Annotated in this window: 57 protein-coding genes, 3 tRNA genes and 1 riboswitch (2 of these 61 only partly in view); of the genes, 37 read left to right on the top strand and 23 right to left on the bottom strand. The window is 61.2% G+C overall.

Annotated features, from left to right (window positions below):
* Nucleotides 1-227, bottom strand: partial view of a periplasmic protein gene (locus AC1DOG_RS11140; protein ID WP_047509929.1) — the 5' portion only. 127 nt of this gene lie to the left of the window's left edge; only the first 227 of its 354 coding nucleotides appear in the window; its start codon is at nt 225-227; the stop codon falls past the left edge of the window.
* A gap of 18 nt (nt 228-245) precedes the next feature.
* Nucleotides 246-626 (bottom strand): YkvA family protein, encoded by a 381-nt coding sequence (locus AC1DOG_RS11145; RefSeq protein WP_477927992.1) that lies wholly within the window; start codon nt 624-626, stop codon nt 246-248.
* 139 nt (nt 627-765) lie between these two features.
* Here AC1DOG_RS11145 and AC1DOG_RS11150 point away from each other — a divergent pair, with 139 nt between their 5' ends.
* Both AC1DOG_RS11150 and AC1DOG_RS11155 read left to right on the top strand, forming a co-directional pair.
* Nucleotides 766-2,184, top strand: coding sequence for a DegQ family serine endoprotease (locus AC1DOG_RS11150; protein ID WP_113199652.1), 1,419 nt, complete (start codon nt 766-768; stop codon nt 2,182-2,184).
* Nucleotides 2,181-3,497: a replication-associated recombination protein A gene (locus AC1DOG_RS11155; protein WP_477927994.1), complete on the top strand. Its 1,317-nt coding sequence runs from the start codon at nt 2,181-2,183 to the stop codon at nt 3,495-3,497. Before AC1DOG_RS11150 ends, AC1DOG_RS11155 begins: the two co-directional genes overlap by 4 nt.
* Here AC1DOG_RS11155 and AC1DOG_RS11160 read toward each other — a convergent pair whose 3' ends face one another.
* The 4 genes from AC1DOG_RS11160 to AC1DOG_RS11175 all read right to left on the bottom strand — a co-directional run bounded on the left by AC1DOG_RS11160 (nt 3,498) and on the right by AC1DOG_RS11175 (nt 5,302).
* A complete protein-coding gene (locus AC1DOG_RS11160) occupies nt 3,498-3,806 on the bottom strand; it encodes a DUF1883 domain-containing protein (RefSeq protein ID WP_477927996.1) in 309 nt (102 codons plus the stop codon).
* A 115-nt stretch (nt 3,807-3,921) separates the two neighbouring features.
* Nucleotides 3,922-4,182 carry a hypothetical protein gene (locus AC1DOG_RS11165; protein WP_477927998.1) on the bottom strand — a complete coding sequence of 87 codons (261 nt, stop codon included), beginning with the start codon at nt 4,180-4,182 and terminating at the stop codon, nt 3,922-3,924.
* A gap of 51 nt (nt 4,183-4,233) precedes the next feature.
* Nucleotides 4,234-5,139, bottom strand: coding sequence for a 4-hydroxy-tetrahydrodipicolinate synthase (gene dapA, locus AC1DOG_RS11170; protein ID WP_477928000.1), 906 nt, complete (start codon nt 5,137-5,139; stop codon nt 4,234-4,236).
* 7 nt (nt 5,140-5,146) lie between these two features.
* Nucleotides 5,147-5,302, bottom strand: a complete 156-nt coding sequence (locus tag AC1DOG_RS11175; RefSeq protein WP_477928002.1) for a hypothetical protein — start codon at nt 5,300-5,302, stop codon at nt 5,147-5,149.
* A 329-nt stretch (nt 5,303-5,631) separates the two neighbouring features.
* Between AC1DOG_RS11175 and AC1DOG_RS11180 the strand changes: the two genes are divergently transcribed.
* Entirely contained in the window at nt 5,632-6,051 is a 420-nt protein-coding gene (locus AC1DOG_RS11180; RefSeq protein WP_477928004.1) for a DoxX family protein, read from the top strand.
* Here the strand turns inward: AC1DOG_RS11180 and AC1DOG_RS11185 are convergent.
* The 6 genes from AC1DOG_RS11185 to rplM form a co-directional block, all read right to left on the bottom strand.
* Nucleotides 6,040-6,831 (bottom strand): sulfite exporter TauE/SafE family protein, encoded by a 792-nt coding sequence (locus tag AC1DOG_RS11185; protein ID WP_477928006.1) that lies wholly within the window; start codon nt 6,829-6,831, stop codon nt 6,040-6,042. The genes AC1DOG_RS11180 and AC1DOG_RS11185 overlap by 12 nt on opposite strands.
* Nucleotides 6,832-6,847: 16 nt before the next feature.
* The gene (gene argC, locus AC1DOG_RS11190) at nt 6,848-7,780 is read right to left on the bottom strand and encodes an N-acetyl-gamma-glutamyl-phosphate reductase (RefSeq protein WP_477928008.1); all 933 of its coding nucleotides are present in this window, start codon (nt 7,778-7,780) and stop codon (nt 6,848-6,850) included.
* A 63-nt stretch (nt 7,781-7,843) separates the two neighbouring features.
* Nucleotides 7,844-8,803 carry an agmatinase gene (speB, locus tag AC1DOG_RS11195; protein WP_477928010.1) on the bottom strand — a complete coding sequence of 320 codons (960 nt, stop codon included), beginning with the start codon at nt 8,801-8,803 and terminating at the stop codon, nt 7,844-7,846.
* Complete coding sequence (locus AC1DOG_RS11200) at nt 8,793-9,173, bottom strand: antibiotic biosynthesis monooxygenase family protein (protein WP_477928169.1); 381 nt, start codon at nt 9,171-9,173, stop codon at nt 8,793-8,795. Before AC1DOG_RS11200 ends, speB begins: the two co-directional genes overlap by 11 nt.
* Nucleotides 9,174-9,351: 178 nt before the next feature.
* Nucleotides 9,352-9,819, bottom strand: coding sequence for a 30S ribosomal protein S9 (gene rpsI, locus AC1DOG_RS11205; protein WP_037177440.1), 468 nt, complete (start codon nt 9,817-9,819; stop codon nt 9,352-9,354).
* Between the two features lie 2 nt (nt 9,820-9,821).
* Nucleotides 9,822-10,286 carry a 50S ribosomal protein L13 gene (rplM, locus tag AC1DOG_RS11210; protein ID WP_018900238.1) on the bottom strand — a complete coding sequence of 155 codons (465 nt, stop codon included), beginning with the start codon at nt 10,284-10,286 and terminating at the stop codon, nt 9,822-9,824.
* Between the two features lie 340 nt (nt 10,287-10,626).
* Between rplM and AC1DOG_RS11215 the strand changes: the two genes are divergently transcribed.
* On the top strand, nt 10,627-11,457 hold the full coding sequence (locus AC1DOG_RS11215) for an enoyl-CoA hydratase (RefSeq protein WP_477928013.1): 831 nt from the start codon (nt 10,627-10,629) through the stop codon (nt 11,455-11,457).
* 22 nt (nt 11,458-11,479) lie between these two features.
* Here AC1DOG_RS11215 and AC1DOG_RS11220 read toward each other — a convergent pair whose 3' ends face one another.
* Both AC1DOG_RS11220 and AC1DOG_RS11225 read right to left on the bottom strand, forming a co-directional pair.
* Nucleotides 11,480-12,316: a DMT family transporter gene (locus AC1DOG_RS11220; protein WP_047509956.1), complete on the bottom strand. Its 837-nt coding sequence runs from the start codon at nt 12,314-12,316 to the stop codon at nt 11,480-11,482.
* 402 nt (nt 12,317-12,718) lie between these two features.
* Nucleotides 12,719-13,069, bottom strand: coding sequence for a hypothetical protein (locus AC1DOG_RS11225; protein WP_477928015.1), 351 nt, complete (start codon nt 13,067-13,069; stop codon nt 12,719-12,721).
* Nucleotides 13,070-13,132: 63 nt separating this feature from the next.
* Here AC1DOG_RS11225 and AC1DOG_RS11230 point away from each other — a divergent pair, with 63 nt between their 5' ends.
* The 3 genes from AC1DOG_RS11230 (at nt 13,133) to AC1DOG_RS11240 (ending at nt 15,334) form a co-directional block, all read left to right on the top strand.
* Complete coding sequence (locus tag AC1DOG_RS11230) at nt 13,133-13,573, top strand: CoA-binding protein (protein WP_477928017.1); 441 nt, start codon at nt 13,133-13,135, stop codon at nt 13,571-13,573.
* 126 nt (nt 13,574-13,699) lie between these two features.
* Complete coding sequence (locus tag AC1DOG_RS11235; RefSeq protein ID WP_289727213.1) at nt 13,700-14,983, top strand: O-acetylhomoserine aminocarboxypropyltransferase; 1,284 nt, start codon at nt 13,700-13,702, stop codon at nt 14,981-14,983.
* A gap of 6 nt (nt 14,984-14,989) precedes the next feature.
* A complete protein-coding gene (locus tag AC1DOG_RS11240; protein WP_477928020.1) occupies nt 14,990-15,334 on the top strand; it encodes a cupin domain-containing protein in 345 nt (114 codons plus the stop codon).
* Between the two features lie 39 nt (nt 15,335-15,373).
* Here the strand turns inward: AC1DOG_RS11240 and AC1DOG_RS11245 are convergent, their stop codons facing one another.
* On the bottom strand, nt 15,374-15,853 hold the full coding sequence (locus AC1DOG_RS11245; protein ID WP_477928022.1) for a MarR family winged helix-turn-helix transcriptional regulator: 480 nt from the start codon (nt 15,851-15,853) through the stop codon (nt 15,374-15,376).
* A 185-nt stretch (nt 15,854-16,038) separates the two neighbouring features.
* On the opposite strand from AC1DOG_RS11245, the gene AC1DOG_RS11250 reads away from it, so the two are divergent.
* Nucleotides 16,039-16,845: an SDR family NAD(P)-dependent oxidoreductase gene (locus AC1DOG_RS11250; RefSeq protein ID WP_477928024.1), complete on the top strand. Its 807-nt coding sequence runs from the start codon at nt 16,039-16,041 to the stop codon at nt 16,843-16,845.
* Here AC1DOG_RS11250 and AC1DOG_RS11255 read toward each other — a convergent pair.
* Together AC1DOG_RS11255 and AC1DOG_RS11260 are read right to left on the bottom strand one after the other, a co-directional pair.
* Complete coding sequence (locus AC1DOG_RS11255) at nt 16,842-18,209, bottom strand: sigma-54-dependent transcriptional regulator (RefSeq protein ID WP_477928026.1); 1,368 nt, start codon at nt 18,207-18,209, stop codon at nt 16,842-16,844. The genes AC1DOG_RS11250 and AC1DOG_RS11255 overlap by 4 nt on opposite strands.
* Entirely contained in the window at nt 18,206-20,068 is a 1,863-nt protein-coding gene (locus AC1DOG_RS11260) for a sensor histidine kinase (protein ID WP_477928028.1), read from the bottom strand. The genes AC1DOG_RS11255 and AC1DOG_RS11260 overlap by 4 nt, the downstream gene beginning before the upstream one ends.
* A gap of 237 nt (nt 20,069-20,305) precedes the next feature.
* Between AC1DOG_RS11260 and AC1DOG_RS11265 the strand changes: the two genes are divergently transcribed.
* Nucleotides 20,306-21,640, top strand: a complete 1,335-nt coding sequence (locus AC1DOG_RS11265) for a dicarboxylate/amino acid:cation symporter (RefSeq protein ID WP_477928030.1) — start codon at nt 20,306-20,308, stop codon at nt 21,638-21,640.
* Between the two features lie 104 nt (nt 21,641-21,744).
* On the opposite strand, the gene AC1DOG_RS11270 is transcribed toward AC1DOG_RS11265, so the two are convergent.
* Entirely contained in the window at nt 21,745-22,998 is a 1,254-nt protein-coding gene (locus AC1DOG_RS11270) for a cytochrome P450 (protein ID WP_477928032.1), read from the bottom strand.
* 51 nt (nt 22,999-23,049) lie between these two features.
* The gene (locus AC1DOG_RS11275) at nt 23,050-24,258 is read right to left on the bottom strand and encodes a GGDEF domain-containing protein (RefSeq protein WP_113199633.1); all 1,209 of its coding nucleotides are present in this window, start codon (nt 24,256-24,258) and stop codon (nt 23,050-23,052) included.
* 430 nt (nt 24,259-24,688) lie between these two features.
* Between AC1DOG_RS11275 and clpP the strand changes: the two genes are divergently transcribed.
* The 6 genes from clpP (at nt 24,689) to AC1DOG_RS11305 (ending at nt 32,193) form a co-directional block, all read left to right on the top strand.
* Complete coding sequence (gene clpP, locus AC1DOG_RS11280) at nt 24,689-25,327, top strand: ATP-dependent Clp endopeptidase proteolytic subunit ClpP (RefSeq protein ID WP_026283311.1); 639 nt, start codon at nt 24,689-24,691, stop codon at nt 25,325-25,327.
* Nucleotides 25,328-25,609: 282 nt separating this feature from the next.
* The gene (clpX, locus tag AC1DOG_RS11285; RefSeq protein ID WP_018900222.1) at nt 25,610-26,887 is read left to right on the top strand and encodes an ATP-dependent Clp protease ATP-binding subunit ClpX; all 1,278 of its coding nucleotides are present in this window, start codon (nt 25,610-25,612) and stop codon (nt 26,885-26,887) included.
* Between the two features lie 415 nt (nt 26,888-27,302).
* The gene (gene lon, locus AC1DOG_RS11290; protein WP_018900221.1) at nt 27,303-29,717 is read left to right on the top strand and encodes an endopeptidase La; all 2,415 of its coding nucleotides are present in this window, start codon (nt 27,303-27,305) and stop codon (nt 29,715-29,717) included.
* A gap of 205 nt (nt 29,718-29,922) precedes the next feature.
* Nucleotides 29,923-30,198 (top strand): DNA-binding protein HupB, encoded by a 276-nt coding sequence (gene hupB / locus AC1DOG_RS11295; RefSeq protein WP_018900220.1) that lies wholly within the window; start codon nt 29,923-29,925, stop codon nt 30,196-30,198.
* A gap of 122 nt (nt 30,199-30,320) precedes the next feature.
* Nucleotides 30,321-30,470: riboswitch (FMN riboswitch) on the top strand.
* Nucleotides 30,471-30,558: 88 nt separating this feature from the next.
* A complete protein-coding gene (locus AC1DOG_RS11300) occupies nt 30,559-31,461 on the top strand; it encodes a DMT family transporter (RefSeq protein ID WP_477928035.1) in 903 nt (300 codons plus the stop codon).
* Between the two features lie 129 nt (nt 31,462-31,590).
* Entirely contained in the window at nt 31,591-32,193 is a 603-nt protein-coding gene (locus tag AC1DOG_RS11305; protein WP_113199630.1) for an inorganic diphosphatase, read from the top strand.
* 75 nt (nt 32,194-32,268) lie between these two features.
* Here AC1DOG_RS11305 and AC1DOG_RS11310 read toward each other — a convergent pair whose 3' ends face one another.
* The 4 genes from AC1DOG_RS11310 to AC1DOG_RS11325 form a co-directional block, all read right to left on the bottom strand.
* Complete coding sequence (locus AC1DOG_RS11310; protein ID WP_477928037.1) at nt 32,269-33,255, bottom strand: aldo/keto reductase; 987 nt, start codon at nt 33,253-33,255, stop codon at nt 32,269-32,271.
* Nucleotides 33,256-33,355: 100 nt separating this feature from the next.
* Nucleotides 33,356-33,862 carry a DUF3833 family protein gene (locus tag AC1DOG_RS11315; RefSeq protein ID WP_477928039.1) on the bottom strand — a complete coding sequence of 169 codons (507 nt, stop codon included), beginning with the start codon at nt 33,860-33,862 and terminating at the stop codon, nt 33,356-33,358.
* 89 nt (nt 33,863-33,951) lie between these two features.
* Entirely contained in the window at nt 33,952-34,557 is a 606-nt protein-coding gene (locus tag AC1DOG_RS11320) for a class I SAM-dependent methyltransferase (RefSeq protein WP_477928041.1), read from the bottom strand.
* 130 nt (nt 34,558-34,687) lie between these two features.
* Nucleotides 34,688-34,763: transfer RNA gene (locus AC1DOG_RS11325), tRNA-Val, on the bottom strand.
* A gap of 414 nt (nt 34,764-35,177) precedes the next feature.
* Here AC1DOG_RS11325 and AC1DOG_RS11330 point away from each other — a divergent pair.
* The 22 genes from AC1DOG_RS11330 to AC1DOG_RS11435 form a co-directional block, all read left to right on the top strand.
* Nucleotides 35,178-35,254: transfer RNA gene (locus AC1DOG_RS11330), tRNA-Asp, on the top strand.
* A gap of 52 nt (nt 35,255-35,306) precedes the next feature.
* A tRNA-Asp gene (locus AC1DOG_RS11335) sits at nt 35,307-35,383 on the top strand.
* Between the two features lie 1,085 nt (nt 35,384-36,468).
* Nucleotides 36,469-36,834: an NADH-quinone oxidoreductase subunit A gene (locus tag AC1DOG_RS11340; protein WP_026283310.1), complete on the top strand. Its 366-nt coding sequence runs from the start codon at nt 36,469-36,471 to the stop codon at nt 36,832-36,834.
* Complete coding sequence (locus tag AC1DOG_RS11345) at nt 36,825-37,409, top strand: NuoB/complex I 20 kDa subunit family protein (RefSeq protein WP_047509985.1); 585 nt, start codon at nt 36,825-36,827, stop codon at nt 37,407-37,409. Before AC1DOG_RS11340 ends, AC1DOG_RS11345 begins: the two co-directional genes overlap by 10 nt.
* A 15-nt stretch (nt 37,410-37,424) precedes the next feature.
* The gene (locus AC1DOG_RS11350; RefSeq protein WP_018900212.1) at nt 37,425-38,027 is read left to right on the top strand and encodes an NADH-quinone oxidoreductase subunit C; all 603 of its coding nucleotides are present in this window, start codon (nt 37,425-37,427) and stop codon (nt 38,025-38,027) included.
* 72 nt (nt 38,028-38,099) lie between these two features.
* Complete coding sequence (locus AC1DOG_RS11355) at nt 38,100-39,290, top strand: NADH-quinone oxidoreductase subunit D (RefSeq protein WP_018900211.1); 1,191 nt, start codon at nt 38,100-38,102, stop codon at nt 39,288-39,290.
* Nucleotides 39,290-39,565 (top strand): hypothetical protein, encoded by a 276-nt coding sequence (locus AC1DOG_RS11360; protein WP_477928044.1) that lies wholly within the window; start codon nt 39,290-39,292, stop codon nt 39,563-39,565. Before AC1DOG_RS11355 ends, AC1DOG_RS11360 begins: the two co-directional genes overlap by 1 nt.
* Before the next feature lie 16 nt (nt 39,566-39,581).
* The gene (locus tag AC1DOG_RS11365; RefSeq protein ID WP_477928046.1) at nt 39,582-40,709 is read left to right on the top strand and encodes an NADH-quinone oxidoreductase subunit E; all 1,128 of its coding nucleotides are present in this window, start codon (nt 39,582-39,584) and stop codon (nt 40,707-40,709) included.
* Between the two features lie 10 nt (nt 40,710-40,719).
* Nucleotides 40,720-42,024, top strand: a complete 1,305-nt coding sequence (gene nuoF, locus AC1DOG_RS11370) for an NADH-quinone oxidoreductase subunit NuoF (RefSeq protein ID WP_477928047.1) — start codon at nt 40,720-40,722, stop codon at nt 42,022-42,024.
* Nucleotides 42,025-42,028: 4 nt separating this feature from the next.
* The gene (locus AC1DOG_RS11375; protein ID WP_477928048.1) at nt 42,029-42,670 is read left to right on the top strand and encodes a helix-hairpin-helix domain-containing protein; all 642 of its coding nucleotides are present in this window, start codon (nt 42,029-42,031) and stop codon (nt 42,668-42,670) included.
* A gap of 226 nt (nt 42,671-42,896) precedes the next feature.
* Complete coding sequence (nuoG, locus tag AC1DOG_RS11380; RefSeq protein WP_111561290.1) at nt 42,897-44,978, top strand: NADH-quinone oxidoreductase subunit NuoG; 2,082 nt, start codon at nt 42,897-42,899, stop codon at nt 44,976-44,978.
* Nucleotides 44,979-44,990: 12 nt separating this feature from the next.
* Complete coding sequence (gene nuoH, locus AC1DOG_RS11385) at nt 44,991-46,034, top strand: NADH-quinone oxidoreductase subunit NuoH (protein ID WP_018900205.1); 1,044 nt, start codon at nt 44,991-44,993, stop codon at nt 46,032-46,034.
* 40 nt (nt 46,035-46,074) lie between these two features.
* Nucleotides 46,075-46,566 (top strand): NADH-quinone oxidoreductase subunit NuoI, encoded by a 492-nt coding sequence (gene nuoI / locus AC1DOG_RS11390; protein WP_018900204.1) that lies wholly within the window; start codon nt 46,075-46,077, stop codon nt 46,564-46,566.
* Between the two features lie 136 nt (nt 46,567-46,702).
* On the top strand, nt 46,703-47,317 hold the full coding sequence (locus AC1DOG_RS11395; RefSeq protein ID WP_018900203.1) for an NADH-quinone oxidoreductase subunit J: 615 nt from the start codon (nt 46,703-46,705) through the stop codon (nt 47,315-47,317).
* A gap of 29 nt (nt 47,318-47,346) precedes the next feature.
* The gene (gene nuoK / locus AC1DOG_RS11400; protein WP_018900202.1) at nt 47,347-47,655 is read left to right on the top strand and encodes an NADH-quinone oxidoreductase subunit NuoK; all 309 of its coding nucleotides are present in this window, start codon (nt 47,347-47,349) and stop codon (nt 47,653-47,655) included.
* 7 nt (nt 47,656-47,662) lie between these two features.
* Nucleotides 47,663-49,657 (top strand): NADH-quinone oxidoreductase subunit L, encoded by a 1,995-nt coding sequence (gene nuoL / locus AC1DOG_RS11405; protein ID WP_477928049.1) that lies wholly within the window; start codon nt 47,663-47,665, stop codon nt 49,655-49,657.
* On the top strand, nt 49,657-51,168 hold the full coding sequence (locus AC1DOG_RS11410; protein ID WP_477928051.1) for an NADH-quinone oxidoreductase subunit M: 1,512 nt from the start codon (nt 49,657-49,659) through the stop codon (nt 51,166-51,168). Before nuoL ends, AC1DOG_RS11410 begins: the two co-directional genes overlap by 1 nt.
* A gap of 18 nt (nt 51,169-51,186) precedes the next feature.
* On the top strand, nt 51,187-52,632 hold the full coding sequence (gene nuoN / locus AC1DOG_RS11415) for an NADH-quinone oxidoreductase subunit NuoN (protein WP_018900199.1): 1,446 nt from the start codon (nt 51,187-51,189) through the stop codon (nt 52,630-52,632).
* On the top strand, nt 52,632-53,396 hold the full coding sequence (locus AC1DOG_RS11420) for a biotin--[acetyl-CoA-carboxylase] ligase (protein ID WP_477928053.1): 765 nt from the start codon (nt 52,632-52,634) through the stop codon (nt 53,394-53,396). Before nuoN ends, AC1DOG_RS11420 begins: the two co-directional genes overlap by 1 nt.
* Before the next feature lie 17 nt (nt 53,397-53,413).
* Nucleotides 53,414-55,084, top strand: coding sequence for a ribonuclease J (locus AC1DOG_RS11425; protein WP_018900197.1), 1,671 nt, complete (start codon nt 53,414-53,416; stop codon nt 55,082-55,084).
* Between the two features lie 4 nt (nt 55,085-55,088).
* On the top strand, nt 55,089-55,493 hold the full coding sequence (gene mce / locus AC1DOG_RS11430) for a methylmalonyl-CoA epimerase (protein WP_112979521.1): 405 nt from the start codon (nt 55,089-55,091) through the stop codon (nt 55,491-55,493).
* A gap of 124 nt (nt 55,494-55,617) precedes the next feature.
* Nucleotides 55,618-55,722, top strand: the 5' end (the start) of a protein-coding gene (locus AC1DOG_RS11435; RefSeq protein WP_111561295.1) for a DUF1467 family protein. 177 nt of this gene lie beyond the right edge of the window; 105 of the gene's 282 nt are visible here — the first part of the coding sequence; the start codon lies at nt 55,618-55,620; its stop codon lies off the right edge, out of view.

A 55,722-nucleotide genomic window follows, 5' to 3' on the forward strand; every position in this document is an offset into this window, starting at 1 on the left:
TCCTGCATCGTGCCGCGCGAGCCCATGGCAAGCAGGCCCGACAACAGGTCGAAGGTCGTCACCATCTTCACGTCGGCATCGTTGAGCGCGCGGTTGTCGCAGATCGCCTTCTCGTCCGGCTTCAGTTCCTTGGCCTCGCAATCGAAGCTTGCCGCGTGACTTATCCCGGCGGATGAAAGCAGCAGGGCGGCGGCGGTGAAGAGGAGGGGCTGGCGATATCGCGTCATGCAGTGGTTCCTGTCTGTCTATCTGGCTCTCAAGAATGCCATGCCGACGAAGATGATGCAGCAAAGCCAGATGGCAAGGATGACGATCAGTCCGGTGCGGCTGGACGGCCGCTCCAGACGCGCTGCGGCGTCGACGCGTAGCTCCGCCATCACATCGGACGGGATGAGCCTGACGGCAAGCATGATGCCGAGCGGCACGATGAGGAGATCGTCGAGATAGCCGAGCACGGGAATGAAATCGGGGATCAGGTCGATCGGCGACAGCGCGTAAGCGGCGACGCCGCCAGCGACCGTTTTCGCATACCAGGGCACGCGTCTGTCGCGCGCGGCAAGCCACAGCGCGACGATGTCACACTTCAGTGATTTCGCCCAGAGTTTGGCCTTTGATATCAGTTGCATGCCTGTCGTTCCTGACTCAGTTTGGCAAGTATGTCGCGCATCGGTTGACCCGCATTGTTCTTCCATGCTTCCGCCCTCTTTCCTTTCTAGCGTCCGGCACTACAACGTTCTCTCAAGACGATTTCAAGAAGGGATTCTTATGCACGACCTGTTGAAGCGCGCCTCTCTGCCGCTGCTTGCTCTGGTGCTTGCACTGCCGATCAATGCTCATGCCCAAACGGCAAATAGCGAGACGGCCAAGACCGTGCCGCAGAGCCAGATGGAGATGCAGCTGTCCTTCGCTCCGCTCGTCAAGCAGACGGCGGGTGCGGTGGTGAACGTTTATGCGGAAAAGACAGTGCGCCGTCAGTCGCCGTTTGCCGGCGATCCCTTCTTCGAGCAGTTCTTCGGCCAGCAGATGCCGAACCGTACGCAGAAGCAGTCCTCGCTCGGCTCCGGCGTCATCGTCGAGGCGAACGGCACGATCGTGACCAACAACCACGTCATCGAGGGCGCCGACGAAATCAAGATCGCGCTCTCGGATGGCCGCGAGTTTCCCTGCAAGGTCATTCTGAAGGACGATCGCCTGGATCTCGCTGTGCTCAAGGTCGACACCAAGGCGACATTCCCGGCGCTTCCGATCGGCAATTCAGACGCCGTTGAAGTCGGCGATCTCGTGCTTGCCATCGGCAATCCGTTCGGTGTCGGCCAGACGGTCACGTCGGGCATCGTCTCGGCACTGGCGCGCAACCAGGTCGTCAAGGACGAGTTCGGCTTCTTCATCCAGACCGACGCCTCGATCAACCCCGGCAATTCCGGCGGCGCGTTGATGAACATGAAGGGCGAGCTGATCGGCATCAACACGGCCATCTTTTCGCGCGGCGGCGGCTCCAACGGTATCGGCTTCGCCATCCCCGCCAATCTCGTGAAAGTCTTCGTCGCTTCCGCCGACGCGGGCGTAAAGACATTCGAGCGTCCCTATGTCGGCGCGACCTTCGATGCGGTGACCTCCGACGTCGCCGATGCGCTCGGCCTCGAAAAGGCGCGCGGCGCCATCGTCGTCAAGGTCACCGAAGGCGGCCCGGCCGCAAAGGCTGGCCTGAAGGCGGGCGAAGTCATCACCGCCGTCGATGGCATCGCGGTGGAGCACCCCGACGCGCTCTATTACCGCCTGACCACGGCCGGTCTCGGCAAGCCTGTCGATCTCGCCATCACCGACAATGGCAAGGAGGAGCACGTAAAGATGACACTCGGCCAGGCGCCCGAGACGACGCCGCGTGACCAGCGCACGATCGGCGGCCGTTCGCCGTTTACGGGCACCGTCGTCGAGAACCTCTCGCCGCGCGTGGCCGATGAGCTGCGCATGGCAAGCGAGAGCACGGGTGTCGTCGTTTCGGAAGTGAAGGATGGCTCCGTTGCCCAGCAGCTCGGTTTCGAGCCGAAGGACATCATCGTCTCCGTCAACAGCGCCGATGTGAAGACCACGAAGGATCTTGCCACGTTGGCTGCGCAGAACCCGAGCTTCTGGCGCGTCGAGATCGAGCGCAATGGCCAGCGCATCCGGCAGTTCTTCCGATGAGCAATGATCTCTTCGCGCCGCGCATTCCGCCGGAGGTCGCCAACAGGCGGCCGCTGGCGGATCGGCTTCGCCCGCAGACCATCGCCGACGTCACCGGTCAGGATCACCTGACCGGCGAGGACGGTGTTCTCAGGCGGATGATCGAAGGCGGCTCGTTGGGATCGATGATTTTCTGGGGGCCACCCGGAACCGGCAAGACCACCGTCGCGCGCCTGCTGTCGGGCGAGGCGGGCCTTGCCTTCGAACAGATTTCGGCGATCTTCTCAGGCGTCGCCGATCTCAAGAAAGTCTTCGAGGCCGCCCGCCTGCGCCGCATGGATGGGCGCCAGACGCTTCTCTTCGTCGACGAGATCCACCGCTTCAACCGTGCCCAGCAGGACAGCTTCCTGCCTGTGATGGAAGACGGCACCGTCATCCTCGTCGGCGCCACCACCGAAAACCCGTCTTTCGAACTCAACGCCGCTCTTCTGTCGCGTGCCCGCGTGTTGACCTTCAAGTCGCATGACGATCAGAGCCTTGCCGAGCTCTTGAACCGCGCCGAGGCGATCGAGGGCAGGGAGCTGCCGCTCACGCCTGAAGCCCGCGTCAGCCTGTTGCGCATGGCCGATGGCGATGGCCGCGCCGTGCTGACGCTCGCCGAGGAAATCTGGCGCGCCGCCCGCCGCGACGAGATCTTCGATACCGAGGGACTGACCAAGATCGTCCAGCGCCGCGCCCCCGTCTACGACAAGGCTCAGGACGGCCACTACAATCTGATCTCGGCCCTGCACAAATCCGTGCGCGGCTCCGATCCCGATGCGGCGCTCTATTATCTCGCGCGCATGTTCGATGCCGGCGAGGATCCGCTCTATCTCGGCCGCCGGCTGGTGCGCATGGCGGTCGAGGATATCGGCCTTGCCGATCCTCAGGCGCTTGTCATCTGCAACGCCGCCAAGGACGCCTACGATTATCTCGGCTCGCCCGAGGGAGAGCTGGCGCTGGCGCAGGCCTGCGTCTATCTCGCCACCGCGCCGAAATCCAACGCCGTCTACACCGCCTTCAAGGCCGCCACCATGGCCGCCAAGCAGAATGGTTCGCTGCTGCCGCCCAAGCACATCCTGAACGCGCCGACCAAGCTGATGAAGGATGAGGGCTACAACGAAGGCTATCGCTACGACCACGACGAGCCGGACGCCTTTTCCGGCCAGGATTACTTCCCGGAAAAGATGGGCCGCCAGACTTTCTACGATCCGCCCGAGCGCGGCTTCGAGCGCGATATCCGCAAGCGGCTTGAATGGTGGTCGAAACTCAGGAAAGAGCGCAATCAGCGCTGATCAAGACGCCCGCTTCTGCCCTGATGGAGCGGTGATGATCTTCACGGATGATTCCGCAAGGCCGTGATGGCCTTCCATGTCGACCACGAGATGCCAGTGGCCGCTGTCGGGGATCGGCACCCGGATCGGAGATTTGCGCGCAACGCCGCCGACATATTTGAAGTCCAGCACTTCGGTGAAACGCTGGTAGTTCGGGGATGTCATCAGCCGAACATTGGCGACCGCGCTCAAGGTTACCTCGATCACCGTCCCGGCGCGCTGTTCCTTGAGATCGTAATGAGTGAAGCGGAAATTCGGCTTGTTCGGCATCGTGTCTGCTCGGCGTGGGGTAGGAGCAGATGATACGAAACGGCGGTTAAGGAAGCGTTCGCCAACGCCTGCGGGAACGCCGTTGCACGCTCCCGCAGAGGTGGATCATGTCTCGTCAGTGCACATGTCCGCTGCCATCGGGCCTATTGAAGGGCAGCAGTGTGCGGATGCGGGTGATCGCGATCTGCGCGGCATCGTGATCGCATTCGTCGTAGGCGAAATGTAACGCGGCGCTCTCGCTGATAAACAGACCGCCGACGCGCCCCTCGCGATCCTGAACCACCCATCCGCCGCCCTTGCTTCGGCCGATGGTGAAGCGCGGCAAAGTGCTGGGCTGGTTGGTCGCGGCGAGGGCACGCGCGTTGGAGGAGGGCATGATCTTTCCTTTCAGGTTGGATGATCGCGGCTGTGATTGGGATTGTCTGGCTTAGACAGCGCGCGCTTGGCGACGGCTATCGGCGAGCCCCGTCAGGGCGGCGAAAACCGCAGCCTTCTCGGCGGCATCGAGGCCGACCATCGGCAAGCGGACGTCAGAGGACGTGCCAAGCAGCACATGCAGTGCGTATTTGAGGGGAGCCGGCGAGCCGTCTTCGGCAAGCGCACGGATGAGCGGCTGCAGACGGTCACGCAGCGCTGCGGCCGCCGCCATGTTGCCCGTCTTCGCTAAGCGATGAAGCGAAGCAAACAGACGCGGCTCGACATTCGCACCCGACGACATCATGCCGTCTCCGCCGCAAGCGAGAGACGAAAGCGCGCTGCCGTCATCGGATGACAGTGAGACAAATCGCCGGCGCAGATGCGGCGCAAGCCGGGTCGCCGCACCGCTCGAGTGGACGACGCCGAGGATGCTTCCGACAGATGCCAGCGCCTCAAGGCTTTCGGGCGCCAGGCTGCTGGCACAGCGCGAGGGGCTGTCGTCGATGATGAAAGGCAGATCGCTCGCCGCCGCCACCTGCTCGAAATGGTGGACGATGCCCTTCTGCCCCGGTTTCGAATAGTAGGGCACGGTGACGAGCGCGGCGTCGGCGCCAAGCTCCCGCGCCTCCAAAGTCAGCGCGATCGTGGTCGATGTGGCATTGGTGCCGGTGGCGGCGATGATGGGCACCCGCCCGGCCGCGACCCTGACGCAAGTGCGAATGATGGCCGCCCGCTCGGTGGGCGACAGTGTCGGCCCTTCGCCGGTGACTGTGCAGACGGCCAATCCGTCGATGCCGGAATTGATCTGCCGCTCCGCCAGCCGCTCGAGCATGGCAAGGTCGAGCCGGTCGTTCCTGAATGGCGTGACCAGTGCCGTGATCACAGTTTCCAATCGTAGTCGCGTGTCCATCCGCATGGCCGTGTCAGAAACTGCCCCAGATGACGTAGATCTCGACGGCGGCCAGCACGATGCCAAAGATGATCAGCAGGTGCGCCGTGCGCTTCTCGCGCATCTGCCGCTTGGGCACGGGTGGTCGTGGCCGGCCGGTTGGAGGGTGGGGAAATAGGAAGTCTCGCATGACGGCTACCTCTGAATTTCGACCAAAGGCTAACGCCGCGCGGCGTATGAAATCCATTCGCGGGTCTTCGACGGGAAATAGAAATCTCATAAAGACGGCGTCGGCTCGTGGCGGATAGCGATCGCTAAATCGAATCCGAAATCATGGACTTGCGGCGCGTTTCGGACTCGACTTGCGAAGCACTTGAATCAGAATGACAAGGCGCGGGAGCAGATTGTGCAAGGGCATGTCGGCAGCGCGTCATGTCATTCGTCCTTGCATCATAAAGCGGCGCAACCGCGCTGCGGAGAGTTCACGTATCAGGCCGCTATCGGCACAGGGAGAGAGATATGGGCAGGACAATTGCAATTCTGATCGCAAGGCTGATCTTCGCCGGCGTGTTCGTCATGGCGCTGAGCTTCAAGTTCATGGATATCACGGCCACAGCCGGCTACATCGCCGCCGCCGGCTTTCCATTCCCGCTCTTTCTCGCCTGGATCGCGGCCTTCTTCGAACTGGGGCTGGCGCTCGCTTTCCTGACCGGCATCTTCTTTTCACCCGCAGCGTTGCTGGCGGCGATCTATGTGATCTTCCTCGCGGTGGCATTCCACGGACCCGGACGCTGGGCTGGCAACCAGGCGGAGTTCGGCTTCTTCATCGACCACTTCACCTTCCTGGCGGGATTGCTGTTCGCGGCCGTCCACGGTCCCGGCGAGGCGCTGGTCGTCAGGACCGGCCAAGCCCGCCGGCCGTCTGCCCTAGCGCAGTAGGCCGTCGAGAGCGGGCATACCGAGGAAGGCAGAGGCGCCGATCAGTCCGTAGCAGATGATCCGGAAGGTGCTCTCCTTGGCGAAGCCGAAAAGCTTGGAGCCGAGAAACAGGCCGATCGTATAGCTCGGCAGGATGACCAGCGTCAGCGCGAAGACGGTGTCAACAAACAGCCCGCCGGCATAATAGCTGGCGACGCTGAAGCAGGTGGAGATCGCGAAATAGATGATGATGTTGGAGCGGACCTTGGTGAACTCCGTCTTTCCGCCCAGCCAGTAGGCAACAACTGGCGGCCCGCCGAGCTGGGCCGCACCGCTGAACAATCCGGCCGCCAGCCCGACCGCTGAGCTCAAATAGGAATGCGGCTCCCCATGATAGCGCCAGCCCGAGACCAATAGCGCAAGCAGCAGTAGCGCGACGACGGTGATCGACCAGCGTAAGAGCAGCGGGTCCATCAGCGTCAGCACGGCGGTCCCGGCGGGCACGCCGAGCATCGCACCGGCAGCCATGGTGAAGACCTCGCGCCGGTTCGCCCGCTTCCACGCGGGCGGGATCATGCCCAGCGTCGCCAAGCCGTCGATGACCAATAGCACCGGCGAGATCAGCTTCGGCCCGATGATGGCGCCGCCGAGCGGAATGAAGATCAGCGCCGCCCCGAAGCCGGAAAAGCCGCGGGCGAGCCCGGCGATGCAGGCGATGGCGATCAGCGTATAAAGCCCATGATCCGGCAGCGCGGCGGAAAGCCACGCACCGATATCGGCCATGCTACCGGAAAATGACATGGAACCTCGGCCTCGCTCAGGAGGCCAGCATCAGGTCCATGTTCTGCACGGCGGCGCCCGAGGCGCCCTTGCCGAGATTGTCGAGCAGGGCGACGAGATTGACCTGCGAACCACCCGGCGTGCCGAAGACGAAGAGCTTCATCGTGTCCTTGCCGGCGAGCTCGACGGCATCGACGCGCGCCATCTTGCTGCTGTCTGCGAGCGGCACGACCGTGACGATATCCTGGCCGGCATAATGCGCGGTCAGCGCCGCGTGAATGCTCTCCAGCGTCGTGCCTGCGGCCAGCATGTCGAGATGCAGCGGAACCTGCACGATCATGCCCTGCGCGAACTTGCCGACTGACGGCGCGAAGATCGGGGCGCGGTCGAGCAGGCCGTGGATCTTCATCTCAGGCACATGCTTGTGCGCTAGCGTCAGACCATAGAGGAAGTGCGGCGCGCTGATCGCGTCGTCACGGCTCTGGTCTTCCATCTGCGCGATCATCTGCTTGCCGCCGCCGGTATAGCCGGAGACAGCGTTGACGGTGACGGGATAGCCGTCCGATAGAATGCCGGCGGCCCGCAGCGGCCGCATCAGGCCGATGGCACCCGTCGGATAGCAACCGGGATTGGCGACGAAGCGTGCCGAACTGATCTTGCCGGCCTGTTCCTTGTCCATCTCTGCGAACCCATAGGCCCACGAGGGATCGACACGGTAGGCGGTCGAGGTGTCGATGACGCGGACATTGTTGTTGGCCGAGACCATCTGCACGGCTTCCTTCGACGCATCGTCGGGCAGGCAGAGGATGGCGATATCGGCGCTGTTGAGCATATCCTCGCGGATCGCGGCAACGCGGCGCTCCGCTTCCGGAATGGACAGAAGCTCGACATCGCGGCGGCCGGCCATGCGCGTGCGGATCTGCAGGCCCGTCGTGCCGTGTTCGCCATCGATGAAGATCTTCGGTGCCATTGTCTTGCTCACACTTTCAATAGGTTAGAAAGAAGTCCGGAATCATTTTGGAAGATGGATGAGTCAGCCGTGTGACGCTGTCGCGCGTCGTTCGGCATGCAGCCCCAGCATATACATCGCGACCGTCGCCCCCGCAATGGCGGTGATGTCGGCATGGTCGTAGGCGGGAGACACCTCGACGACGTCGGCGCCGCGGATATCGAGCTGATGCAAGCGCTGCAGCACCGAGAGGATCTTGGCACTGGACGGGCCACCAGAAACCGGCGTGCCGGTGCCGGGCGCAAAGGCCGGATCCAGGCAGTCGATATCGAAGGTCAGATAGCTGGGCGCACCCTTGGTGTGCGAGATGATCGTCGAGGCGATCTCGGCAGCACTCATCTCCTCGACCTGATGGCCGTAGAGAATGTTGATGCCGAAATCGTCGGGCGCATGCGTGCGGATGCCGATCTGGATCGACCGATCGGGATCGATGATCCCATCGCGGACCGCGCGCGCTACGAAGGAGCCATGGTCGATCCGCTTGCTATCGTCGAACCATGTATCCTGGTGCGCGTCGAACTGCACCAGCGCCAGCGGGCCATGCTTGGCCGCATGCGCCTTGAGGATCGGCCAGGTCACGTAATGGTCGCCGCCCAGCGTCAGCATGAAGGCGCCGGCATCGACGATCGTCTTCGCTTGTCGCTCGATCGCCGCTGGCGTCTCCTGGTGGTTGCCGTAATCCAGCAGGCAATCGCCATAGTCGATCACGGCCATCTCGGCGAAGAGATCGCGATTGAAGGGATATTGCGGATCGTTGTCGAAAATCGCCGAAGCCCGCCGGATCGCCTGCGGCCCGAAGCGCGTACCCGGCCGGTTGGAGGTCGCGGCATCGAAAGGGACACCCCATACGACCACATCGGCGCCGGTCAGATCCTTGGTGAAGCGCCGGCGCATGAAGGACAGGGCACCGGCGAACGTCGGGTCCGTTGCCGCCGAGGTAAGGCTCGTTGCCGTGAAAGCGTGATCGATTGTCTTATTCGCCAAGGTCTTTTTCTCCATCAGGCTCGATTGCGCTAAAACCATAGGCGCGCTGCACCAGGCCGACGCGAATTTCATAGTGTGAATACCAGTCAACGCGGCCACGTCGCTGCGCTTCCATGTGGTCCATCTGCGCCTTCCAGGTGAGGATGCTTGCTTCGTCCTTCCAATAGGAATTGGTAATGCCGAAGCCGTTTGCAGCGCGCACGCTTTCGAAACCCAGATAGCCTGGTTGCTGCTTCGCGAGTTCCACCATGGCGTCACCCGTTTCCCAATAGGCTTCGTTTTGCCCTTCGGTCCGCTGCGAGGAGAAGGTCACCACGTAGTAGGGTGGCTGTGGCGTTTTGGCGAAGGGCGAGGGCTTCTGATCCGACATCGGGTGTTTGTTGGAAACAACGGAAATATCGAGAGGCATGTTCAGATCTCTTTCGCCTGAGGCGATGTCCATCATGCATGAATCATAATTCACGGCACCGGATTGTCAAAGCGCATGCCAAAACGAAAAAAAGGCCGGGTTTGCACCCGACCTTTCCACATTCCGAAATCCGAAGCGATTAACGCTTGGAGAACTGGAACGAACGGCGGGCCTTGGCCTTACCGTACTTCTTACGCTCGACGACGCGGCTGTCGCGGGTCAGGAAGCCACCCTTCTTCAGGACCGAGCGCAGGCCCGGTTCGAAGTAGGTGAGAGCCTTGGAGACGCCGTGACGAACGGCACCGGCCTGGCCGGAAAGACCGCCGCCTGCAACCGTTGCGATGATGTCGAACTGGCCGTCACGGGCAGCAGCGACGATCGGCTGACGCAGAATCATCTGCAGAACCGGACGTGCGAAGTATTCCGTGAATTCCTTGCCGTTGATGACGATCTTGCCGGAGCCCGGCTTGACCCATACACGAGCAACAGCGTTCTTGCGCTTGCCGGTCGCGTAGGAGCGGCCAAGCGAATCGACCTTACGGACGTGTGCCGGAGCCGAAGCTTCGGTAGCCGTGCCGAGATCCTTCAGGGAGGAGAGGTCAGCCATTCTTAGGCGCTCCTTACGTTCTTCTTGTTCAGCGAGGCGACGTCGAGAGCGACAGGCTGCTGAGCTTCATGAGGATGGTTGGAACCAGCGTAAACGCGCAGGTTCTTCATCTGGCGACGACCGAGCGGGCCACGCGGAACCATGCGCTCGACTGCCTTTTCAAGAACGCGCTCCGGGAAGCGGCCTTCCATGATCTGGCGAGCGGTACGCTCCTTGATGCCGCCGGCGAAACCCGTGTGCCAGTAGTAAACCTTGTCGGAATACTTCTTGCCGGTGAATACGACCTTGTCGGCATTGATGACGATGACATTGTCGCCGTCGTCAACGTGAGGAGTGAAGGTAGCCTTGTGCTTGCCGCGCAGACGCATGGCGATAACAGAAGCGAGACGACCAACGACAAGCCCTTCGGCGTCGATGATGACCCACTTCTTCTCTACCTCTGCAGGCTTCTGGGAGAAGGTTGCCATAGTAGTTACTCTCTTTTGATCCCTTGGCCCGAAGGCGAAAGGGCGTTTCTTGTTGCTTGATTTGGGAGCCCTGGGGCGCACCAAAAAGAAAGCAGCCGGAAAGGGCTGCGTTCTGGCGGTGTGTATAGAGGTTGAGGCCGATAGCGTCAATATTGCTGCGGGCTGCAGCCGTAAAAACAAGTCAATGAAATCAATGCGTTATGTGTGTGGTACTTTGATACCTCAATTTTCAACGCTTCGATGTCAGCGCTTTGGCTCCAACGGGATCGCTTCTCCTCGAAAAGGCTGGCCTTTTATGGCAGGACTGATAGCACGAAATCGACATGCAGGGAGTTTCATCATGGCCGAAGTTCTATCGTTCCGCACCGATGCCAGCAAAGCCAGCGGTTCGCTCGTGCGGCGCCAGCTTTCCGATGGCGTGCTGCGGCTGACCCTGAACAATCCTCCCGCCAATCATCTGTCGCTCGCCATGATGGAGACGTTGATGGGCGAGTTGCAGAATGCTGCCGAGGACGACGACGTGCGCATTGTGATCATCGCATCGACCGGCGATGTCTTCTCGGCCGGCCATGATCTCAAGGAGTTGACCGAGCATCGCGCCGACGCGGATGACGGCGAAGCATTCTTCGAGGAGACCTTCGCGCTGGCGGCCGATCTGATGCTGGAGATCACCAAGCTGCCGAAGCCGGTCATCGCCGAGATCGACGGACTTGCGACCGCCGCCGGATGCCAGCTCGTCGCGTCCTGCGATCTCGCGATCTGCACCGATACGGCGACCTTCTGCACGCCGGGCGTCAATATCGGCCTCTTCTGCGCGACGCCAATGGTGGCGCTGACGCGCTCCGCCCATCGCAAGCAGGCGATGGAGATGCTGCTGACCGGCGAAACGATCGACGCCTCGACTGCCAAGGACTTCGGTCTCGTCAACCGCATCGTGCCGAAACAATATCTGCAGCAGGTCGTCACCAAATACGCGTCGGTGATTGCAAGCAAATCGCCCATGGCGCTCCAGATCGGCAAGGAAGCCTTCTATCGCCAGGTCGAAGTGCCGATCGAGGAAGCCTATGGCTATGCCGCCGAAGTCATGGTGGACAGCATGATGACCGAGGATGCGGAAGAGGGGATCGGGGCATTCCTGGAAAACCGGATGCCGGACTGGACGCGGGACTGAACACGGCGGAGCTCGGAACCTACTACGCCAGCTTCAGCAATAGCCCGCCGAGCGCGATGATCGCGCCGGCGAGATAGCGCCAGGGGCTGGCTTTCTCCTTCAGGAATACGACTGAGATGATGAGCGCGAAGAGGATCGAGGTCTCGCGCAGCGCGGCGACGGTGGCGACAGGCGCCTTGGTCATGGCCCAGAGCGCCAGCCCATAGGATGCGATCGATCCGGTGCCGCCGATCAATCCGCGCCACCAGTTCACCTTCACATGCATGGCAACCGCATAGGCGCCGCGCCGTGAAATTGCCCAGCTGAGCAGCAGCACCGGCGGCAACAGCGACATCCACAGCGTATAGGAGATCGCATTGCCGGATATTCGCGCCCCGATGCCGTCGACATAGGTGTAGGTGGCGATGACCACCGCATTGGCAAGCGCCAGACGAATGGCGTGACCGCTGCCGCGCTTGGCCTCGAAGGCGAGCGTCAGGATGCCGGCGCAGATCGTGATCGTGCCGATCAGCGCGCCGCCGGACAGGCTCTCGCCGAGAACAAAGCCGCTCGTTGCCGCGACCAAGAGCGGCGCGCAGCCGCGCATCAGCGGATAGACGAGACCGATATCGCCGGCTCGATAGGCGCCCGCGACCAGCTGGAAATAGGCGAACTGCAAAATCGCCGAGGCGCCGATATAGGGCAGGGCCTCGATAGCGGGAAAGGGCAGGAATGGGAGGAACGGCAGGGCCGCGATCGCTCCACCCGCCGAGATCAGGCTGGCATCGAGCGCCTTGTCCGTCCCGGCCTTAATCAAGGCGTTCCAGGTCGCGTGAAGAAGCGCGCCGAACAGGACCAGCAGGATGACGGTGAGGGACAAAAGAACTACCTGATGGTGTGGCGAAAAGACGGGACAAAGCTTGTTACGCCGTCATCAGGAAAATGCAACAGCGGCCATTGAGATGAAGCTATGCAGTGCCATCTCTGCTTAATCGATTATGCAACCTTCGGACGATCATATCACCAAGCAGCCGTTGCGATACGTACGCCAGAAGTTTCAAACATTTTTTCCTCATTCAACTATGAGGTGTTTCTAAAATGGCCATGAACAGATGGGGACATAAACGGGATATACAGTGAACATTGGTCGTGGTGCGTGCATTAACCCGGATGGGTGATGCAAATAGATCACAAAAAGCCACGCGAGGGCGAGATCGGCCTGTCAAAATTGGTGGGTTTTATGCCCGTCTGATGGGCAGCCGCTCAACCGAAATTTCGGCTCTCAGAGCGAATAGTCAGGAATGAACAGCATCCCGTCCAGGTTGTCGATATTCTGACAGTTCAGAACCCGGCATTTCGGGTTGTCCTTGGTCGGAACAGTGGTCCATTCGGCATATTCGTTGGCGTCGCACATCCGGCTGTTGCGCACATATCTGTCGTAGAGCGTCATGCCGCGAACGCGGGTGGAGGGGTAGCGCAAGATGACCGCTCCCTCGTTATGTATGGCGGCGCGTGCCCGGTCGCAGCTGATCGTCTGCGAATTGTAGCGCGATATCGCGAGCGCCGGCGTGGCGGCGAGCAGCGCGACGGTAAACACAAGCACTTTTCTCACGGCGATCTCCTCCTTCGGCATCCGGCGTACCTATTATATATAGGAAGCGCTCTAGCGCTGTCATTGAGTTGGAGACAAGGAAAGATGGATCACGATCACGATCACGATCACTATAGCGACGAGTACATCCTCGATATCCTCCGGTCGGTAAAGACGATAGCGCTAACCGGCGCGTCGCCCAATCCCGCAAGGCCGAGCAATGGCGTCATGGGCTATCTTCTGTCGCGCGGCTATGAGGTCGTGCCCGTCAATCCCGGCCAGGTCGGCAAGCGCATCCAGGGGCAGGAGGTCTTCGGCCACCTCGCTGACGTGCCCGTGCCGGTCGACATGATCGATGTCTTCCGGGCCTCCAACTATCTGGCGGAGGTGGTGGACGAGGCGCTGGCGATGAACCCGCGACCCAAGGTGATCTGGGCGCAGCTCGGCGTGCGCGACGATGCCGCTGCCGCCAAGGCCGAGGCGGCCGGCATCAAGGTTGTCATGGACCGCTGCCCGGCAATCGAGTACCCACGCCTCATCGGCTGAGAAGGGCAAATTTTTCGCCAAACGCGTCTCGGTTGAAACGGATGGCGATTAACTTTTGCCGATCGTCCGCTATGCTCCGCCCAGCGAAGTTAAAGCAGCAAAGTCAAATCAGAACGGGAGGACTTCATGACCGCGAATGATCCGGGTTTCAATACGTTGGCCGTGCATGCGGGCGCAAAGCCCGATCCGGCGACCGGCGCCCGCGCCACGCCGATCTACCAGACGACGGCTTACGTCTTCAACGATGCCGATCATGCCGCGGCACTCTTCGGCCTGCAGGAATTCGGCAATATCTACACCCGCATCATGAACCCCACCCAGGCTGTGCTCGAGGAGCGTGTCGCAGCCCTTGAGGGCGGCACGGCAGCGCTCGCCGTCGCCTCCGGCCATGCCGCGCAGGTGATCGTCTTCCACACGCTGCTGCGCCCAGGCGAAAACTTCGTTGCAGCCAAGCGGCTCTATGGCGGCTCCATCAACCAGTTCGGCCATGCCTTCGATAATTTCGGCTGGCAGGTGCGCTGGGGTGATTCGGCCGATCCGGCGAGCTTCGAAAGCCAGATCGACGAGAACACCCGGGCGATCTTCATCGAAAGCCTCGCCAATCCCGGCGGCACCTTCGTCGATATCGCCGCGATCGCCGATGTCGCCCATAAGCACGGCCTGCCGCTGATCGTCGACAACACCATGGCGAGCCCTTATCTCATCCGCCCGATCGAACACGGCGCCGATATCGTCGTGCATTCGCTGACCAAGTTCCTCGGCGGCCACGGCAATTCCATGGGCGGCATCATCGTCGATGGCGGCACCTTCGACTGGTCGAAGTCGGGCAACTACCCGATGCTCTCAAGCCCGCGGCCGGAATATAACGGCGTGGTCCTGCATTCGACCTTCGGCAACTTCGCCTTCGCCATCGCCTGCCGCGTGCTCGGCCTGCGCGACCTCGGCCCGGCCATCTCACCCTTCAATGCGTTCCTGATCCTGACCGGCATCGAGACGCTGCCGCTTCGCATGCAGCGCCATAGCGAAAATGCCGCGACGGTGGCCAAGTGGCTGAAGGCGCACAGCAAGATCGCCTGGGTCAACTACGCCGGCCTTGAGGACGATCCGAACCACGCGCTGCAGCAGCGCTATTCGCCAAAGGGGGCGGGCTCCGTCTTCACCTTCGGCGTCAAGGGCGGCTACGAGGCCGGCAAGTCGCTGGTCGAAGGCCTGCAGCTCTTCTCTCACCTCGCGAATATCGGCGACACCCGCTCGCTGGTCATCCACCCGGCCTCGACGACCCACCGCCAGCTGACCGACGAGCAGAAGACCGCCGCCGGCGCCGGCCCGGATGTCGTTCGCCTCTCGATCGGTATCGAGGACGTCAAGGACATCATCGCCGATCTCGAGCAGTCGCTGGCGAAGGTGTGAGGCGGAATGTCAAAGCAGCTCAAGCTCGATATCGCGGGCGTCGAACCTGAGGTCGGCGCCCCGGCGGAGGATCGGTTGATCTCTGGCGATCCGCAGTTCCGGACATGGAACCTAGAGGAGGCCGATGGTGGTCTCTATGCGGGCATCTGGGAGGCGACGCCTGGCAAGTGGCGCATCGTCTATGACGAGTGGGAGTATTTCAACGTACTGTCAGGCCACTCGGTCGTCACCGAAGACGAGGGTGAGCCCGTTCACCTGCGCGCCGGCGACCGGATGATCCTGAGACCTGGCTTCAAGGGAACGTGGGAAGTCATTGAAACGACTCGCAAGGACTACGTCATCAGGCTCTGATGGCGCTGTCCCCGCACAGGGACATCCTTGCTGCGCCCTTCAGTCCTGATCCTCTCGGGCGCCGGAAAAGGCCGCGGCAAAGCCGGGCGATGCGATGAGATCCATGGTCCGCCGCAGGCTTTCGGAGGCGTCCTTTCCGAAAGCCGCATCGAAACGTGCCTGTGCCTCGCGCCACAGGCCGTTCGTATCGCTCCACAATTGATTGCCCTTCTCGGTCAGCCGCACGCGCTTGACGCGGCGGTCATGCTCGTCGGCAACCAGTTCCACGAGACCATCGCGCTGCAGCGGCTTCAGCGTGTGGCCGAGCGCCGAGAGATCCATCACCATCGCCTCGGCAAGCAGCTTCAGCGGCGTCTCTTTGCCGAGCTTGATCTGCGTCAGCAGCGTGTATTGCGTGATCTTCAAGCCGCTCGGCGCCAGCACGTCTTCATAAAGCTGGCCCAATTGCCGTGATGCGCGCTTGAGCGCGCTGTTGCTGCAATAATTCCATGCCCCGTCAGGGGCGTTGCTCTCTGCCATCGCATGTTCTCCATCGGTGATGTCTTCCGATTGGTGGCGATCCGTCAACCGCTAAACGACACATCTTTTTCAGCGCCTCTTGCGCACGCCGATCCGTCGCCTAAATATAGTGGCATATACCAGTAAATTTCAACGCGCCCCGTGAGATCGAGCAGGGTGAGTTCAAACAAGGAAGGAATGCCGCAATGTCCACCGCTTCTCTCGGAACCGCACTCGTCACCGGCGCCTCGTCCGGCATCGGTGCTACTTATGCCGATCGCCTTGCCAAGCGCGGCTACGATCTTGTTCTCGTCGCCCGCGATGCCGCGCGCCTGCAAGCGCTGGGCGACCGGTTGACTGGTGAGACGGGCGTGAAGGTCAGCGTCCTTCCGGCCGACCTTACCGATCGCGCCGACGTCAGGATCGTCGAGGAGCGCCTGCGCGAGGACGCGGATATCAGCCTGCTCGTCAACAATGCCGGCATCGGCCCCAAGGGTACTCTGGTGGAGGATGACATCGATTATCTTGAGACGATGATCGAGCTGAACGTGGTTGCCGCCAACCGGCTGGCCGTCGCCGCCGCGCAGGCCTTCGCCGAGCGGGGCAGGGGCGCGATTATCAACATCGCATCGGTGGTTGCCTATATTCCGGAGCGTTTCAACGGCACCTATAGCGCCACCAAGGCTTTCGTCCTCAATCTAACCCAGGCCATCCATTCGGAAGTCGCGGAGAAGGGCGTCAAGGTTCAGGCGGTCATGCCCGGCCTGACCCGCACGGAAATCTTCGAGCGCGTCGGCCGCTCCTTCGACCAGATGCCGCCCTCGATGGTCATGGACGTGAACGACATGGTGGACGCGGCCCTTGCGGGCTTCGATCAGGGCGAGCTGGTCACCATCCCGTCCTTGCCCGATAGCGCCGATCTCGATGCCGCAACGGCAGCACGATTTGCGCTCGGTCCCAACCTCTCGCACAACAAGCCCGCCGCCCGCTATGGTGTGGCAAGCGCGGGCTAGCTTCGCTCGTCGCTCGGCGCGAAGTCGGCGCGCACGATGCCGTGACGCTGCAGCTTGTCGTAGAAGGTCTTTCGCGGAATGCCGAGTTCCGCGATCGTCCTGCGCACATCGCCGTCATTAGCGTCGAGCACGTCGCGGATGATGCTCGCCTCGTAGCGGTCCAGCCGATCGGGCAGGGGCAGGCCCTCGCCGAGATCGGCGGGCTTCGGCTCTGACACGCTGCCGCCGAACTGCTCGACCCCAAGCACGAAGCGTTCGGCGAAATGCGAGAGTTCACGCACGTTGCCGGGCCAGTCGTGGTCCTGCAGATGCCGGTGGATGGCGGAAGACGCAACCGGCATGTCGCGCTTGAAGCGCGTCGCCGCCCGCTCGGCGAAATAGCCGAAGAGCAGCGGAATGTCGTCGCGACGTTCCCTGAGCGGCGGGATCGAGATCGTCACCACGTTCAGTCGGTAATAAAGATCCTCGCGAAAATCACCGCGCTGCCGGGGATCGCCGAGATCGACCTTGGCGGCCGCGACCACACGCAGGTCGACCGGCCGCACCTCGTTGGTCCCGAGCGGCGTCACCTCTCGCATTTCAAGCACGCGCAGCATCTGCACCTGCGTCGACGGCGCCATGCTCTCGATCTCGTCGAGGAACAGCGTGCCGCCGCTGGCATGTTCGATACGCCCGACACGCTTCTTCTGTGCGCCGGTAAAGGCGCCGGGCTCGTGGCCGAACAGCTCGCTCTCGATCACGGTCTCCGGCAGTGCGCCGCAGTTGAGCGCCACGAAATTCCCGGCCTTGCGCCGCCCCCATTGGTGCAGCAGGCTGGCCACGACTTCCTTGCCGCTGCCGGTCTCGCCTGTCACCAGCACGTCGACATCGGTATCGGCGATCTGCCTGAGCGTATGGCGCAGCCGCTCCATTGCCGGCGTCTGGCCGATCAGCGGCAGGTCGTCGCGCACCTGCTCGCTTGCCTTGCGCAGTGCTCGGTTTTCCAGCACCAGACGCCGCTTCTCCACCGCCCGGCGCACGCTCTGCACCAGCCGGTCGGCGGGGAAGGGCTTGCTGATGAAATCATACACGCCCTGCTGGATCGCCTTCACCGCCATCGGAATATCGCCATGCCCGGTGACCAGGATGACGGGAAGATCCTCGTCCTGCCGCTTAACGCGGTCGAACAGTTGCAGGCCGTCCATTTGCGGCATGCGGATATCGGAGACGATAATCCCCGGAAAATCCGGCGTCAGCGCCGCCAGCGCATCGACCGCCGACGAAAAGGCGGAAACGGAAAAGCCCGCCAGTTCCAGCGTCTGCTTGGTGGCGCGCAGAAGGTCCTTGTCGTCGTCGACGAGGAAGATGGATGCGGCGTCTGTCATGGCTTTGCTCTCACGAGATGCACGATGAAGCTTGTTCCCTGGTCGCTGCTGGAGACCTCGATGCGTCCGCCGTAATCGGCGACGATATCCTTCGAGATCACCAGACCAAGGCCGAGACCCTTTTCCTTGGAGGTGTTGAAGGGCGTAAACAGCGAGGCGAGGATGGCGGCGGGTATTCCAGGGCCGTTGTCGGCGACGATCACTTCGACGTCGTCATCCGTTGCGACCGCCGAGATCTCCACCCGCGCGTCGCTACGCCCCTCCAGCGCTTCCAGCGCGTTTTGAAACAGGTTGATCAGGATCTGCTCAAGCCGCACGCGATTGCCGAGAACCTGCAATCCTGCTGGCGGCAGCTTGATGCTGAGCGCCTGCAATTGTCCGGCAAAGCGGCTTTTGAGCAGCACCACGGCGCCCTCGATCACATCCCGCAGCTCCACCGGCTCCGGCGCCGTCCGCCCCTTGCGCGCGAAGGCCTTCAGCTCCTCGGTGATCGAACCGATCCGCTCGGTGAGATCAGCGATGGCGCCGAGGTTCTCCTTCACGGGCTCGGCCTGTTCGCGATCGAGGAAGACGCGCGCATTATCAGCATAGGCGCGGATGGTCGCGACCGGCTGGTTGATCTCATGCGCGACGCCAGCCGCGACCTGGCCGAGAATGGCAAGCCGGTTTGCCTGGACCAGCTCCTGCTGCACGACCTGCAGCCGGGATTCGGTGTTCCTGTGGTCGGCGATCTCTTCCTGCAGACGGTCGCGCGCGCGGCTCAGATCCTCAGTGCGGGCGACGACCCGCCGCTCGAGCTCCTCGCGCATCGAGAGTTCGACCGCGATGCGCATCGCCGCACTTTGCCTGCGCCGGAGCAGGAATGCCGCGACCGCGAGGATGGGCACCAGCACAGCGAGCGACAGCAAACGCATCTCCCGCACAGAGGAGGCGACGGCGGCCTCCGTCGGCACCAGATATTCCAGTCGCCAGGGCGTTGTCGGCACGGCGGCATAGAGGCGCAGATATTCCGCGGCACTGCTGCCGGGAAGGATCGCGGAAACCAGTGATGTCCTGGGGTCGATGATATCGGGCCTGACGATCGGCAGCGGCGTCAGCGGCGCATCGCCGAATTGCAGGCTCTCGCGGATGGCTGAGAGCTCCTGCTGCGGCACCGGCACCGCCGTCATGAAGCGCCAGGATGGGATGCTGGTGATCAGCACGACGCCGTGCTCGTCGGTCACGTAGACCGGCCGGCGCGTATCGCGCCAGTCGGTCTCGAGCTGGTCGAATTCGAGCTTCACCACCACGACCCCGAGCGGTGCGTCGGCGCTGCCGACCCGGCGCGAGATGTAGAGCCCCGGGCGCTTGCTGACGCTGCCGAGCGCGAAATGCTCCGCCGTTCCCTGCTGCATCGCCCGCTTGAAATAGTCGCGGAACGTATAGTCGTTGCCGACGAAGCTGATCGGCTCGCGCCAGTTGCTGGACGCGATGGCGAGACCGTCGGTGCCGATCACATAAAGGACCGCTGCCTGCGTGCCCGTCACCAGCCGCTCCAGCTTGCGGTTCAATATGTCGATATCGGTGACGCTGGTGGAGGAGAGAGCATTTAAGACCTGCTGGTCCTCGGCGAGCAGCAATGGCAGCGCGCGGGGACGCTCCAGCACGGCCGTCAGTAGCGCCACCTTCAGGCTGGCATCGGTCTGGCTCTGGGTCGCGAGCGCGTTGATCGACGAACTACGCCCGTAAAGTGCCGCACCGATCAGCGCGGCGACAAGCAAGGCGGCGGAGAGGGTGACGAACAGGATCCAGCCGCGTCGCGTCCTGCGATCGACGTCGTCGATGGTCTCAAATCCCGGAATAATCGGCGTATCTGGCATGACGTTTAATGTGCGGATTTCCGCACATTCGTCAAATGAAATTGTGCGACAATTCGCGCAATGGCGCTACGGCTACGTTTCGGCCCGGAAGAAAAGCCTTTTGAATCATGGCGATATTGCGGCGCGCGGAAACTGGCACGGCCATTGCAAAGTAGCTGCGAATAGCCGGAAGGCTGTTGATTGAAACGCAGTTGCCCCGGGAGGCCGGTCAGGTTGGGGGGCTTTATGGAGGACACTATGGGTGTTGCAATTCCAGCCGCCGAGCCGCGGACAAAAATGCCGTTCTACCGGCATCTCTATTTCCAGGTCGTCGTCGCCATCATCGCCGGCATGCTGATCGGTCATTTCTGGCCTGATTTCGGCGCCAGCCTGAAGCCGCTCGGCGATGCCTTTATCCGCCTCGTCAAGATGATCATCGCACCGGTCATCTTCCTCACTGTCGCAACCGGCATTGCCGGCATGTCCGACCTGAAGAAGGTCGGCCGCGTCGCCGGCAAGGCGATGCTCTATTTCATCGTCTTCTCGACGCTGGCGCTCATTGTCGGCCTCATCGTCGGCAACCTGCTGCATCCGGGCGCCGGCATGAACATCGATCCGGCGACGCTCGATGGCAAGGCGGTCTCGACCTACGCCACCAAGGCGCATGAAACGACGATCACCGGCTTCCTGATGAACATCATCCCGGAAACCATCGTCGGTGCGTTCGCCCAGGGCGATATCCTGCAGGTTCTGTTCTTCTCTGTGCTGTTCGGCATCGCGCTCGGCATGGTCGGCGAGAAGGGCAAGCCGGTCACGGATTTCCTGACCGCGCTCACCGCCCCTGTTTTCCGCCTCGTCGCCATCCTGATGAAGGCTGCCCCAATCGGTGCATTCGGCGCCATGGCGTTCACCATCGGTAAATACGGCATTGGCTCGGTCGCCAATCTTGCCTACCTCATCCTCACCTTCTACATCACGGCGCTTCTCTTCGTGCTGGTCGTGCTGGGTGCGGTTGCGAAGTATAACGGCTTCTCGATCCTGTCGCTGATCCGCTACATCAAGGAAGAGCTGCTGCTCGTCCTCGGCACCTCCTCGTCGGAAGCGGCTCTGCCGGGTCTGATGCAGAAGATGGAACGCGCCGGCTGCAAGCGCTCGGTTGTCGGCCTAGTCATTCCGACCGGCTATTCGTTCAATCTCGACGGTACCAACATCTACATGACGCTGGCCGCACTCTTCATCGCCCAGGCAACCGGCATCGATCTGTCGCTTACCGACCAGATTCTGCTGCTTCTTGTTGCGATGCTGTCGTCCAAGGGTGCTGCTGGCATCACCGGCGCCGGTTTCATCACGCTGGCCGCAACCCTGTCGGTCGTTCCCTCGGTCCCGGTCGCCGGCATGGCGCTGATCCTCGGCATCGACCGCTTCATGTCGGAATGCCGCGCTCTGACCAACCTGGTCGGCAACGCTGTCGCCACCGTCGTGGTCGCCCGCTGGGAAAATGAACTCGACCAGGAAAAGTTCGCCGCCGCCATGGCCGGCCAGCTGCCGGAAGAGCTCGATCAGCCGGTTCCGACGCTGCAGGCAGCCGAATAGGCCAAGTAGTCAGAGAACAGCCTGCCGCCGCCCGGCAGCTGTGCCTCCCAAGGCGGATGGCCGCGCTCCCGAAAGGGAGCGCGGTCGTTTTGTTTGGTCGTTTGTCACCGAGAGGGCCAGCTGAGATCGAGCCGGTCGAGACCATGGAAATGGTAGACGTCCTTGACCTCGGGCGTCTTGGTCAACTTCAGGCCGGGCAGGCGCTCGAACAGGATCGGCAGCACCACGTTGAGCTCCAGCCGCGCCAGCGGCGCGCCGATGCAGAAGTGAATGCCGGCGCCGAAGGAGAGGTTGGCGGCTTCGCGGCGATCCGGCTTGAAGGTCAGCGGATCGGTGAATTTCAGCGGGTCGAGATTGGCCGCGGCCAGGATCAGGCTCACCTTGTCGCCGCGCTTGAACAATATGCCGTCGATCTCGGCAGGCTCGAGAGCCCAACGCTGGAAGATGTGAACCGGCGCGCAGATGCGCAGCGATTCCTCTACGGTCCGCTCCGTCGTTTCCTCGTCCTTGAACAGTTCTGAAGGCGCAAAGCCGCTGTCGAGGATCATCCGCACCGAGTTGCCGATCTGATGCACCGTTGCCTCATGCCCGGCATTGAGGAGCACGATCGTCGTCGAGACGAGCTCGTCCTCGGTCAGATACTGGCCCTTGTGTTCGGTGTGGATCATGTGCGTCAAAAGATCGTCGCGCGGATTGGCGCGGCGCTCGGCGATCACGGTCTTCACGTAGTCCGCGAATTCCTTCGCGGCCTTTTCAGCGCCATCTTCGTCGGCGCGGGTGCGGCCGAAAAGGTACATGCGGATATAGGCGTGCGACCACTTGAGGAGCTGCGGCCCCATCTCCTCGGGGATGCCGATCATCCGCGCGATCATCGTGACGGGGATGATGTCGGCGAAGGCCGAGAGCAGCTCGACCTCGCCCTTGTGCTCGAACTGGTCGATCAGCCGGTTGGCGAGCTCCTCGAGCTCCGGCTTCATCTTCTCGACGTGGCGCGAAACGAAAGCGCGGTTGACGAGCGTGCGCAGGCGCGTGTGTTCCGGCGGCTCGAGCTCGAGCAGGGAGTAGCGTTCGGCGAGATCGAAATTGACGACGTGCTGGTCGGGCTCGGGAAGCCCCAGCTCCTCGCGGCTGGCGATATGCAGGATCTGCCGGCCGAAGCGGCGGTCGCGCAAAAGCGCGTTCACATGGTCATATGAGGTGAAGAACCACTGCTTCTGCTCTTCCCAGTAAAATGTGGGACAGTGGGTATGCAATGCCGCGTATGCGGCATTGGGATTGCTGTAGAACAAGGGGCTGCGTGCATCGATGGAAACGCGGCGCGCGGCGGGGTCAATGGACATGTAAGGCAATGTGATCATGCCCGAGGCTTAGCGGATTTGCCCAACCTCGGGAAGAGAGCACACCTATTGTCAGCGTCCAAGTGAACCTACGCGACGCAGCGCATGTATCTGGTCGTCGAGTGTCGGCACGAGCTCGCCCGTGGTGTGATCCGGCTTTTCTTCCGGTGGCGGGGGTGCTGCCGCCTCGGCCTCACCGAAGGTGACGGTGCAGTTGCGGCCTGCGGCCTTGGCGGCATAAAGCGCGCGGTCGGCTGCCGATACCAGCTTGTCCATATTGGCCTCGATGGGCGAGGCAAGGGCGACACCGATGCTGACGGTGGCCGGAATGATGGCATCGCCGGTGCTGACGGGAACGCGGCAGAACTCGGTGCGGATCGTCTCTGCGAGCGCCTCGGCCTCGGTCTGGTCGGCGACGCTTGCGAATGCGCCGAATTCCTCGCCGCCCATGCGGCCGAACACGCCTGCAGGCGTAAACTGCTGCGCCATGCGGGCAAAAACCGTCAGCACGGCATCGCCGCCTTGGTGGCCGAAGCGATCGTTGATGCGCTTGAAGTTGTCGAGATCGAACAGAAGAACGGCGACCTGGCGGTTCTCGTCGAAGGCCTTCGTCTGGATGCGCGTGAACTGCGCAAACAGGCCGCGGCGATTGAGGACGCCCGTCAGCGTGTCGGTCAGGCTGAGAATACGCAATTTCTGCTCCGAGCGCTCCATGATGAGACGAACCGTCAGCGCGCAGGCGAGCGTCAGCATCAGTGCCGTACCCATGGCGGCGAGGCCCGCGATATTGGCCGCTTCCATATCGCCAGGCGAGAGCACCGCAACCGCGCCGGCGGCGATAAAACAGACGCAGGCCTGCAGAATGAACATGACCGCGAGCTTGGCGCGCGCCGATTCCCGGTTGAGGCCGGGCGAGCTGACCGCCATGGTCAGCGCCGTCGCGCCCGTTGCCGAGGCTAGATTGTAGAGGGCGACCCGGTTCGGATAGTCGTCGTGGACCCAGGGCAGGAACACGCCGGCCAGCCAGACGACCGGCGGCAAAAGCACCCACCACTCGATCTTGCGTCGATCAAGCGCAAGATATCCAGCTACCCAGGCGCTCTGGCCCACCAGCGCGATCGTATTGCCCACCTCGACCGACAGGTAGCTTGGAACGTGGCCGCGCAACGCGACCAATGCAAATCCGATGCCGCTGAGCGCAAAGCCCCAGCCCCAATAAAAATAAGTCTTATCTCGGACATTATGGCGCCAGGCAATGAACGCGACCAGCGCGAGCGTCATAGCCTCGGAGCACCAAATGGCCAGTCCTGTCGTAACATTGAACACGGCAATACCCCTTGTATGGCCGCATCCTCGCTAAATAAGCTGGCGACTTTGTTAATCGCGGAGCGGCAGCCCGCGGGCCTCGTCGGTTATCTGGCGATAGGCTTTCCACGAGGTAAATGACCGGTGTCCCATACCGGGCGAATTCAGCATTTCTTCATCTTGCTGAAGAGAAAATCTGTGAGCCGGGAGTATGGCCCACCGCCGTTAATGACGGTTTCGAAGAATCTCCCTACAGAGGGCCCATGAAAACAGGCATGGTTTCCCACCGTCTTAACGTTATCCCAAGGCGCGTCTTGAAGAGAAGGGTAGGGAAGTTCTATGTAGGGATAAGGCATTTTCTTTGATTCCCGGCGTCGGGCCGGAAAGACGTTGACAAAGGACGCACATGAGAAACCCAGTCGATACCGCTATGGCCCTCGTGCCGATGGTTGTGGAACAGACCAATCGCGGTGAACGCTCCTACGACATTTATTCGCGCCTGCTCAAGGAACGCATCATTTTCCTGACGGGTCCGGTCGAGGATCACATGGCGACGCTCGTCTGCGCCCAGCTGCTTTTCCTCGAAGCCGAGAACCCCAAGAAGGAAATCGCGCTCTACATCAATTCGCCGGGTGGCGTCGTCACCGCCGGCATGGCGATCTACGATACGATGCAGTTCATCAAGCCTGCCGTTTCGACGCTGTGCATCGGCCAGGCCGCCTCCATGGGCTCGCTGCTTCTCGCAGCCGGCGACAAGGACATGCGCTTCGCCACGCCGAACTCGCGCATCATGGTTCACCAGCCGTCGGGCGGCTTCTCGGGCCAGGCTTCGGACATCGAACGTCACGCACGCGACATTCTCAAGATGAAGCGCCGCCTGAACGAAGTGTACGTCAAGCACACGGGCCGGACCTACGAGGAAGTTGAAAAGACGCTCGACCGTGACCATTTCATGGATGCGGCGGAAGCCAAGGACTGGGGCGTGATCGACAAGGTCCTGACGTCTCGCGTCGAGATCGAAGGCGCTGCGCCTAGTCAGAACTAGGGATGGTGTTTTCCCCGCCACAGTTCTATCTCATTTGTGATCGAACTAGGGAATAAACCGAGTGGCGGGTGAACCATTCTCAAGTATTAATGCTATGTTGAATTTTTATGACATAGCATTTGGCTTCGAAGGGGAGTTCGTTGCCGCCGGGGCCAAGACGGCCTAGTCTGGACCCGGTTCGTACCCCTTGACGGCCTTGGCCGGCTGTAGCTCCAAGTGGGGCAGGCCAATGAGTTGACCGCACTTTCACCTTGAAATGCGGCGTGCTGGAAGGAAAGTGATATGAGCAAAGTCAGCGGCAGCAACGGCGGCGACTCTAAGAACACCCTGTACTGCTCCTTCTGCGGAAAGAGCCAGCACGAAGTCCGCAAGTTGATTGCCGGACCGACAGTTTTCATCTGCGATGAATGCGTCGAATTGTGCATGGACATCATCCGCGAGGAAAACAAGTCCTCGATGGTCAAGTCCCGTGATGGCGTTCCCACGCCCCAGGACATCATCAAGGTCCTCGACGAATACGTCATCGGCCAGCGTCAGGCGAAGAAGATCCTGTCCGTTGCCGTTCACAATCATTACAAGCGTCTCGCGCACGCCACCAAGAACGGCGAAATCGAGCTTGCGAAGTCGAACATCATGCTGGTCGGTCCGACCGGTTGCGGCAAGACCTATCTTGCCCAGACGCTCGCCCGCATCATCGACGTTCCCTTCACGATGGCCGATGCCACGACGCTGACCGAAGCCGGCTATGTCGGTGAAGACGTCGAAAACATCATCCTGAAGCTTCTGCAGGCTGCCGACTACAACGTCGAGCGCGCGCAGCGCGGCATCGTCTACATCGACGAAGTCGACAAGATCTCGCGCAAGTCCGACAACCCGTCGATCACCCGCGACGTTTCGGGCGAGGGCGTGCAGCAGGCGCTTCTGAAGATCATGGAAGGCACGGTCGCTTCCGTACCGCCGCAGGGCGGCCGCAAGCATCCSCAGCAGGAATTCCTGCAGGTSGACACCACGAACATCCTGTTCATCTGCGGTGGCGCCTTTGCCGGTCTCGACAAGATCATCTCGGCCCGTGGCGAAAAGACCTCGATCGGCTTCGGCGCAAGCGTTGCCGCTCCGGATGACCGCCGCGTCGGCGAAGTGCTGCGCGAACTGGAGCCGGAAGATCTCGTCAAGTTCGGCCTGATCCCCGAGTTCATCGGTCGTCTGCCAGTTCTGGCGACGCTTGAGGACCTCGATGAGGACGCACTGATCCAGATCCTGTCGGAGCCGAAGAACGCGCTCGTCAAGCAGTACCAGCGCCTGTTCGAGATGGAAGACGTCGAGCTGACCTTCCACGAGGACGCCCTTCGCGAAATCGCCCGCAAGGCGATCACCCGCAAGACCGGCGCCCGCGGCCTTCGTTCGATCATGGAAAAGATCCTGCTCGACACGATGTTCGAACTGCCGACGCTTGAAGGCGTGCGCGAAGTCGTCATCTCCGACGAAGTCGTTCGCGGCTCCTCGCGCCCGCTCTACATCTACGCGGATCGCCAGGAAGAAAAGGCCAACGCCTCGGCCTAAGTATCAGCGCGATACGAACCGTGAATTTAAGGGGCTTGCCGTTGGCAGGCCCCTTTCTATTTGAAAAACCGTTCGCGGCATCTCCAAATGCCGATAAAACTTGCTGATGACGCCTGAAACCACGTTCGTTGCCGTTGCGAATTCATCCGCCCTTGGCAATTATGCAATGATTCCGTTGGTGTGTTTCGGCGTTGTATTTTAGCCGGTTCGGAAATGGTCAGCGCCGGTCCAGCTAGGCGCGACATAGTGAGGTGTTCCGTTGTAGCATAGCTGTCATGTCCAAGCGGACACGGGCCATGTGGCAGCTTGAAAAGCATAGTCAGAACCTCCACTTGTTAATCCAAGTGAGAGTGCGGCCGGTCCCAAACGGTCGCGCCAGAAGAGCCCGGCAACGGGACGATGGAAAGGAAATAAAATGACGAAGAAAACGTCAGTTGCGAGCACCGCTTATCCAGTATTGCCCCTGCGCGACATCGTGGTCTTTCCGCACATGATCGTACCTCTCTTCGTAGGCCGCGAGAAATCGATCCGCGCGCTCGAAGAGGTCATGGGCTCGGACAAGCAGATCATGCTCGTCACGCAGATCAATGCCAGCGACGATGATCCCGAACCGTCCGCCATCCACAATGTCGGCACCGTCGCCAATGTTCTGCAGCTGCTGAAGCTTCCCGATGGAACCGTCAAGGTTCTCGTCGAAGGCCGCGCGCGCGCTGAAATCGACGCCTACACCGACCGCGAGGATTTCTACGAAGCGCTCGGTCATGTGCTTGAAGAGCCGCACGACGATCCGGTCGAACTGGAAGCGCTGAGCCGCTCGGTCGTGTCCGAATTCGAGAGCTACGTGAAGCTCAACAAGAAGATTTCGCCCGAGGTCGTTGGCGCCGCCAGCCAGATCGATGACTACTCGAAGCTGGCCGATACGGTTGCCTCGCACCTGTCGATCAAGATCACCGAGAAGCAGGAGATGCTGGAAACCACCAGCGTCAAGGCACGCCTCGAAAAGGCGCTCGGCTTCATGGAAGGTGAGATCTCGGTCCTTCAGGTCGAGAAGCGCATCCGCTCGCGCGTCAAGCGCCAGATGGAGAAGACCCAGCGCGAATACTACCTGAATGAGCAGATGAAGGCGATCCAGAAGGAGCTCGGCGACGGCGAGGAAGGCCGCGACGAGATGGCCGAACTGGAAGAGCGCATCTCCAAGACCAAGCTCTCGAAGGAAGGTCGCGAGAAGGCCGATGCCGAGCTGAAGAAGCTGCGTCAGATGAGCCCGATGTCGGCGGAAGCCACCGTCGTGCGCAACTATCTCGATTGGCTGCTCGGTATTCCGTGGTCGAAGAAGTCGAAGATCAAGACGGATCTCAACAACGCCGAAAAGATCCTCGAAGCCGATCACTTCGGTCTCGACAAGGTCAAGGAGCGCATCGTCGAGTATCTGGCTGTCCAGGCTCGCGCGACCAAGATCAAGGGTCCGATCCTGTGCCTCGTCGGCCCTCCGGGTGTCGGCAAGACCTCGCTCGCCCAGTCGATCGCCAAGGCGACCGGCCGTGAGTATGTCCGCATGGCGCTCGGTGGCGTTCGTGACGAAGCTGAAATCCGCGGTCACCGCCGCACCTACATCGGCTCGATGCCCGGCAAGGTCATCCAGTCGATGAAGAAGGCGAAGAAGTCCAACCCGCTCTTCCTGCTCGATGAAATCGACAAGATGGGCCAGGACTTCCGTGGCGATCCGTCTTCGGCTCTGCTCGAAGTGCTGGATCCGGCACAGAACTCGACCTTCATGGACCACTACCTTGAGGTCGAATACGATCTGTCGGACGTGATGTTCATCACGACGGCGAACACGCTGAACATCCCTGCGCCCTTGATGGACCGCATGGAAGTCATCCGTATCGCCGGCTACACCGAGGACGAAAAGCGCGAGATCGCCAAGCGGCACCTGCTGCCAAAGGCCATCAAGGAACACGCTCTGCAGCCGAACGAATTCTCGGTTTCGGACGATGCCCTGATGGCGATCAGCCAGCAGTACACACGCGAAGCCGGTGTCCGTTCGTTCGAGCGTGAACTGATGAAGCTCGCCCGCAAGGCGGTCACCGAGATCATCAAGGGTAAGACGAAATCGGTCGCGGTTACCGCCGAGAACATTTCGGACTATCTGGGTGTTCCGCGCTTCCGTCACGGCGAAGCCGAGGGCGAGGATCAGGTCGGTGTCGTCACCGGTCTGGCCTGGACCGAGGTTGGTGGTGAGTTGCTGACGATCGAAGGCGTCATGATGCCGGGCAAGGGTCGCATGACCGTCACCGGCAACCTGAAGGACGTGATGAAGGAATCGATTTCTGCGGCGGCGTCCTACGTCCGCTCGCGCGCTGTCGATTTCGGCATCGAGCCGCCGCGCTTCGACAAGTCGGACATTCACGTCCACGTGCCGGAAGGTGCGACGCCGAAGGACGGCCCATCGGCCGGCGTCGGCATGGCAACCGCGATCGTCTCGATCATGACCGGTATCCCTGTTCGCAAGGACGTGGCGATGACGGGCGAAATCACGCTTCGTGGTCGCGTCCTGCCGATCGGCGGATTGAAGGAAAAGCTGCTCGCCGCACTGCGCGGCGGCATCAAGACTGTTCTGATCCCGGAAGAAAACGCCAAGGACTTGGCGGAGATCCCGGATAACGTGAAGAACAACATGGAGATCATCCCAGTGTCCCGTATGGGCGAGGTGATCAAGCATGCTCTGGTCCGCAGACCGGAGGCGATCGAGTGGGATGGCACGGTGGAAACGCCTGTTATCGCAACGGTCGAAGGGCACGACGAAAGCGGCACTTCCATCGCTCATTGAGCCTTGTTTGCCACATTCGTGCCCTATTGCTTAAAAACCCTGAAAAGGCTGGCATTTTTGCCAGCCTTTTTTTGTGAAAACCGTACGGAGACGCTTGCTTTTCCTTTATTTGCAGGCTCTTTGGGGTGCGGCGGGCCTGATGCACCATATTCCGTGCCCGGCTATAGATTTGAGTCGTTTCGAACCATTTGAAAGGGGTGGAAACATGAACAAGAATGAACTCGTGTCCGCAGTTGCCGAAAAGGCAGGACTCTCGAAGACCGATGCCGCTTCGGCCGTCGACGCTGTTTTCGAAGTTGTCCAGGCTGAACTCAAGGGCAAGGGCGACGTTCGCCTCGCTGGTTTCGGTAGCTTCACCGTTTCCCATCGCGCTGCCACCAAGGGCCGCAATCCGTCGACCGGCGCTGAAGTCGACATTCCGGCACGCAACGTGCCGAAGTTCACGCCCGGCAAGGGCCTGAAGGAAGCCGTCAACGGCTGATTGGATTTGCTTGGCAGCCGGGCAACGAGACCGGCAGCACAAGTATTCGAAGGGTTCGGCGAAAGCCGGACCCTTTTCGCATTTGCGAGACTTGCCGCGATCGCGGCTTTCAACTACGCATGGATCATTCTCAGGGCGGGGTGCAATTCCCCACCGGCGGTAAGAGCGCAAGCTTGAGCCCGCGAGCGCCTTTTCACCTCAGGTGAGAAGGGTCAGCAGATCCGGTTGAATTCCGGAGCCGACGGTCATAGTCCGGATGAAAGAGAATGAGCAGGGTATCGCGGGGCGGGTCGTCCGCCGCGTCGGCACCCGCGTTCATGCGTCCTGATTTATGTTGGTCCTTTTGTTCGGATGAATGACATGAATCAGACTACCCCGATTTCCATATCAGCATCGCGTGCACTCGCCGGCGCAAGCTGGATGGTGCTTGCCGGCATCGCCTTTGCCGTTCTCAACGTCGTCACCCAATGGCTGACGATGACCCTGGCCTTTCCGTCGGCCTCAGTGGCCTTCTGGCAATATGCCTTCGCGCTCGTCTTCTCGCTGCCCTTCCTGTGGAAGACCGGCCTTGGCGCAATGCGCACCCAATACCCCTGGCGCCACATCGTTCGCGTCGTGCTGGCCGCCCTCGGCGTCCAGACCTGGGTCGCGGGGCTTGCAAGCGTGCCGATCTGGCAGGCGATCGCGCTGGTGATGACCTCGCCCTTCTTCATCATCCTCGGCGCCCGCCTGTTCCTCGGTGAAAGGGTAGGGGCGGTGCGCTGGGGCGCCACGGCCTGTGGCTTCGCCGGCGCCATGATCATCCTGCAGCCCTGGTCGGACAGTTTCAGCTGGGCGGCACTGTTGCCGATCCTGTCGGCACTGCTCTGGGGCGCCTCGTCGCTGATCACCAAGAGCCTGACGGGGATCGAGAAGCCGGAGACGATCACCGTGTGGCTGCTCGTGCTCCTCACGCCCGTCAACGGCGGTCTCGCCTTTGCGGCAGGCTTTGCGATGCCAACAGGCACGGTGTTGATGCTGCTCGTCGCGGCTGGCCTGCTGACGGCGATCGCCCAGTATCTTCTGACGCTCGCCTACAGCGCCGCCGATGCCGCCTATGTCCAGCCCTTCGACGATCTGAAGCTGCCGCTCAACGTTCTCGCCGGCTGGCTGGTCTTCGGCTATGCGCCGGCTGGCTATTTGTGGCTCGGCGCCGCCCTGATCCTCTGCGCCTCGCTGTTCCTCATGCGCCACGAGATGAAGCGCGAGCGCGGAACCGCATAAGCGCTGCTTCGGGCGCTCACGCGATTGTCATGTGGATGATCCCGAGCGCCCGGCATATGTCACATCGCTGTAATGCAAACCCCATAGGCGAAGGGCGTTTCTTCGCAATGCCAATTGGGGGTATCTCTTATGAAGACCATTATTTCCGCGGCCGCTGCCGTTCTCTTCACGGCCGGCGTCGCCGCCGCTTCCGACTACGTTTCCTATCTCGACTATCCGCAGCCGAAGGACGACAGCAAGGAGTTCTTCACGGCGATCGAAATTCCGCAGGGAAGCTTCACCAAGTACGAAATCGACGCCAAGACCGGCCACATCGTCGTGGACCGCTTCCAGTCGATGCCGGTCATCTACCCGGCCAACTACGGCTCGATCACCAGCTCGCTCGGTGGTGACGGCGATCCGCTCGATGCGCTGGTCTACACCCGCGAGCCGGTCGTTCCGGGCGCCATCATTAAGGTTCGTGCCATCGGCATGCTGAAGATGATCGACGGCGGTGAGCAGGACGACAAGGTCGTTGCCGTTCCGGCCAGCGACATCGATCCGAGCTACGACAAGATCAAGGAAATCTCTGATCTTCCCGAGATCGAGCAGGAGCGCCTGCAGGCCTTCTTCCGTGTCTACAAGCAGCTGCCGGCCAAGCGCAAGGTTGTCGAACTGAACGGCTTCGAAAACGCCGAGAAGGCACAGGGCGAAGTCGCCGCCGCCATCAAGGCTTACGCTGAAAAGAAGTAATCCGGGCAAAGCCCAGATAAGGAAATGGCCGGGTCGATGCCCGGCCATTTCTGTTTGGTGAAATAGTTACAGCTGTTACCAGCGCTGATGCACATGCGGCGCGATCAGCCGGTCGTAAATCTCGTGGCTTGCGGCCATCACCTCATGCGTCAGCGGCGCCAGGCTGGCGGCCGCAGCATTGGCCTTCGCCTGCTCTGCATTGCGGGCGCCGGGAATGACCACCGTGACGGCGTCGCTCATCAGGATCCAGCGCAGCGCGAACGCCGCCATCGTGGCGCCCTCGGGAACCAGCTTGCGAACCTCTTCCACCGCCTGCAGGCCGACTTCAAAAGGAACCCCCGCGAAGGTCTCGCCGACATCGAATGCTTCGCCGTGGCGATTGAAGTTGCGATGGTCGTCGCTCGCGAAAGTCGTCTCGCGGCTGATCTTGCCGGAGAGCAGACCGCTTGCCAGCGGCACGCGGGCGATAACGGCAATGTTCTTCTGCCGCGCCTCCTGGAAGAACAGATGGCTCGGGCGCTGGCGGAACATGTTGTAGATGATCTGGATGCTGACCACGCCGGGGAACTCGATCGCCTTCAGCGCTTCCTCGACCTTCTCGACGCTGACGCCATAGCCGCGAATCTTGCCGGCCTTCTGCAGCTCGTTCAGTCCCTCGAACACCTCAGGGCGATAAAGCACCTCCGTCGGCGGGCAGTGCAGCTGCACGAGGTCGAGGCTGTCGACCTTGAGGTTCTTCAGGCTGCGGTCGATGAAGCCCTCGAGATTGGCCTTGGTGTAACCATCCGCCACATGCGGATTGAGCCGCCGGCCGGCCTTGGTCGCGACCATCGGCCGCTCGCCGCCACGGCTCTCGAGCACATCGGCGATGATCTTTTCCGAACGGCCGTCGCCATAGACGTCGGCGGTGTCGATGAAGGTGATGCCGGCATCGAGCGCCGCATTGAGTGCTGCGCGTCCATCAGCCTCGCTGACATCGCCCCAGGCGCCGCCGATCTGCCATGCGCCAAAACCGATATTGCTCACCGTATGGGGCAGGTGGCCGAAAGAATGCTGCTTCATGAAAAATCCTCCTCGTGATCGTCGACCACGGCACTAGCAGCCGACAACAGCGGCGACAAGCGCCCAGAGGAACAGATAGGGCAGCGTGCGGCGCCTGTCGCTACCGCTGCCGGGTAAAGTCGACCCGCACCTTGGCCACCGGAAATCCGAACTTGCTGACCCACGCGGTGTTGAGCAATGTTCCATCAGGCATCAGCCGCAAAGTGTCGTGGAACCTCACGATATTCTCTTTGGCGCTTGGATCGATATCGACCAGATAGCTGTACCGCGCCACATTGCCGTCGATCTTGACCATCGCCTTTCCAACGACGTCCTCCCGGGTTCCCGTATAGGCGCTCGGCGCCGTCTTGGTGAAGCGCCAGGTCTTCCGATCGCGCTCACCATCGGCATAGGCGAAATCCTCCCTAAGGGTCAGGATTTTGCCGTTCCAGCGACCGGTCAGCCTGACCTTGAAGCTGCGGTCAACGCCGTTGATCGCCTGGAAACGGCCAACAGCAATGCTCTTTCCGGCAAAGAAGTCCTCCAGTCGAAAGTCGCGAGCCGCGGCACCGGTTGCGGGCAGGCTCGCCAGAGTGAGGAGGACGGCAAGAAGAGGCGCGTTGCGCATGATCGATCCCTTCGCTGGCCGTAAATCGGCCTGTCAGCGCTTACGCCTGCGCGAGGGGAACGGATCAATGCCGACGATCGCCGGGCGACTCAGAGCCGCTTCAGGCAGAAGGAGAAGTGCGCATGCGATTCGACGGTCAGGAATTCGAACTGCCAGCCATAATCCTTGCAGAACTTGGTGACGGCCTCGACGACGCCATAGACGATCGGCTTCACCGTATTGCCGGTGCAGAAGTCATGACCAGCGATGCGGCCGGTCCGCTTGACCTTGCGGTCGCAGAGCAAAAGCTCCTGCCAGGTCAGTTCGAACGAGTGATCCGTGTCGATATAGGCCCAGTCGAGAAAATCGTCCTCGAACTCGGCGAGCTTTTCCAACGATGTGCCCTGCATCAGGTGCAGTTGCCCGCTTTCGATCTGCTTGCCGAACTGCGTATGGATCTGGTCGAGGCCGGAGCTGTAGCGGTCCATGCTCCAGGGATCGATGAGATAAAGCTGAGCCGGGCGATTCTTTTCGAGAATCTCCGCCGTGTACTCCCCGAAAGCCGCGCCGATCTCGACGCCGACGCCGCCATTGGGAATACGATAGAGCAATTCGCCACGATCGGGCAGCAGGCGCGCGTTTTCCATGTGGTGGGCGCTGAGCTGTGCGCGCGGCATGGCTGCCCGCTGTGCCTGGCGATCTTCGCGTGTTTTCATGATTCTATCTCCGCCTGAAGCACATGAGGTGCCGTTCGATTTGGCCGGAACCTAATCGCCGGAAACGGGATTAGCAACCGCAGCAAAATCAAAGCTGCCGGTCGATCAATCACATAAAGGGGAGAGAAAATGGTGGGCGATGAGAGACTCGAACTCCCGACATCCTCGGTGTAAACGAGGCGCTCTACCAACTGAGCTAATCGCCCTCCGCGGTGCGGATCATGTCCGCCGCGTCGATGGCCGTGATCTATGCGGATCGCGGACAAACCGCAAGAGCGTTTGTGAAGATTTTTTGATTTTTTTCGATCGGCCTCCGCCAATGCCCCGGTTTCTCGGTAATTCCGTCTGTGGAAAAGAAAAATCGACGAGGGGAGGGCCAAGGGGAGCTCGTGATAGGATCGTTCGCTAGCGGATATTTGGAGCGGCAGCGCCGGAAACGGTTCTTATATGCAGGCGATTTTCGATCTGATTTCATTCACCCACAAACAAATCGCAGGCTGTCATCGTTTTGTCTCCAAACCTGCTTGACACTCAAATGCGAACCCCGTAGTTAGCCGCTCATCGAAGCGGCAAGCTGCTTTGACACGGACGCGAAAGCATCCGGATTGCTTGAAATGAATGCGGGTGTAGCTCAGTCGGTTAGAGTGCCGGCCTGTCACGCCGGAGGTCGCGGGTTCGAGCCCCGTCACTCGCGCCATTTCATGTAAGTGCTGAAAAGCACAGTCCGGAACAACGCAGTCTGAAAATGCGCGGGTGTAGCTCAGTCGGTTAGAGTGCCGGCCTGTCACGCCGGAGGTCGCGGGTTCGAGCCCCGTCACTCGCGCCATTCTCTTCCAGAATGTCTCCATAATATACATCACCCACAAGGTGCGCTTGCGCCCCTTTCGGCCCATCGGCTGCGTGCCGCGCCTTGCACTCTTTTGGTCTGGTGCGCATCTCCATGCCTTTGCGTGGCGCTAGTGCTGCCAAGAGGGTAGGCGGCGCTGCGTGGCCCGCCAATAGCCGCCTCAGATGCCCTTCCAATGTCTCCCGATGTCCGGCTCGACCTGATGCGTCTTCGGATGCGGATAAAGCGGTTTATCCCTGTCGCACTCAATCCGCTGCTTGCCGATAAATAGATGTCGGAATGGTCTTGATCGGTGAGGCGCTACCGCTCAACTCCTGGCTTTAAGTAGCGTTTGCGCATGTCCGGAATCGCGGGTCTCAGGAGTGTGTCTGAAGCGCTCGTCGCACACCCGCCTTATCACCCTGCGCGGCCTGCTCGGTGACGCGGAGGCAGGCATTATCGACTGGCCGAAATGCCCTTTATTTAGCCGTTGGGCCTGCGACATAGCGACCCGATTGGCGCAGCTTTGCTATCGAATCGCAGCCGATCCTCCGGCTCATCCGCATTTCACTGCCTCACGATGCGGAAACGCGCGCCCAGCTGCCGCAAAATCACCGATTTTGCCCCGCCGCCCTGCGCTCAAGAGAAGTGCTTCGCGCGTTCCGTGCGGCTTTTGAACGGAAATGATGATTGCATATCAGATAGATAGGGATGGGACGGTTCTGGCTTCCTTCCGCGCGCCGATTGAGGGCGCTCAGTGGATATGCCTTAGTTTTCAGGCTGTTCGGCGGCGTGAGTTCGTGGCCGGGCCTCGCCAAATCCTTCGTTTTTCACTCATAAAAGCCCCTCAGTCATGCAATAAATGCTTGGCTGGCATGCAAGATCGCGCGCCGTGCGTTGATTTGTCGCAAAAACAATGTGCGTGGCTAATAATGTCGCACGTGTGCAATTGGAATTGACACGCTAAAACTCTTGCGCATTGGCTGTGGCTGCGCTAACCACGGCTTGTTGCAACGCACGTTCGCTTGCCGGGCAAATGCTCAGGCCGCGCCTCCCGGCGCAGGCGGCAAGCAGGGATGAACCTGATGACTGGACTTCTCAGTTCCTATATTCCGATCGCCATTTTCATTGCCATCGCCCTTGTAATCGGCTTGTCGCTGCTCATTGCGCCGTTCGCCGTTGCCTACAAGGCGCCTGATGCTGAAAAGCTTTCGGCTTTCGAATGCGGCTTCAACGCGTTCGACGACGCCCGCATGAAATTCGATATCCGCTTCTATCTGGTGTCGATTCTCTTCATCATCTTCGACCTCGAAGTCGCCTTTCTGTTCCCGTGGGCCGTTTCTTTCGGCGCGATCGGCTGGTTCGGCTTCTGGTCCATGATGGTCTTCCTTCTCGTGCTGACCATCGGCTTTATTTATGAGTGGAAAAAGGGAGCCCTGGAATGGGAGTAGCCCCAAGCGACAAGGCGCTCGTCGCGCCGCATCCGAAAGGCATCATCGACCCTGCAACGGGCAAGCCTGTTGGCAGCGACAGTGCTTTCTTCGGTGAGATCAATGACGAGTTGGCCGACAAGGGCTTTCTGGTCACGTCCACTCGCGATCTGATCACCTGGGCCCGCACCGGCTCGCTGATGTGGATGCAGTTCGGCCTGGCCTGCTGCGCCGTCGAAGGCCTGATGCAGGTTTCCGGTCCGCGGTACGATATGGAGCGCTTTGGTGTTGCTCCGCGCGCTTCGCCGCGCCAGTCTGATGTCATGATCGTCGCTGGTACGCTGACCAACAAGATGGCGCCGGCGCTCCGCAAGGTCTATGACCAGATGCCGGAGCCGCGTTACGTCATTTCGATGGGCTCCTGCGCAAACGGCGGTGGCTACTATCACTATTCCTACTCGGTCGTGCGTGGCTGCGATCGTGTTGTTCCTGTCGATATCTACGTGCCGGGCTGTCCCCCCACGGCAGAAGCGCTGCTCTACGGGGTCTTGCTTCTGCAGAAGAAGATACGGCGCACCGGAACGATTGAGCGCTAAGGGCGGAGGACTGTCATGAGTGAAGCCTTGAGCGAACTGTCGTCGTATCTCCGCGAGATGCGTGGCGATCTGATTGTCGATGCATCGATCAGCTATGGCGAATTGAACGTAACCACGACGCCGGAAACGATTGTCGCGCTGCTGACGTTCCTGCGCGACGATCCGCGTTGCGGCTTCGTCAGCATGATCGACATTTGCGGCGTCGACTGGCCGCAGCGCGAAAAGCGTTTCGATGTCGTCTACCACCTCCTGTCGCCAAAGCAGAACCTGCGCATCCGCGTCAAGCTTGCCGTTGCCGATGGCGTATCCGTTCCGTCGGCGACGTCGGTCTATATGGGTGCCGAGTGGTTCGAGCGTGAAGCCTGGGACATGTACGGCATTCCGTTCTCCGGCCATGCCGACCTGCGCCGTCTGCTGACGGACTATGGCTTCGAAGGCCACCCGCTGCGCAAGGATTTCCCGACGACAGGTTATGTCGAGGTACGTTATGACGATGCCGCCAAGCGCGTTGTCTACGAGCCCGTCGAACTGAAGCAGGAATTCCGCAATTTCGATTTCACGTCCCCGTGGGAAGGCACCGATTACGTACTTCCGGGAGACGAGAAGGCTGCGAATTGAGATGAGGCTCGACTGTCTTGAAGCCTCTCCGTTCGCCGTCTCATGCCAATTGCCAGCGCGGAGCGCGTCGCTATGACTGAACATAACGTTCGCAACTTTACGATCAACTTCGGACCGGAGCATCCATCCGCGCACGGCGTTCTGCGTCTGGTGCTTGAGCTTGATGGCGAAATCATCGAGCGCGTCGATCCGCATATCGGCCTCCTGCACCGCGGCACCGAGAAGCTGATCGAATCGAAGACCTATCTTCAGGCCGTTCCTTATTTCGATCGTCTCGACTATGTCGCGCCGATGAACCAGGAGCATGCTTTCGCGCTCGCCGTCGAAAAGATGCTGAAGCTGGAAATTCCGATTCGCGGTCAGCTCATTCGTGTTCTCTACTCCGAAATTGGCCGAATCTTGTCGCACATCATGAACGTGACGACGCAGGCAATGGACGTCGGCGCGATGACGCCGCCGGTCTGGGGCTTTGAAGAGCGCGAAAAGCTGATGGTGTTTTACGAGCGCGCCTGTGGCGCCCGTATGCACTCGGCCTATTTCCGTCCGGGTGGCGTCCACCAGGATATCCCGCAGGAACTGGTAGAGGATATCGGCAAGTGGTGCGATCCATTCCTCAAGGTTCTAGACGATATCGAAGGCCTTCTGACCGACAACCGCATCTTCAAGCAGCGTAACGTCGATATCGGCGTCGTCTCGCTGGAAGACGCATGGTCCTGGGGCTTCTCGGGCGTCATGGTTCGCGGTTCGGGCGCTGCCTGGGACCTGCGCCGCTCGCAGCCCTACGAGTGCTACAACGATCTCGAATTCGACATCGCCATCGGCAAGAACGGCGACTGCTACGATCGCTATCTGATCCGCATGATCGAAATGCGCCAGTCCGTCCGCATCATGAAGCAGTGCGTCAACCGCCTGCTCGGCGATGCCAAGGTAGGCCCGGTCTCCTCGATCGACGGCAAGGTCGTGCCGCCGAAGCGTGGCGAGATGAAGCGCTCGATGGAAGCGCTGATCCACCACTTCAAGCTCTACACCGAAGGCTACCACGTTCCGGCTGGCGAAGTGTACGCAGCCGTCGAAGCGCCGAAGGGCGAGTTCGGCGTCTACGTCGTCGCCGACGGCAGCAACAAGCCCTACCGTTGCAAGATCCGCGCCCCGGGCTATGCCCACCTGCAGGCGATGGACTTCCTCTGCAAGGGCCACATGCTTGCCGACGTGACCGCCGTTCTCGGTTCGCTCGACATCGTCTTCGGCGAGGTCGACCGCTAATGAAGCTGCCGTCGCTCGTTACCGTCGTTCTCCTCCTGGCTTCTGGCGCATACGCGCAGGAAGCCGGTGGACTTGGCCCCAAGCTGGGCCAGGAAGACGTGACACCGCCGGCAAACAAGGCGTCCATGGGCGAACTTTTGTCCAAGGGCTATCAAATCAAGGCTGCAGTCCCCAACGGTGGAAAGTTCTTCGTTGTGTTCCTGCAGAAAGACCAGTCGGCCTACGCTTGCGAGATGAAGTCTCTGACCTCGTCGCAGTGTGGCGCCCTAAACTGACAAGGCGTGAGGAAGAATGTCCGTTCGTCGATTAGCCGAAGATCAATTCCAGCCTGCCGCGTTCGCCTTCAATGACGAGAACGCGGCCTGGGCGGATAAGACGATCCAGAAATACCCTGCGGGCCGTCAGCAATCCGCGGTCATTCCGCTGTTGATGCGAGCGCAGGAACAGGACGGCTGGGTCACACGCGCGGCGATCGAAAAGGTCGCCAACATGCTCGACATGGCTTACATCCGCGTTCTCGAGGTCGCGACCTTCTACACGCAGTTCCAGCTCGGCCCGGTCGGCACGCGCGCCCACATCCAGGTGTGCGGCACGACGCCCTGCATGCTGCGCGGTTCGGAAGGCCTGATGTCGGTCTGCAAGAGCAAGATCCATCACCATCCGTTCGAGCGTAACGCCGAAGGCACGCTGTCCTGGGAAGAAGTCGAATGTCTCGGGGCTTGCGTCAACGCGCCCATGGTCATGATCGGCAAGGACACATACGAAGACCTGACGCCGGAGCGCCTGGCCGAGATCATCGACACGTTTGACGCCGGCAATGGCGCAAGCGTCACGCCCGGCCCGCAGATCGACCGTCACTTTTCCTCTCCGGAAGGCGGCCCGACGTCGCTGACCGACGAAGAGCCGAAGAAGAAGGCTTCCGCCAAGAAGGTCGTTACCGAAGCCGCGACCGCAACGGTCGACGCCGCACCGGTTCCCCCGTCGGAAGCAGCCCGCGCCAAGAGCACGGACGCTGAGACCAACGCCGCACTGAAGACGCCCGTAACGGCGCCGAAAGCCGCTGCAAAAAACGCAAAGGCCGTTGAAGAACAGCCGGGCGTCGCAGCACCGGTTCCGGCAACGGCAAAGCCGTCGCTGACAGACAAGAACCGTCCCGCCGGCATCGAAAAGCCTGCGACCCCAGACGATCTGAAACTGATCTCGGGCGTTGGCCCGAAGATCGAAGGCACGCTGCACGAACTCGGCATCTTCACCTTCGCGCAGGTCGCGGGCTGGAAGAAGGCCGAGCGCGAGTGGGTCGATGGCTACCTGAATTTCAAGGGCCGCATCGATCGCGACGACTGGGTCAAGCAGGCCAAGGCGCTCGCCAAGGGCGGCGAAGCCGAATACATTAAAGTCTTCGGCAAGAAGCCGCGGTAAGAGGTGAAGCATGTTACAAGATAAAGATCGCATCTTTACCAATATCTACGGCCTTAAGGACAAGTCCCTGAAGGGCGCGATGAGCCGCGGCCACTGGGATGGCACCAAGCAGATCCTCGAAAAGGGTCGCGACTGGATCATCAACGAGATGAAGGCCTCCGGTCTTCGCGGTCGTGGCGGCGCAGGCTTCCCGACAGGCCTCAAGTGGTCCTTCATGCCGAAGGAAAACGACGGCCGTCCGCACTACCTCGTCGTCAACGCCGACGAATCCGAGCCCGGCACCTGCAAGGACCGTGACATCATGCGTCACGATCCCCATACGCTGATCGAAGGCTGCGTCATCGCCTCTTTCGCCATGGGCGCCAACACCGCCTACATCTACGTTCGCGGCGAATACATTCGCGAGCGCGAGGCGCTGCAGGCTGCGATCGACGAGTGCTACGATTTCGGTCTGCTCGGCAAGAACAACAAGCTCGGCTACCCGATGRACATCTTCGTCCACCACGGCGCCGGCGCTTACATCTGCGGCGAAGAAACCGCGCTGCTCGAAAGCCTGGAAGGCAAGAAGGGCCAGCCGCGCCTGAAGCCGCCGTTCCCGGCCAACATGGGTCTCTACGGCTGCCCGACCACGGTCAACAACGTCGAGTCGATCGCTGTTGCTCCGACCATCCTCCGTCGCGGCGCCGGCTGGTTCTCGGCACTCGGCCGTCCGAACAACGTCGGCACCAAGCTGTTCATGCTCTCTGGTCACGTCAACAAGCCGTGCACCGTCGAAGAAGAAATGGGCATCACCTTCCGTGAGCTCGTCGACAAGCACGCCGGCGGTATCCGCGGTGGCTGGGACAACCTGCTTGCGGTCATTCCGGGCGGTGCATCGTGCCCGATCGTTCCTGCAAAGGACATGATCGACGTGCCGATGGACTTCGACGGTCTGCGTTCGGTCGGCTCGTCCTTCGGTACGGCAGCCTCGATCGTCATGGACAAGTCCACCGACGTCATCAAGGCGATCGCCCGTATCTCGGCCTTCTTCAAGCATGAGAGCTGCGGCCAGTGCACGCCGTGCCGCGAGGGTACCGGCTGGATGTGGCGCGTTATGGAGCGCATGGCCAAGGGCAACGCCCAGAAGCGCGAAATCGACATGCTCTTCGCCGTCACCAAGCAGATCGAAGGCCACACCATCTGTGCGCTTGGCGATGCTGCCGCATGGCCGGTGCAGGGTCTGATCCGCAACTTCCGTCATGAGATCGAAGCGCGCATCGATCAGTATACGGCAAGCGCCATGGATCATGGCGCGGTTCTCGAGGCTGCTGAGTAAGACGATGGCAAACGCATCCGACAGCAAGAACAAGGAAGGGGTCGCCGATTTCTCGGCCGACTTCGGCCGTCTTGCCGCCGAGATGCTGGAAAATGCCAGCGCCTTGCCGATCGCGCCGATGATGATTAATCCGGCAGCTGCCATGGCTGCCGCGACCGCAATCGGTTTCGGCTTCTCCACGCAGATGGCCGGCGCCTTCTTCGGCGCCCTCCAGGGAGCGATGGAAGCATCGAACAAGCTGGCGGCTGTTCTCGACGAGACGCCGCCGGAAGAGCCGAAGCCTGAGATCGACGTGAAGCCGGAAAACATTCGTCCGGCCGCACAGAAAAAGCCGGCGGCTCGCGTCAAGCTGGCCGTGGTTGCCGACAAGGCCGAGCCGGTGGCGAAGACGAAGACCGCAGCAGCCGCCAAGCCGGCGGCGCGGGGCAAGAAGGCGGATGATCTCAAGCAGATCTCTGGCGTCGGCCCGAAGCTCGAGCAGGTGCTGAACGCCAAGGGTGTTCGCACGCTCGCCGAGATCTCTGGCTGGTCGGATGCCGATGTGGCCCGCCTGGAAGCGGAGCTTGGTTTCGACGGCCGCATCGCCCGCGATGGCTGGGTGGCGCAGGCAAAGCTGCTGACGGCAAAGGGCCGGAAGCGGACGTGATGATGTCCGGTCGCGGATCGCGATCGGAGGAGAGACAAGACTGAGCGGCGCGGGGAGGGTCCCAATGCCGCGATGTCGCAGGCCGGTTCCCGGGCCTCGGGGGGCGGAGACGAAAATTTGGATGACACCAGTGTCAGCGGGATAAAAATCCGGCCTGGCAGTGGAAACGTTGCAGAATAGGTTTGTTTACCGGCTTCCGGTGAACGGGAAACAGGACTGAGTGACGATGGCAAAACTGAAGATTGACGGTAACGAGATCGAGGTCCCGGATCATTACACCCTCATTCAGGCGTGTGAGGAAGCCGGTGCTGAAGTTCCGCGCTTCTGCTTCCACGAACGCCTTTCGGTTGCCGGCAACTGCCGCATGTGCCTCGTCGAGGTCAAGGGTGGCCCGCCGAAGCCGCAGGCATCTTGCGCCATGGGCGTGCGCGATATCCGCGGCGGCCCGAACGGCGAACTGCCAGAGGTCTTCACCAACACGCCGATGGTCAAGAAGGCCCGCGAAGGCGTGATGGAATTCCTGCTGATCAACCATCCGCTGGATTGCCCGATTTGCGACCAGGGCGGCGAATGCGACCTGCAGGACCAGGCTATGGCCTTCGGTATCGCCGGCTCGCGCTATCAGGAAGACAAGCGCGCCGTCGAGGACAAGTACATCGGACCGCTCGTCAAGACGGTCATGAACCGCTGCATTCACTGCACGCGCTGCGTTCGCTTCACCACCGAGGTCGCCGGCATTGCCGAGCTCGGCCTGATCGGTCGTGGCGAAGACGCCGAGATCACCACTTATCTCGAGCAGGCGATGACCTCCGAGCTGCAGGGCAACGTCGTTGACCTTTGCCCGGTCGGCGCGCTGACCTCCAAGCCCTTCGCCTTCACGGCCCGTCCGTGGGAACTGAACAAGACCGAAACGATCGACGTCATGGACGCGCTCGGCTCGGCGATCCGCGTCGACACCCGTGGCCGCGAAGTCATGCGCGTCATGCCGCGCGTCAACGACCAGATCAACGAAGAGTGGATCTCCGACAAGAGCCGCTTCATCTGGGATGGCCTGAAGACGCAGCGCCTCGACAAGCCTTACGTTCGCAAGGACGGCCGCCTGCAGGTCGCAAGCTGGCCGGACGCGTTCGCAGCCATCAAGTCGGCTGTCGCCTCGACCTCCGGCGACAAGATCGGCGCGATCGCCGGTGACCTCGCTTCCGTCGAAGAGATGTACGCTCTGTCCGAACTGGTGAAGTCGCTCGGTTCTGAGAACCTCGACTGTCGCCAGGATGGGACGGCACTTGATCCGTCGCTCGGCCGCGCAAGCTACCTCTTCAACCCGACGATCGAAGGCATCGAACAGGCCGACGCGCTGCTCATCATCGGCGCCAACCCGCGCTTCGAAGCCGCAGTTCTCAACGCCCGCATCCGCAAGCGCTGGCGCCGCGGCAACTTCCCGATCGGCGTGATCGGCGAAGCCGGCGAACTGCGCTACGATTACGAATATCTCGGCTCCGGCCCAGACACGCTGAAGGATCTGGTCGACGGCACGCACAGCTTTGCCAAGGTTCTGACCGACGCGAAGAAGCCGCTGATCATCATCGGCCAGGGCGCTCTCTCGCGCGCTGATGGCGCAGGCGTTCTCGCCAGCGCTGCCAAACTCGCCGGCACTGTCGGCGCTGTCGTCGACGGCTGGAACGGCTTTGCCGTTCTGCACACGGCTGCTGCCCGCGTGGGCGGTCTCGATCTCGGCTTCGTACCGGGCGCCAAGGGCGTCAATGCCGCCGAGATGCTGACCTCGATGGACGTTCTCTTCCTGCTCGGCGCCGACGAAATGAACTTCGAAGCCAAGAAAGCGAAGTTCACCGTCTACATCGGCTCGCACGGCGACCAGGGCGCACAGAACGCCGACGTCATCCTGCCGGCCGCAGCCTACACGGAAAAGTCGGGCACCTGGGTCAACACCGAGGGCCGCGTTCAGATCGGCAACCGCGCAGGCTTCGCACCGGGCGATGCCCGCGAGGACTGGGCGATCATCCGCGCACTCTCTGACGTGCTCGGCAAGAAGCTGCCGTTCGACTCGCTGAGCCAGCTGCGCGCCAAGCTTTACCAGGCGTTCCCGCACTTCGCGGCCGCCGACGAGATTGCCGAAAGCGACAGCGCCAAGATTGCTGCCGTCGCTAAGAAAGCCGGCAAGATGAACAAGGCCGGCTTCGCATCGCCGGTGAAAGACTTCTATTTGACGAACCCAATCGCGCGCGCATCGGCTGTCATGGCCGAGTGCTCGGCATTGGCCCGCAACAACTTCAAAGTCGCGGCAGAGTAAGGGCAGGGGACTATGGAATCGTTTCTTTCAACATATGTCTGGCCAGGCCTCCTCATGGTCGGTCAGTCGCTTCTCGTCCTCGTCTGCTTGCTCGTCTTCATCGCCTACATCCTGTTGGCCGACCGCAAGATCTGGGCGGCCGTACAGCTGCGTCGCGGACCGAATGTGGTGGGTCCTTTCGGCCTTTTCCAGTCCTTCGCCGACCTTTTGAAGTTCGTCTTCAAGGAGCCGATCATTCCGGCTGGCGCCGACAAGGCGGTTTTCCTTCTGGCCCCGTTGGTCACCGTGCTTCTGGCACTTTCGACCTGGGCCGTGGTTCCCTTCGCTGATGGCTGGGTCATCGCCAACATCAACGTCGGCATCCTCTACATCTTCGCGATTTCGTCGCTTGAAGTGTATGGCGTCATCATGGGCGGCTGGGCTTCGAACTCGAAGTATCCGTTCCTCGGCGCGCTTCGCTCGGCGGCACAGATGGTGTCCTACGAAGTCTCGATCGGCTTCGTCATCGTCACCGTTCTTCTCTGCGTAGGTTCGCTGAACCTGACGGATATCGTTCACGCGCAGCAGAGCGGCATCGGTACGCGTCTCGGCATGCCGTCGTCCTTCCTGGACTGGCATTGGCTTGCGCTGTTCCCGATGTTCATCATCTTCTTCATCTCGGCACTGGCTGAAACCAACCGTCCGCCCTTCGACCTTCCGGAAGCTGAATCCGAACTCGTCGCCGGCTTCATGGTCGAGTATGGTTCCGCCCTCTACATGATGTTCATGCTCGGCGAATACGCGGCCATCGTCCTGATGTGCTCGCTGACGACGATCCTGTTCCTCGGAGGCTGGCTGCCGCCGGTCGACGTCTGGTTCCTGAATTGGGTTCCCGGCATCATCTGGTTCATGCTGAAGTCGTGCCTGGTGTTCTTCATGTTCGCGATGGTCAAGGCATTCGTGCCGCGCTACCGCTACGACCAGCTGATGCGCCTCGGCTGGAAGGTCTTCCTTCCGCTGTCGCTCGCCATGGTCATCATTGTTGCATTCGTGCTGAAGCTGACGGCAGGGGCATGATCATGCCGGCCCTGGTTTCCAGCAATATTGGAGGTTGAAGATGGCAGGCTTGTCCAACGCTGTCAGCTCGTTGTTCCTGAAGGAATTCATCAGCGCTTTCTGGCTGACGTTCCGTTACATTTTCAAGCAGAAGGCAACGGTGAACTATCCGTTCGAAAAGGGACCGGTCAGCCCGCGCTTCCGTGGCGAACATGCTCTGCGTCGTTATCCTAACGGCGAAGAGCGTTGCATCGCCTGCAAGCTGTGTGAGGCTATCTGTCCTGCTCAGGCGATCACCATCGAAGCCGGCCCGCGCCGCAACGATGGCACCCGCCGCACGGTCCGTTACGATATCGACATGGTGAAGTGCATCTATTGCGGCTTCTGCCAGGAGGCTTGCCCCGTCGATGCGATCGTCGAGGGCCCGAATTTCGAATTTGCGACGGAAACGCGCGAAGAGCTTTACTTCGACAAGCAGAAGCTCCTCGAGAACGGCGACCGTTGGGAGCGTGAAATCGCTCGCAACCTCGCACTCGACGCTCCGTACCGTTGATTGAAATTGAAATGCCGGGCGGTGCTTGAAGCGTCGCCCAGTCAACATGCACCAGAGCTTCGCGGCAACCAATGCGAAGCTTCATCGGGCGGGGGGAGTACCCGGCAGCCCGTGGGAAGATGAAGAAGGCACGAACATGGGTCTGCAGGCTCTATTTTTCTATATTTTCGCCTTTATCGCGATAGCGTCGGCGTTCATGGTCATCTGGTCGAAGAACCCGGTTCACTCGGTTCTGTTCCTGATCCTGGTTTTCTTCAACGCGGCCGGTCTCTTCCTGCTGCTCGGGGCTGAATTCCTCGCGATGATCCTGCTCGTCGTTTATGTCGGCGCCGTGGCGGTTCTCTTCCTCTTCGTGGTCATGATGCTCGACATCGACTTCACGGAGCTGCGCGCGGGCGTTCTGGAATACGCGCCGATCGGGGCGCTGATCGGGGTGATCCTCGCGGCCGAGCTGATCGTCGTCGTCGGCGGCAGCGTGATCTCGCCGGAGATCGCCAAGACGGTCGCCATGCCGATCCCCGCGATCACCGAGCGCACCAACACCGCCGCCCTCGGCGACGTGCTCTATACAAATTACGTCTACTTCTTCGAAATCGCCGCTCTCGTCCTGCTGGTCGCGATGATCGGGGCAATCGTGCTCACGCTCAAGCATCGCACGACGGTCAAGCGTCAGAACATCGCAAACCAGGTTGCCCGCAACCCGAAGACCGCCGTCGAGGTGATCTCGGTGAAGCCGGGGCAGGGGCTTTGAGGCAGGCGCGAGCTTAAGGAAACAACACAATGGTCATCGGACTTTCCCATTACCTGACGGTCAGCGCCATCCTCTTCACGCTCGGCGTCTTCGGCATCTTCCTCAACCGGAAGAACATCATCGTCATCCTGATGTCGATCGAGCTCATTCTACTCGCCGTCAACATCAACATGGTCGCCTTCTCGTCGTTCCTGAACGACATCGTCGGCCAGGTCTTTGCATTGTTCATTCTGACCGTCGCTGCTGCTGAAGCGGCCATCGGTCTCGCAATTCTCGTCGTCTTCTACCGCAACCGCGGCTCCATCGCCGTGGAAGACGTCAATATGATGAAGGGCTGATAAGGCTATGTTTTTATATAAGGCTATCGTCTTTCTTCCCCTGATCGGCGCGATCATAGCCGGCCTTTTCGGCCGCGCGATCGGCGCCAAGGCGTCGGAATTCGTCACGACGGGTCTAATGATCATCACGGCGGTCCTGTCGTGGTACGTCTTCATCTCCGTCGGCATGGGCCATGTCGAAGGCGGCCCGATCAAGGTCGAAGTCCTGCGCTGGATCCAGTCCGGCGGCATCGACGTCTCCTGGTCGCTGCGCATCGACACGCTGACCTCGGTCATGCTGATCGTCGTCAACTCGGTTTCGACGCTCGTCCATCTCTATTCGATCGGGTACATGCACCATGACCCGCATCGCCCGCGCTTCTTCGCCTATCTGTCGCTCTTCACCTTCGCGATGTTGATGCTGATCACCTCCGACAACCTCGCCCAGATGTTCTTCGGCTGGGAAGGCGTGGGTCTGGCGTCCTACCTGCTGATCGGCTTCTGGTTCAAGAAGCCGTCGGCGAACGCCGCCGCCATGAAGGCCTTCATCGTCAACCGCGTTGGCGACTTCGGCTTCATCCTGGGTATCTCGAGCGTTTTCGTTCTCTTCGGCGCCATCAACTTCGACACCATCTTCGCCAATGCCGCGAGCTTCGCGCATGAAGGTGGTGAGGGCGGCGAAGTGGTCCTGAACCTCTTCGGCATGCACCTCGACAAGGCACACGCGCTGACCGGCGCCTGCCTGCTGCTCTTCATGGGCGCGATGGGTAAGTCGGCGCAGTTCCTGCTGCACACCTGGCTGCCTGATGCCATGGAAGGCCCGACGCCTGTGTCGGCGCTCATCCATGCCGCAACCATGGTTACCGCCGGCGTCTTCCTCGTCGCCCGCATGTCGCCGCTGTTCGAACTGTCTCCCGATGCGCTGACCGTCGTCACCATCATCGGTGCGATCACCGCCTTCTTCGCGGCCACCGTCGGCCTCGTGCAGAACGACATCAAGCGCGTCATCGCCTACTCGACCTGCTCGCAGCTCGGCTACATGTTCGTCGCTCTCGGTGTCGGCGCCTATGGCGCGGCCATCTTCCACCTTTTCACGCACGCCTTCTTCAAGGCACTGCTCTTCCTTTGCGCCGGCTCGGTCATCCACGCCGTCGATGGTGAGCAGGACATGAGAAACATGGGTGGCCTGCGTCCGCACATCAAGGTCACGTTCCTGATGATGCTGATCGGTACGCTCGCCATCACCGGTGTCGGCATTCCGTTCACGCCGTTCGGCTTCGCCGGCTTCTTCTCGAAGGACGTGATCATCGAGGCGACCTACGCATCGCATTCGCCGGTCGCTGGCTTCGCCTTCGCCATGCTGGTTATCGCGGCTCTGTTCACGAGCTTCTATTCCTGGCGCCTGATGTTCCTCACCTTCTTCAACAAGCCGCGCGCTTCGCACGAGGTCATGCACCACGTGCACGAATCGCCGCAGGTCATGCTGATCCCGCTCTATCTGCTGGCGATCGGCGCGGTCTTCGCGGGCTGGTTCTTCGAAGGGCACTTCTACGGCGAGGAATATGCCGAGTTCTGGAAGGGCGCGCTCTTCACCTCGGAGCACAACGAGCTGGTCCACGAGTTCCACCATGTTCCGGCGCTCGTTGCCCTCAGCCCCTTCATCGCCATGGTCATCGGTTTCGTGACCGCCTGGTACATGTACATCAAGTCGCCATCGACGCCGGCCGTGCTCGCACGCCAGCATCGGGTGCTCTACCAGTTCCTCTTGAACAAGTGGTACTTCGATGAGCTCTACGACTTCCTCTTCGTCCGTTCGGCAAAGGCCCTTGGCCGGTTCCTGTGGAAGAAGGGTGACGTCGGCGTCATCGACACCTACGGCCCGAACGGCATTGCCGCCCGCGTCGTCGATGTCACCAACCGCGTCGTGCGTCTGCAGAGCGGTTACCTCTATCACTACGCGTTCGCCATGCTGATCGGCGTTGCAGCGCTCGTTACCTGGATGATGCTCGGGAGTGCCCTCTGATGACCGATTGGCCTATTCTTTCCACGGTCACCTTCCTGCCGTTCGTGGGCGTGGTGCTCTTGCTTTTGATGAATGAGAACGGCCCGAACGGCCGCCGCAACGTCMTCAACATTGCCCTGTTGACGACCGTCGTGACCTTCATCCTGTCGCTCTTCATCTGGATCGGTTTCGACAATGCGAACCCGGGCTTCCAGATGATCGAGAAGCACGGCTGGCTCGGCACGGGCATCAGCTACCATCTCGGTGTCGACGGCATCTCTATGCTGTTCGTCATCCTCTCGACCTTCCTCATGCCTTTCTGCGTGCTCGCCAGCTGGTTCTCGGTGGAGAAGCGCCTGAAGGAGTACATGATCGCCTTCCTGATGCTGGAAGTGATGATGGTCGGCGTCTTCGTGTCGCTCGATATCGTTCTCTTCTACGTGTTCTTCGAAGCCGGCCTCATCCCGATGTTCCTGATCATCGGTGTCTGGGGTGGCAAGGATCGCGTCTACGCCAGCTACAAGTTCTTCCTCTACACGCTGCTCGGCTCCGTGCTGATGCTGCTCGCCATCATGGCCATGTACTGGCAGGCCGGCACGACCGATATCTCGGCGCTGCTTGCCTACAAGTTCCCGCCGCACATGCAGACCTGGCTATGGCTGGCTTTCTTCGCCTCGTTCGCGGTCAAGATGCCGATGTGGCCGGTTCACACCTGGCTTCCCGACGCCCACGTTCAGGCGCCGACGGCTGGTTCCGTCATCCTGGCGGGTGTCCTCCTGAAGCTCGGCGGCTACGGCCTGATCCGCTTCTCGCTCGGCATGTTCCCTGTTGCCTCCGATTTCTTCGCGCCGATGGTCTTTGCCATGTCCGTCATCGCCATCATCTACACCTCGCTGGTGGCGCTGATGCAGGAAGACATCAAGAAGCTGATCGCCTACTCCTCGGTTGCCCACATGGGCTACGTGACGATGGGTATCTTCGCGGCCAACGCGCAGGGTCTGCAGGGCTCGATCTTCCAGATGCTGTCGCACGGTATCGTCTCGGGCGCGCTCTTCCTCTGTGTCGGCGTGGTCTATGACCGCACCCACACCCGCGAGATCGCGGCCTATGGCGGCCTCGTCAACAACATGCCGAAATACGCTGTTGCGATGATGGTCTTCACCATGGCGAACGTCGGTCTTCCCGGCACCTCGGGCTTCATCGGCGAATTCCTGACGCTGATCGGTGTCTTCCGGGTCAACAGCTGGGTTGCTCTCTTTGCCGCCACCGGCGTCATCCTCTCGGCCGCTTACGCGCTCTGGCTCTATCGCCGGGTGATCTTCGGCACGTTGGACAAGGAAAAGCTCAAGGCTCTCCTCGACCTGTCGCCGCGCGAGCAGCTGATCCTCTACCCGCTGATTGCTCTGACGATCTTCTTCGGCGTCTATCCGGCTCCGGTCTTCGATGTGACCGCTGCCTCCGTCGACCATCTGATCAACAGCTATTCGGCCGCAGTCCAGGCAGCGCATGACGTCGCGCTGTCGATGAAATGATGACGGGACTTTTGTGATATGACCTCTGAAACACTACTCGCAAGCCTGCATCTTTCGATACCGGAACTGATCCTCGCGATCGGCTCTCTGGTCCTGCTGATGATCGGCGTATTCTCGGGAGAGCGCTCCGGCCGCATGGTCAGCGTTCTCGCGATCATCCTTCTGGCGGTCGCAGCCCTCTGGCTGGTCTTCGCTCCGAGCGAAGGCCTTGCCTATGGCGGCGTCTTCCTGGCTGACGGCTTCGGCCGGTTCATGAAGGTGACGGCGCTGGTCGGCTCCATCGTGGCGCTGTTCATGTCGCTCGGCCTTGCCAAGGAAAACCAGCTTGACAAGTTCGAGTTCCCGGTTCTGATCGTGCTCTGCACGCTCGGCATCCTGCTGATGATCTCGGCCAACGACCTGATCTCGCTCTACCTCGGCCTCGAGCTGCAGTCGCTGGCGATCTACGTCATTGCCGCGATCAACCGCGACAGCGTCAAGTCGACGGAGGCCGGCCTCAAGTATTTCGTGCTCGGCGCTCTCTCCTCCGGCATGCTGCTCTACGGCATGTCGCTGGTTTACGGCTTCACCGGCCACACCCACTTCGCCGATATCGCCCAGGCGCTGACGGTGGATGGCGCTCGCTCGCTCGGCCTGATCTTCGGTCTGGTCTTCATCCTCGCCGGTATCGCCTTCAAGATCTCGGCCGTTCCGTTCCACATGTGGACGCCTGACGTTTACGAAGGTGCGCCGACCCCGGTCACAGCCTTCCTGGCAAGCGCGCCGAAGATCGCCGCCATGGCCATGATGACGCGTATCGTCATCACCGCCTTCCAGCCGGTGATGGCGGACTGGCAGCAGGTCGTGGTCTTCATCTCGATCGCCTCGATGCTGCTCGGCTCGTTCGCCGCGATCGGCCAGAAGAACATCAAGCGACTGATGGCCTATTCGTCGATCGGTCACATGGGCTACGCGCTGGTCGGTCTTGCCGCCGGCTCGCAGACGGGCGTCTCGGGCGTCATGCTCTACATGCTGATCTACATGGTCATGACGCTGGGCTCCTTCGCGATCATCATGTCGATGCGCCGCAAGGATGGCACCGTCGTTGAAAACGTGGCCGATCTCGCAGGCCTTTCGACGACCAATCCGATGATGGCGACGGTCCTTACCATCCTGATGTTCTCGCTGGCTGGTATTCCGCCGCTGGCAGGCTTTTTCGGGAAGTACTTCGTCTTCGTCGCCGCCATTGAAGCCAAGCTCTATGCGCTTGCCATCATCGGCGTCCTCGCATCGGTTGTCGGCGCCTACTACTACCTGCGCGTCATCAAGCTGATGTGGTTCGATGAAGCCACCGGCGAATTCGCCCGCGTCTCGGGCTCGCTGCGCCTCGTCTTCGGCGTCTCCGGCCTCTTCGTTCTCGCCTATGTCCTCATCGGCGGTCCGATCGGCGGTGCTGCTGAACTCGCAGCCGCGACGCTGTTCTGATGAGCTTCGACCCACGGCGCCTGAAGTCTCTCGATGACTTCAGGCACGAGGCTCTGTCGGAGACATTGTCCACCAATAGCGAATGCCTTGCCCGTGCCAGGGCAGGGGACGCCGGTCGCCTCTGGGTGACCGCGGAAAGACAGACCGGCGGCCGCGGCCGCCGTGGTCGCCCTTGGGTGTCTGAGCCCGGCAACCTCTACGCCTCTCTTCTCTTGATCGACCCCGCGCCGATGGAGCGCATCTCGTCCCTGCCGCTGGGAATTGCGGTGGCCGTGCACGAGGCGGTGCGGATGGTGCTGCCGCCAAGCGCAGAGCCGCTCGAGGTGAAGTGGCCCAACGACATCCTGATCGGCCGCAAGAAGACATGCGGCATTCTGATGGAAGGCGAGGCCTTGGCCGACGGCCGCTACGCCCTTGTCATCGGCATCGGCATCAACGTCGCCTTCATGCCCGACAATCCGCTCTATCCCGTGACCTGCCTGCGCGAGCAGGGAAGTTCCGCCTCTCCACAGGAACTCTTCGCGCATCTGTTCGCATCCATGGCCGATGTGCTATCAGCGTGGGACCGCGGCCGCGGTATTCGCGATATCACCGCCCGTTGGCGCGATGTCGCTTGCGGTATTGGCGAAAAGATAACCGTGAATCTGCCGGACCGTTCGATTTCCGGCCACTTCAGCGGAATTGATGATAATGGCCTGTTGCTGCTCGATACGGGGGCAGGCAGGATGATGACGATCGCCGCCGGCGACGTCTTCTTTGGATGATTGGAAAAACAAGCAGTATGGCGAAGCAGGACGAACTGGTATTTCTGCCTTTGGGCGGCGTTGGCGAGATCGGTATGAATCTCGCCCTTTACGGCTATGGCCCGTCCGCGCATCGCCAGTGGATCATGGTCGACTGCGGCGTGACCTTCCCGGGTCCGGATCTGCCGGGTGTCGATCTGGTTCTGCCCGATATTCGCTTCCTCGCCAAGGAACGCAAGAACCTGAAGGCGATCTTCATCACCCACGCGCATGAGGATCACTATGGCGCGCTGGCCGATCTCTGGCCGGGTCTCAATGTTCCCGTCTACGCATCGGGCTTCACGGCCGGGCTTCTGGAAGCCAAGCGTAACTACGAGAAGTCGACGATGGTCGAAATCCCGATCACGCCGTTCACGGCCGGCACCGTGGTCAATGTCGGCCCCTTCAGCGTCGAAGGCGTGGCCGTCAACCACTCGATCCCCGAGCCGATGTCGCTGATGATCCGCACCCCCTTGGGCAACGTCATCCACACCGGCGACTGGAAGATCGACCACGAACCGTCACTCGGCCCGCTCACCGATGAAGCCCGTTTCCGCCAGCTTGGCGATGAAGGCGTGCTCGCCCTGATGTGCGATTCGACCAATGCGCTGCGCGACGGCGTTTCGCCGTCGGAAAAGGACGTGTCCGAAAGCCTGCGCAAGATCATCGAGAATGCCGAAGGCCGTGTCGCCATTACCACCTTCTCCTCGAATGTCGGCCGTATACGCACCGTGGCTGAAGCTGCCGAAGCCGCCGGACGCGAAGTCCTGTTGCTCGGCAGCTCGCTGAAGCGGGTCGTCAACGTCTCCCGTGACCTCGGCCTGCTCGATGGAATCAAGCCGTTCATCGCCGAAGAGGAGTACGGTTATATTCCGCGCGAAAACGTCGTCGTCATCCTCACCGGCAGCCAGGGCGAGCCGCGCGCAGCGCTTGCCAAGCTCTCGCGTGACGAGATGCGCAACGTGGCGCTTGCGGCGGGCGACACGGTCGTCTTCTCCTCGCGCGCCATCCCGGGCAACGAGAAAGCCATTCAGGACATCAAGAACGGTCTCGTCGAGCAGGGCGTTCACATCATCACCGATAGCGAAGCGCTTGTTCACGTCTCCGGCCACCCGCGCCGCAACGAGCTGCAGAAGATGTACGAACTGACGCGGCCGACCGTTGTCGTTCCCGTACACGGCGAAGCCACGCATCTGACCGCTCACAAGGAGCTCGCGGAGCAATCCGGCATATCCACCGTTCCGCGCGTGCGCAACGGCGATGTCCTGCGCCTGGCGCCCGGTACGGTGGAAGTGATCGATGAAGCCCCGCATGGCCGCATCTTCAAGGACGGCACGCTGATCGGCGATTTCGACGAAATGGGCATCGGCGACCGCAAGAAGCTGTCCTATGTCGGCCACGTCGCGCTGAACGTCGTGATCGACGCCCGTTTCGACATCATCGGCGAACCCGACATGGTGGCGATCGGCCTGCCTGTCTATGACGATGAGGGGGACGAGTTCGAAGACACGCTCTATGACGCCGCTCTGAGCGCCTTCGAGAGCATTCCGCGCGCACGCCGCAAGGATCTGGACCTGCTGCAGGAATCAATGCGTCGCGCGGTTCGCTCGACAGCCAACCAGATCTGGGGCAAGAAGCCGCTGGTCACCGTGTTCGTCACCAAGGTCTGATCCGATGCTCGGCCGCGTCAACCATGTCGCCATAGCCGTTCCCGATCTTGCAGCCGCCACGGCCGCATATCGGGATACGCTGGGCGCCACGGTATCAGCGGCCGAGGCATTGCCGGAACACGGCGTCACCGTCGTTTTTGTCGAACTGCCGAATACTAAGGTCGAGCTGCTTGAGCCGCTCGGCCCGCAATCCCCGATAACGGCCTTCCTGGAGAAGAACCCATCCGGTGGCATGCATCACATCTGCTATGAGGTGAGCGATATCATCGCAGCCCGCGACCAGATGCTTAGCTCCGGGGCGAGGGTGCTTGGCAATGGCGAGCCGAAGATCGGCGCTCACGGCAAGCCCGTGCTCTTCCTGCACCCCAAGGATTTCTTCGGCACGTTGATTGAACTCGAGCAGGTCTGATCGCTGCGGCAGAGTGACCCAAACGCTGCCAAGACTGCACAAGCCTCTCAACACCGCTTTGTATCGTCGCTGTTCCGTCTTATAAGGGCGGTGGCCCGATGCGGCCGCTTGGGTAGGAGATCTTATGCTGCAGACATTTCTACAGGGCTTTGCCGTCTACTTCATCGTCTGGTGGATGACGCTCTTTGCCGTCTTGCCGATCGGCTTGCGGACGCAGGCGGAGGACGAC

The organism is Rhizobium sp. 01N48, from assembly GCF_056399145.1.

Coding starts and splice junctions, on each gene's coding strand:
- AC1DOG_RS11145 (WP_477927992.1), bottom strand. CDS start 626: ATGCAACTGATATCAAAGGCCAAACTCTGGGCGAAATCACTGAAGTGT.
- AC1DOG_RS11150 (WP_113199652.1), top strand. CDS start 766: ATGCACGACCTGTTGAAGCGCGCCTCTCTGCCGCTGCTTGCTCTGGTG.
- AC1DOG_RS11155 (WP_477927994.1), top strand. CDS start 2,181: ATGAGCAATGATCTCTTCGCGCCGCGCATTCCGCCGGAGGTCGCCAAC.
- AC1DOG_RS11160 (WP_477927996.1), bottom strand. CDS start 3,806: ATGCCGAACAAGCCGAATTTCCGCTTCACTCATTACGATCTCAAGGAA.
- AC1DOG_RS11165 (WP_477927998.1), bottom strand. CDS start 4,182: ATGCCCTCCTCCAACGCGCGTGCCCTCGCCGCGACCAACCAGCCCAGC.
- dapA (WP_477928000.1), bottom strand. CDS start 5,139: ATGCGGATGGACACGCGACTACGATTGGAAACTGTGATCACGGCACTG.
- AC1DOG_RS11175 (WP_477928002.1), bottom strand. CDS start 5,302: ATGCGAGACTTCCTATTTCCCCACCCTCCAACCGGCCGGCCACGACCA.
- AC1DOG_RS11180 (WP_477928004.1), top strand. CDS start 5,632: ATGGGCAGGACAATTGCAATTCTGATCGCAAGGCTGATCTTCGCCGGC.
- AC1DOG_RS11185 (WP_477928006.1), bottom strand. CDS start 6,831: ATGTCATTTTCCGGTAGCATGGCCGATATCGGTGCGTGGCTTTCCGCC.
- argC (WP_477928008.1), bottom strand. CDS start 7,780: ATGGCACCGAAGATCTTCATCGATGGCGAACACGGCACGACGGGCCTG.
- AC1DOG_RS11200 (WP_477928169.1), bottom strand. CDS start 9,173: ATGTCGGATCAGAAGCCCTCGCCCTTCGCCAAAACGCCACAGCCACCC.
- rpsI (WP_037177440.1), bottom strand. CDS start 9,819: ATGGCTGACCTCTCCTCCCTGAAGGATCTCGGCACGGCTACCGAAGCT.
- rplM (WP_018900238.1), bottom strand. CDS start 10,286: ATGGCAACCTTCTCCCAGAAGCCTGCAGAGGTAGAGAAGAAGTGGGTC.
- AC1DOG_RS11215 (WP_477928013.1), top strand. CDS start 10,627: ATGGCCGAAGTTCTATCGTTCCGCACCGATGCCAGCAAAGCCAGCGGT.
- AC1DOG_RS11225 (WP_477928015.1), bottom strand. CDS start 13,069: ATGCCGAAGGAGGAGATCGCCGTGAGAAAAGTGCTTGTGTTTACCGTC.
- AC1DOG_RS11230 (WP_477928017.1), top strand. CDS start 13,133: ATGGATCACGATCACGATCACGATCACTATAGCGACGAGTACATCCTC.
- AC1DOG_RS11235 (WP_289727213.1), top strand. CDS start 13,700: ATGACCGCGAATGATCCGGGTTTCAATACGTTGGCCGTGCATGCGGGC.
- AC1DOG_RS11240 (WP_477928020.1), top strand. CDS start 14,990: ATGTCAAAGCAGCTCAAGCTCGATATCGCGGGCGTCGAACCTGAGGTC.
- AC1DOG_RS11245 (WP_477928022.1), bottom strand. CDS start 15,853: ATGGCAGAGAGCAACGCCCCTGACGGGGCATGGAATTATTGCAGCAAC.
- AC1DOG_RS11250 (WP_477928024.1), top strand. CDS start 16,039: ATGTCCACCGCTTCTCTCGGAACCGCACTCGTCACCGGCGCCTCGTCC.
- AC1DOG_RS11255 (WP_477928026.1), bottom strand. CDS start 18,209: ATGACAGACGCCGCATCCATCTTCCTCGTCGACGACGACAAGGACCTT.
- AC1DOG_RS11260 (WP_477928028.1), bottom strand. CDS start 20,068: ATGCCAGATACGCCGATTATTCCGGGATTTGAGACCATCGACGACGTC.
- AC1DOG_RS11265 (WP_477928030.1), top strand. CDS start 20,306: ATGGGTGTTGCAATTCCAGCCGCCGAGCCGCGGACAAAAATGCCGTTC.
- AC1DOG_RS11270 (WP_477928032.1), bottom strand. CDS start 22,998: ATGATCACATTGCCTTACATGTCCATTGACCCCGCCGCGCGCCGCGTT.
- AC1DOG_RS11275 (WP_113199633.1), bottom strand. CDS start 24,258: ATGACGCTCGCGCTGGTCGCGTTCATTGCCTGGCGCCATAATGTCCGA.
- clpP (WP_026283311.1), top strand. CDS start 24,689: ATGAGAAACCCAGTCGATACCGCTATGGCCCTCGTGCCGATGGTTGTG.
- lon (WP_018900221.1), top strand. CDS start 27,303: ATGACGAAGAAAACGTCAGTTGCGAGCACCGCTTATCCAGTATTGCCC.
- hupB (WP_018900220.1), top strand. CDS start 29,923: ATGAACAAGAATGAACTCGTGTCCGCAGTTGCCGAAAAGGCAGGACTC.
- AC1DOG_RS11300 (WP_477928035.1), top strand. CDS start 30,559: ATGAATCAGACTACCCCGATTTCCATATCAGCATCGCGTGCACTCGCC.
- AC1DOG_RS11305 (WP_113199630.1), top strand. CDS start 31,591: ATGAAGACCATTATTTCCGCGGCCGCTGCCGTTCTCTTCACGGCCGGC.
- AC1DOG_RS11310 (WP_477928037.1), bottom strand. CDS start 33,255: ATGAAGCAGCATTCTTTCGGCCACCTGCCCCATACGGTGAGCAATATC.
- AC1DOG_RS11315 (WP_477928039.1), bottom strand. CDS start 33,862: ATGCGCAACGCGCCTCTTCTTGCCGTCCTCCTCACTCTGGCGAGCCTG.
- AC1DOG_RS11320 (WP_477928041.1), bottom strand. CDS start 34,557: ATGAAAACACGCGAAGATCGCCAGGCACAGCGGGCAGCCATGCCGCGC.
- AC1DOG_RS11340 (WP_026283310.1), top strand. CDS start 36,469: ATGACTGGACTTCTCAGTTCCTATATTCCGATCGCCATTTTCATTGCC.
- AC1DOG_RS11345 (WP_047509985.1), top strand. CDS start 36,825: ATGGGAGTAGCCCCAAGCGACAAGGCGCTCGTCGCGCCGCATCCGAAA.
- AC1DOG_RS11350 (WP_018900212.1), top strand. CDS start 37,425: ATGAGTGAAGCCTTGAGCGAACTGTCGTCGTATCTCCGCGAGATGCGT.
- AC1DOG_RS11355 (WP_018900211.1), top strand. CDS start 38,100: ATGACTGAACATAACGTTCGCAACTTTACGATCAACTTCGGACCGGAG.
- AC1DOG_RS11360 (WP_477928044.1), top strand. CDS start 39,290: ATGAAGCTGCCGTCGCTCGTTACCGTCGTTCTCCTCCTGGCTTCTGGC.
- AC1DOG_RS11365 (WP_477928046.1), top strand. CDS start 39,582: ATGTCCGTTCGTCGATTAGCCGAAGATCAATTCCAGCCTGCCGCGTTC.
- AC1DOG_RS11375 (WP_477928048.1), top strand. CDS start 42,029: ATGGCAAACGCATCCGACAGCAAGAACAAGGAAGGGGTCGCCGATTTC.
- nuoG (WP_111561290.1), top strand. CDS start 42,897: ATGGCAAAACTGAAGATTGACGGTAACGAGATCGAGGTCCCGGATCAT.
- nuoH (WP_018900205.1), top strand. CDS start 44,991: ATGGAATCGTTTCTTTCAACATATGTCTGGCCAGGCCTCCTCATGGTC.
- nuoI (WP_018900204.1), top strand. CDS start 46,075: ATGGCAGGCTTGTCCAACGCTGTCAGCTCGTTGTTCCTGAAGGAATTC.
- AC1DOG_RS11395 (WP_018900203.1), top strand. CDS start 46,703: ATGGGTCTGCAGGCTCTATTTTTCTATATTTTCGCCTTTATCGCGATA.
- nuoK (WP_018900202.1), top strand. CDS start 47,347: ATGGTCATCGGACTTTCCCATTACCTGACGGTCAGCGCCATCCTCTTC.
- nuoL (WP_477928049.1), top strand. CDS start 47,663: ATGTTTTTATATAAGGCTATCGTCTTTCTTCCCCTGATCGGCGCGATC.
- nuoN (WP_018900199.1), top strand. CDS start 51,187: ATGACCTCTGAAACACTACTCGCAAGCCTGCATCTTTCGATACCGGAA.
- AC1DOG_RS11420 (WP_477928053.1), top strand. CDS start 52,632: ATGAGCTTCGACCCACGGCGCCTGAAGTCTCTCGATGACTTCAGGCAC.
- AC1DOG_RS11425 (WP_018900197.1), top strand. CDS start 53,414: ATGGCGAAGCAGGACGAACTGGTATTTCTGCCTTTGGGCGGCGTTGGC.
- mce (WP_112979521.1), top strand. CDS start 55,089: ATGCTCGGCCGCGTCAACCATGTCGCCATAGCCGTTCCCGATCTTGCA.